Consider the following 54958-nt stretch of genomic DNA (forward strand, 5'->3'; position numbering starts at 1 on the left):
CGATGGCGGCGTCGCGGCTGGCGCGCTGGATGTCGGCTTGGCTGACGCGGGCGGCGCGGGCGGAGCCGGCGGCGCGATCCAGCTGATGTCGTCGGCGCGAGACGTCAGCTCTACGGCGGCCAGGGGCGTGGCGACGGCCAGCAGGGCGCCTGCGGACAGGAACAGGGCCAGGGGGCGGGACGCGGTCTTTTGTCGGGCCTTCATGATGCGGCTTATCCTTTTGGCGAGAGAAGCGGGGGACCCGGTCATGCCCAAGGCGGCGATCTGAGAACCGGCCGGGCAGGTGAAGTCTGAGGCGAGGTCGAGCAGGGCGCGGGCGTAGGCATGGCGATCCATGCGGTCGACGGCGAGGGCGTCGGCGGCTTCCTCGGTTCGGGCGGACAGGCTGGCGTGCAGCAGCCAGACCAGGGGATTGAACCAGAAGAGGGCCAGGGCCAGACGCGACATAAGAGCAAAGACCCAGTCGCCGCGTCGGATGTGGGCCAGTTCATGAGCAAGAATCGCTTGCGCCGTTTCGGGGCGGCGCACGGCGTCCTCGCCGATCAGGATGACGCCCGGCGGCGGACCCCAGCTGAGCGGAGCGCGGACGCGGGGCGAGGCGATCAGGCGGGCGCCGGCCGGGGCGTCGAGGCGGGCCAGGGTTTCGGTCCAGACGCGATGGGTCACGGGGCGGCCGGTCTCGGTCCAGCGATTCAGGACCCATACGCCCAGGGCGAAGCGGCCAACGACCAGCATCAGTCCGGCGGCATAGGCGAAGGCGGCGATCAGGGGCCAGGACAGGCGGGCGGGGGCTTCGCCGCTGACGGCGACCCCGGCGATCGGCTGAAGGTCCAGGCGCCAGGAACGGGTCTCGGGCAGGTCGGCGGCGGCGGGCGGGTTCAGCCAGGCCAGCTCCACCTGGGGGCCGAGCCAGAGGAAGAGCGGCAGGGCCAGCAGCAGGCAGACGCTCACCCTCAGGATGGCGGCGCGCTCGCGGGCGGGACGAGCGACGAGCAGGGCTGAAAGCCCCAGGCCAGCCGCGGCGATGACGCCGGATTTGAGCAGGAGTTCGAGGAGGAGGGGCCAGGTCACGAAGGGGCCTCCTCGCCCGCAGCGTCGATGGCGCGGCGCAGGGCGGCCAGTTCCTCGGGCTTCAGCGTCTTGGTGAGGCCCAGCAGGGCGGTGGCGGCTGAAGCCGCCGATCCGGCGAAGAAGGTGTCGACCATGCGGCGCAGGGCGCTGTCCGCCAGGGCGCGCCCCTGTGGGGCCGGGCGCCAGGCGCCGTCGGCGCTGCGGATCACCAGGCCCTTGGCCTCAAGGCGTTTCAGCAGGGTGCGCACGGCGGAATCGCTGAGCGGGTCGCGCAGCGAGTCTCGGACGGCGGCGGTCGCCCCCTGGCCCAGTCCGCACAGGGTTTCGAACACCTCCCGTTCTCTGCGAGGCAGGGTTTCGATCATGGCGCGCCCTCATGTCTGCTACATATGTAGCGCTACATGCGTAGCGGAATGCGGCGACAATACGGCGATATATGTGAACTTTCAGACAGGCGCAGCCCAAAGAAAAAGGCCCGGCGTTTCCGCCGGGCTTGGTCGTATCAGCTTGTCGCCTGGGATCAGGCGGCTTCGGCCTCGGCCTCGGCGGCGGCCAGTTCGGCGGCGGTCGGGACCGGCTTCTTGGCGCTCAGCGACTTGGCCAGCAGGGCGACGGCGGCGTCCTTGTCGATGCGGTTGGCGGCGGCGACTTCGCGGGCCATGCGGTCCAGGGCCGATTCGTAGAGCTGACGCTCCGAATAGGACTGTTCCGGCTGGGTGTCGGCGCGGTGCAGGTCGCGGACCACCTCGGCGATCGAGATCAGGTCGCCCGAGTTGATCTTGGCTTCATATTCCTGGGCGCGACGCGACCACATGGTGCGCTTGACGCGGGCGCGGCCCTTCAGCGTGGTCAGAGCCTTGGTGACGGTGTCGTCGGCGGCCAGGGTGCGCAGGCCGGCGGTCTTGGCCTTCTTGGTCGGGACGCGCAGGGTCATCTTTTCGTGGTCGAAGGTCACGACGTAGACTTCCAGCGACATGCCGGCGACTTCCTGAGTCTCGATCGCGGCGACCTTGCCGACGCCATGGGCGGGATAGACCACCGCATCGCCAACCTTGAATTCCAGACCGGTCTTGCTCGTCATGTCATTCCTTTCCCGGAACAGGGGCGAAGCGAAGCGCCGAACGCAGCTGATGGTCGAAAACAACCCCGCCGCCGGAAACTGGTCCCGTCGGTTGGGTCGTCAGGTCACACATCAGAAACGAAAGCGGATCACCGAACCTCTGGCCGACCCCGTCTGTTCGGCGGGGGACTGTCGCAAACGCGGGCGGCGCGCATGACTGCGGAACCGCCCGTTTCGAATAGGGAGGAACCTATCATAAAATTAGGAAATCTCAAAACATCCACAGGACGACTGAGCGGTTCCGGCACTTTGTGACCGGATTGTGTCCAGAACTTAGGAGCCCTTGCCGGGTTTGGGGCTGAAGTATTTCTCGAACTTGCCGGTTTCGCGCTCATACTGTTCGCGGTCGGCAGGGGGCGTGCCCTTGACCGTGATGTTGGGCCAGACCTTGGCGTACTCGGCGTTGACCTGCAGCCACTTGCCGTCGGGTTCGTCCTCGGTGTCGGGGACGATGGCGTCGACGGGGCATTCCGGCTCGCAGACGCCGCAGTCAATGCACTCGTCGGGGGCGATCACCAGGAAGTTCTCGCCCTCATAGAAGCAGTCCACCGGACAGACCTCGACACAGTCCATGAACTTACATTTCACGCAGGCGTCGGTGACGATGTAGGTCATGGCGGTCGGGCGGGCTCTTTGGGGCAATCAAGGTCGAGGGCGGGCAAATGGCCCCGCCGGAACCAACTGTCAACCGAGGGCGCTGTCGCAAGGGCGTGGGACGCTTGACGGGCCTGGGTCGCGTCTGCATCCCTTACGATTACAGATCGCCGCTCAAAAGGAGGTTCGCCCATGCGTTTCGTCGCTCGTTCCACAGTCGTTCGTATCGGCGCGGGGGCTGTCGCCCTCAGCCTTCTGGCCGGGGGCGCCGTCGTCGCCCAGGCCGCCCTGACCAAGGTTCCGTCCGAGGTTCAGGCCGGCGACTACAAGCTGGATTCCGCCCACGGCAAGATCACCTGGTCGGTCGATCATCTGGGCTTCTCTACCTATGTCGGCCAGTTCGTGAACGTGCAGGCCGAGCTGAAGCTGGACCCGGCTAATCCTTCCGCCAGCAGCCTGACGGCGACCATTCCTCTGACCGAGGTGGATTCCAACTCGGACGGACTGAATAAGCACCTGCAGACGGCGGACTTCTTCGACACCGCCAACCACCCGGTCGCCACCTTCCGCTCGACCCGCATCGTCGTCGACCCGTCCGAGCCGAACGAGGCCATGGTCTATGGCGAACTGACCCTGCGGGGCGTGACCAAGCCGGTGACGATGGAGGTCGAGTTCAACCAGGCGGGTCAGACGCGCGGCGGCTACAAGGCCGGGTTTGACGGCGAGGCCAAGATCAAGCGCTCCGACTTCGGCATCACCTTCGGCCTGCCGGCGCTGGGCGACGAGGTGGAGCTGCACATCGAAGGCGAGTTCGTGAAGCCGTAGACGGCTTCTTTCCTCCCCATTCCATGGGGAGGGGGACCACGAAGTGGTGGAGGGGGCGACGCAAACTTCAGCCGTCGAGACGCCCCCTCCGTCTCGTCGCCTTCGGCGTCGATCCACCTCCCCATCGCTGCGCGACAGGGAGGAAAGTGGGTCAGGCTTCCGGCGCGTCGAGCGCCGCATAAAGGGCGCGGGCTTCCTCGGGAGGGCCGCGCCTTTCGCCTAGGTGGAGCACGCGTACGGTGATCAGCCGCCCGCCTTGGGCGAACAGCAGGTCGTCGCCGGGGTGGACGCTGCGGCTGGGCTTGTCGAGGCGGGTCTGGACGCCGTGGTGGGTCAGGCGGATCAGGCCGCGCTCGACCATGTCGGCGGCGACGCTACGGGTCCTGGCGAAGCGCGCGCGCCATAGCCACAGGTCGATACGGCAGCTGTCCTCGCCTCTGGAGGCGGCGGTCACGCGGAGGCGGCCTTGCGCCTCGGGCGGCGCTGGCGGCGCGGGGGCGCGGACGGCTGGGTCAATTGGGCCAAGGCGGCGAAGGGCGAGTCCTTGGGCGGCGGGGCGGGCTTGCCGGGGCGTGCCGCCTTGTCGGCGCGGGGCAGACGCAGGGCGGCCTGTACGGCGCGGGCCTGTTCGGCGGTCCAGCCCAGTTCGGCCAGGGCCTCCTCCGGCAGCGGCGCCTTGCCCGCCGCGCGTGACAGGTCAGCGAAGCGTTCCAGCGTCTCCACCGGCGTGCTCCACGATCCGACGGCGCGACGCCCGAAGGCTGACAGCGCGCGGGGCGAGGGCGCCGGCGATGGTATGGGCGACAGGGCCTCGCCGGCGGGACGGAAGGGCTCGACGACGAAGGCCTGGGCCAGCAGCCGGGCGCGGGGCTTGAGCGCGCCGGGCAGCCAGACGGAATGGGCGCCGACCCGGATCGCAAAGGTCTTGACCGTGCGCCGCTCGTGCTGGCTCAGCGCCGCCAGATCGCGTTCGACCTCGGCGCGGGGGATGACGCCGCCCGCCTCGATCAGGCGGAAGGCCAGGCCGCGCGGCAGGCCGGTCAGGCTGCCGTTGTCGAGCGCCTGACGCAGGCGACGCAGGTCGCGAAGGGCGCGCCCGGCCTCGCCCGTCAGCCAGGCCTCGATCCGTCGTTGCGCTCGCTCGCGCGCCGGGACCGGGCCGAGATCGCCCAGCAGCCGCACGCGCGGGGCGAAGGGATCGTCGTTGATGATCCGGGCCGTCAAGGCGCCCTGCCACAGCACATCGCCGCCGCCTGAGCGCGGGTTGGGAATGACGCTGAAGGCCTCATCGGCCTCGGCGGCCAGCTTGCCTAGGCGCCGGGCGATCTCGGGTCCGACAGCGCGGGTCGCGGCCTGTCTCAGCGCCCGGTCGGCCAGGGCCGAGCCGCCCGCGTCGGGGGTGAAATGAGCCCCCTCCAGATGACCGACCACCTCGCCTTCGACCGTCACCTCGCCGTCGTCGGCCACGCCCGCGACCGTGTCGGAGCGCACGTTCAGCGCCCGCATCAGGGCCGTGGTGCGCCGGTCGACGAAGCGGGCGGTCAGGCGTTCGTGCAGGACGTCGCTGAGCCGTTCTTCCAGCGCCTTGGTCTGGTCGCGCCAGCCCTGGGCCTGATCCATCCAGTCGGGGCGGTTGGCGATGTAGGCCAGGGTCCGCACCCCGGCCAGCCGCGCCGACAGCTGGTCGATCTGGCCGTCGTCGCGGTCCAGATCGTTGAAGCGCGGGGCGACCCAGTCCTCGGTCAGGCGGCCCCGGCGGCTGGTCAGGGCGGTGAAGATCTCCTTCGACAGGCGGGCGTGCTCGTCCAGGGTGGTCTTCTGGAAGTCCGGCAGCTGACAGGTCTCCCACAGCCGCATCAGGGCACCGCGCGAACGGGCCACCTTCTTGACGTCCTCGTCAGCCGCAAAGCGCCGCAGCAGGGTCTCGTCCAGCGCCTGGGCCGTCAGCCGCAGGCCGAAGCGCTCGGGCGACACTGTCAGCGAGCGCAGCAGGTCGGGCAGGGTGTCGAAGTCCAGCCGCCCGTGGCGCCATTCGGCGGCCTCGACCGGATCGAAACGGTGAGTAACCACCTGTTCGAGGATGTCCTCGTCCAGTTCGTCGGCCTCGCCCGTCACGCCGAAGGTGCCGTCGCGCAGGTGACGACCGGCGCGCCCGGCGATCTGGCCGATTTCAGACGCGTGCAGCCAGCGGGTGCGCGTGCCGTCGAACTTACGAAGCCCGGCGAAGGCGACATGGTCCACGTCCATGTTCAGCCCCATGCCGATGGCGTCGGTGGCGACCAGGAAGTCCACCTCGCCCGACTGGAACAGCTCGACCTGGGCGTTGCGGGTGCGGGGGCTGAGACTTCCCATGACCACGGCGGCCCCGCCGCGTTGGCGGCGCAGCAGCTCGGCGATGGCGTAGACCTGCTCGGTCGAGAAGGCGACGACGGCGCTGCGGCGGGGCAGGCGGGTCAGCTTCTTCGATCCGGCGTAGGACAGGGTGGACAGGCGCTCGCGCGTGACGATCTCGGCCTCGGGGACCAGGGCGCGGATCAGGGGGGCCATGGTGCCGGCCCCCAGGAACATGGTCTCGAAACGCCCGCGCGCGTGCAGCAGGCGCTGGGTGAAGACATGGCCGCGCTCCGGGTCGGCGACCAGTTGGATCTCATCGACCGCCAGGAACTCGACCTGGCGCTCCAGCGGCATGGCCTCGACGGTGCAGACGAAATAGGCCGGGCGCGGCGGGACGATCTTCTCCTCGCCGGTGATCAGGGCGACGGCGGCGGCCCCGCGCTGCTTGACGATCCGCTCATAGATCTCGCGCGCCAGGAGGCGCAGCGGCAGGCCGATCATGCCCGAGGCGTGACCCAGCATCCGCTCGACCGCCAGGTGGGTCTTGCCGGTGTTGGTGGGGCCCAGGATCGCCGTGACGCGCGATGGGGCCAAGCCTGCGGAACGATCACTCATGCTGTGACGAAGGTGGCGACTTCCGCGCCGGGGTCAAGCGCGGCGATGGCGGGCCGGGTGCGGCGCGTCGCTATGCGGTCGGTTTGATCGCAAGGGCGGGCGATGGGGGGGTACGAGCTTGGCTATTCGTAAACGGATTCGGCCAATGGGCTGGAACAGGGGCGAAACGAATCAGGACCGAATCAGCGACTCGCTCCGATTCAGGCTTTGTTCCCTACAAGATATTGTAGCTTAACGCGGATTAACCGCTAGGATTTTCTTGCCTAGTGGAAAACCCGGCCTGACCGTCTTTCCCTCGTCCCCGCGACCCGCTAGGGACGACCTGCGTGGCCCCGTAGCTCAGCTGCATAGAGCAAGGCTTTCCTAAAGCCGAGGTCGGGGGTTGGAGTCCCTCCGGGGTCGCCATGCCTTAAATTTTTATTTTAAATCAACGGCATGACTTTGGTTTGGCGTTGGGATTGACGCTGCCCTATTCGTGCTTGGGTGGAGAGAGCGGGCATCGGCCTTCCTGAGGACGGCTCGGGCCAGGGCGCTCCAATTGGAAACGCCCCGGAGCGATCCGGGGCGTTGGAAGCGTGGCTTTGGCAGAAGTCTATTCGAGTTCGGGACCATTTGCGGTGCACCGGCCCACGCGAACGTTTGCGTAGAACGAGGTGGTCTGCCCGTCGGTGTATTGGCTCGACCCTGCCCAGATCGGATTGCCCATGCCGCCGTAGCAGACCCCGTAGTTGCGCCCGACCTCAACGGTGTGGGTCGCGTCGCTGTAGTAGACGGTGTCGTAGAGGATGATCATTGAGGTCTGAGCGATGGCCGCGGTGGCGGTCAAGCCCAGGCAAGCTGCCGCTGCGACGACGAGGCGTTTCGAGATCTTCATTTCACCCTCCAAAACCTTCCCAACGAAGGTTTCGAACACTCACGTTACGCGGATTGTGGAGTCAACCTTAGATAGGTGTCACAGAGCCGTTCCGGCGGCTGTCTCTCAAGCGTCCTAAGGCAAGAAGTAGACCTAGGCAGCCTTGTGTTTGCTGGCCTGCATGACGCCCAGCGACAGAATGTCATGCCGCCAAAGCATACATTCACACAACTGTGAGTTGTTCGTTCTGACCGACTGTCATCTGCTCGGGTTCGCGTCGTAGTGGCGCAAGTTGGGAGGAAAGATATGTCGAAACACTTGAAGGCGGGCTTTGCTGTGGCCGGTCTGTTGACCGCCGGTATGGCCGGCGCCGCCCTTGCCAAAACCTATCTCGATCCTCAGATCGCCTACTCCTACGTCCTGTACGAGGACGCCGCCAAAACCATCGTAATTGGTTACGACTCGGATCGAGGCTGCGTCGTCAGCGGGCAGAACGTCTATGCCCAGCGCGTCCAGCTTCACACCCCCTACTTCGACGCCACGCCGATGTACCTCTGCACGGGCGGCGGCCCCTACCTACCGCCTGAGTGGTGACAAGCCGTCGGCTGAGCGAACGCCACGCCCCGGTTGAGCGATCAGCCGGGGCTTTCGGTTCGCGGTGGCCGGCTTGCGAAACGCTGGGGCCGGTCTGGCTTGCCGCTTCTCAGGCGATGGGGAAGGTCGGGGGCGGCAGGGTCAGTCGGGTGTCTTGAACGGCGTGCTCGCCGAAGAACTTGACCAGCAGGGTCTGGACCTCCGGGTGGGCCTCGAAGACGTTGTGGCCGGCGTTCTCGACCAGAACCTGAGCCTTGTTCTGGAACTGGGCGATGACCTCGGCCTGTTCCTCCAGCGGGGTGCGGCCGTCGAGGGAGCCGGCGACCAGAAGGGCCGGGGTCTCGATGCGGATCGGCTGACGGAAGTCGTCGCCCAGATCAACGCCGGGGATGGCGCCCAGCAGATGCGGCATGGGCAGGTTGAAGGCGTCGCCCAGAACGGCTGTCTTCGCCTCTTTCTCGATCAGCGCCAGGCGTGCGGGCGAAACGCCCGACGCCAGGTCCATCGCCTCCGGCATGCCGGAGAGGTTGAAGTAGCGGTGAGGCGGCGGGAAGAGCGGCGTCAGGACGTCAGTCTTCCCGGCGTCCAGCGCCAGATAAATGTTCGGCAGCATGGACAGTTGCGGCGGATTGGCGACCAGGGCGGAGGCAAGGAGCTGGACCCCGAAACCGCCCATCCTGACGTCGACGGGGCCGTTCTCACCGGCGAAGGTCAGGGTGGCCGGATCGGCCTCGAGCCGCTCATGCACGCGGCGCATCAGGGCCGGCATGTTCGGGATCGCCGCGCGGACGGCCGGGTCGGCGCCCATCAGATGATCCACGCGGTCCAGGAACATGTCGATGTGGGCGGGCCGCTTGATGGTCTGATCCTGACCTTCGAGGCTGGCCAGGGCGACGCGGCCAATTGAGTTGGGATGCCGCTTCAGCACCGACAGGGCCAGGTGGGTGCCGTAGCTGATGCCCCACAGGTTGATCTTTTCCACGCCCAGGTGGCGGCGCAGGTCCTCGATGTCGTCGGCGTTCTGTTCGGTGTTGTAGCCGGTCATGGAGATGCCGGCGCGGCTCCAGTCGATCCAGGCCTTCTGCATCTCTTCGCGATACCAGGCGGTGACGCCAGCATGGGTCATGGCGGGGTAGGGCGTCGTGGCGGCGCGGTCAGGAATGCTGGCCGACAGGCCGACGCCGCGTTGATCGAAGGCGATGACGTCGGCCACTTCTCTCAAGGCCATGAAGATGGGGAAGCGCGGGCCCATCGCGGTGCGCACGCCGGAACCGCCGGGACCTCCGGCCAGATAGACGATGGGCGGGCCAGGGTTCTTGGCGGTCGAGGCGAAGCGCACATAGCCGAGGCGGATACGACGCGAGCCGGGGATGCGGCGGTCCTCGGGGACCTCGAAGAAGCCGCGTTCGGCGTCGACTTCCTGACCGTCGCCGGACGTGTAGCGGAAGGGGCCGGCCTGGGGCTGAGCCGCCTGAGCGCGGGCGGCGCTGGACAGGAACGCCATGCCAGGAACGGCGAGGCCGGCGGCGGCGATTAAGGAGCGGCGGTTCAGGAAGGTGTGGGTCATGACGACGGTTGAAGCAGGGTTTTCCACCGTGTGGGGCGCGCTTCGGCGAACGGCGCCCCTGGTTCGGTGAACGGCAGCGCTTTCCGGTGAATGGCGATAGGGTCGCCGTCATGTGGCGGATTCTTTTCATCGCGATTCTCCTGATCTCGCTCCCGAAGACGCTGTGGGCGCAGGAACTGGAGTGGCAGGTCTGTCGCGCTGAAGCGGGAGCGGCGGCGCCCGTGGTGCACGACTGTCGCCCGGCGGGCGATGTCATCGACCCGCAAGGGCGGGAGCTTTGGCTTCGCTCTGTCGTGCAGCGCCCGCAGGGTGACAAGCCTGTCGCGCTCTATGTCGTCGGCGCCGCTTCGTCGGAGGCCTGGCTCAACGGGCAGAGGCTGGGCGAGAATGGTCGACCGGGCGGGTCGTCCGCGACGGAAAGGCCCGGCCGTTACGAGGCGACCTTGCCGATCCCCGAACGGATGTGGCGAGCGGCGGACAATGTCGTCGTGGTCCGCCTGTCGTCCTTCCATGGTCTGGTGCGCCTGGACGGGCCCATCGCGGCCATCATGGTCGCCCCATACCCCTGGCCGTCGCGCGCGGTGCTGGTGGCGATCGCCTTCCTCATCGCCGGCGCCCTGTTCGCCGCCGCCTTCGGCTTTGGCGTCATCTACAGCCTGCGCCGCACCCGTTCGAGCCTGGCGCTGGCGGGTTTGGCTGGTGTCGCGGGGGTGCAGGCGATGCTGGAGAGTCTGCGGGCGCTGGTTCCCTATGCCTATCCCATTCATGGTTTGCGGCTGGTCGGCATCTGGGTTCTGACCGCCGCCTTCGCGGTTCTGCTCGTCTCCTACGTCGTGTCGCGTTTCTGGCCCCAGGCGCGCCGTCCGCTGATCACCCTGACCGTGGCGGCCGTGACGGCGACCTGGCTGGCGCCCGGTTTTGATCTGAAGACCGCTGCGGCCCTGATGGTCGGGCTGGCCCTTTCGACCGTGGGGGGCGGCGTCGGCGTGCGTCGGGGTGTGCCGGGCGCGCGGCTGACTCTGATCTATCTGGCCGCCTTCATGGCGGTCGGCGTGCTCTTTCCCAACTGGCTCATCGACCTGTCCTACTTCCTGTTCGCCGCGGGGCTGGTTCTTCCCCTGCTCATGGCCGAGGTCGTGCGGCTGGGCCGCGACGATCAGGGACGCGAGGTCGCGCTGACCCGCGCCGCCGCCCGTCCCCACTGTCTGACGGTGGCGTCGTCGCGCGGGGTCGAGCGGGTGCCGCTGGCGGACATCGTGGCTGTCGTCGGGGCCGGCGACTATGTGGAGCTGCGGCTGACCAGGGGACGGAAGATGCTGCACGCCGCCCGGCTGGATCGGCTCGAAACAGACCTGGCGGAAGGCTTCCTGCGGGTCCACCGCTCGGTCATCGCCAACCTCGCCCATGTTCGCGGCTTCGAGCGGGATGGCGGCAGAGGTCGCCTGCTGATGGACGAAGGCGCGCCCCTGCCCATCAGCCGAAACCGTCTTTCGACCGTTCGCGACGTGCTTGAGGGAACGTAATTATACGGAAACTGTCGCCCCGTTCGTCGTGCTATCGAATGGAGGGGGAGGCGGGGATGGACGATGATCGTCGAAGAGTGGTCGCCTGGGTGGGGCGGGACATCCTGCCGCACGAAGCGGACGTGCGCGCCTGGCTCAGGCGCAGCATGGTGCCGGTCAATGAGATCGAGGACATTGTGCAGGACGCCTATTGTCGGCTGGCCGGCATGACCGAGGTGGGCCACATCGCCAACCCCCGGGCCTATTTCTTCACGGTGGCGCGCAGCATCGTTGTGGACCGGATGCGCCGCGCGCGCGTCGTGCGCATGGAAACCGTGGCGGAAATCGACGCCCTGAACGTCGTTTGGGATGATCCTTCGCCCGAGCGGATCACCGCTGCACGCCGCGAGCTGGAGCGGGTGAAGGGCTTGATCGCGGGTCTGCCGGGGCGATGTCGGCACATATTCGAGCTCCGCAAGATCGAAGGCCTCTCACAGCGCGAGATCGCCAAGCGGCTGGGGGTCACGGAAACCATCGTGGAAAACGATGTGGTGCGCGGGCTGCGGTTGATCCTGAAGGCGATCGCGGAAGGGGAAGGCGAGGCGGCTGAGGCCATAAGAACGGAGCGAAGCCATGGGCGAACGCGCGACCGCAAAGGTCATTGAGGATCAGGCTCTGGCCTGGGTCGCGCGGCTGGACCGCGAGGCTTCGCACGCGGCGCTCGAAGCCGAGCTGAACGCCTGGCTGGAGGGCGACAGCCGCCGTCGCGGGGCCTTCTTGCGCGCCCAGGCGGCCTGGATGCAGCTGGATCGGGCGGGCGTTCTGGGGGTGAGCGAAGAGCGAGAGACGCGCAGGCCCAGCCGCCGCTGGCTAGTCACAGGCGGGGCCGTCGCGGCGGCTGTCGGCGGGGTTTCTGTGTGGGGAGTGGCGCGGGGCGTGCTGGACGCGCGCATCCGTACGGTGCGCGGGGAGATCCGTCGCGTACCGCTGGAGGACGGCTCCATGCTGGCGGTCAACACCGAGAGCCAGTTAAAGGTGGCGCTGGACCGGACGATGCGGCGCGTCGATCTGGAGCGGGGCGAGACCTGGTTTCAGGTCGCCAAGGACATGGCGCGGCCCTTCGTGGTGGTCGCCGGCGACGTGCGCGTGCGCGCGGTCGGCACGGCCTTTTCCGTGCGCCGACATGAGCGGGGCTCGGACGTTCTGGTGACTGAAGGCGTCGTCGAGGTGTGGTCGGCGAATGCACCGGAGCATGTCCGGCGCCTTTCGGTAGGGGACCATGCTTTCGTCAGCGAAGCCATGGGGCCGGGGATGAGTCAGAGCGCCGCCGCCGAGATCGACCGCCGGCTGGCCTGGCGAGGCGGCGATATCGTGCTGGACGGCGACACGCTGGGAGACGCCGTCGTGGAGTTCAATCGCTACAACACGCGCCAGCTGCGGATCGAGGGGCCCGGCCTGGCGTCCGAAGCCCTGGTGGGACGATTCCGCACCAATGAGCCGGAAGCCTTCGCCCGCGCGGTGGCGGTGACCGCTGAGGCGCGCGTCCTCATGGACGATGAGGTGATCCGTATCTCCCGTCTCTGATCGCTGCGGACAACAATTGACATGAATGTTTACGGAAGTCGGTGAGCCGAACGTCGTCAATGATAAGCGCGAAAAACGCGCAGGGATCGGGGAGGATCTTATGGCCTACAGTTCAGAGTTTCGACACGCGCTGATGGCGACCACCGCCGTCGTCATGATGGCGGCGGCAGGCCCGGCCTGGGCCCAGACCAAGACGTTCAACGTCGCGGCCCAGGCCGCATCCAGCGGCGTAGCCGATTTTGCGCGGCAGGCGGACGTGCAGATCCTGGTCTCGGCGTCCGACGTGCGCGGGCGTCGCACCGCCGCCGTTCGGGGCGAGATGGCGGTAGACGCCGGTCTGCGGCAGCTGTTGGCGGGCTCGGGTCTAACCATCACCTCGGGCGACGGGCGAACCTTCACGCTCGGCGTCGCCCCTCAGCTTCAGAGCGCCCTGCCAGAGGACGCTATCGCCGTCGACGACATCATCGTCACCGCTCAGAAACGGGAAGAATCCATTCAGGACGTGCCGATCGCCGTGTCGGCCTTCTCGGCCGAAAGCCTGGATGCGCTGAAGATCGAAGGCGGGGCGGAGCTGGTTCGGGCCATCCCGAACGTGACCTTCTCCAAGGCCAACTTCAGCATGTACAACTTCACGATCCGCGGGATCGGGACCAAGGCCATCTCGGCTTCGTCCGACCCTGCGGTGGCGGTCAGCTTCAACAACACCCCCCTGATCCGCAACCGCCTGTTCGAGCAGGAATACCTGGATGTGAACCGGGTTGAAGTGCTGCGCGGCCCGCAAGGCACCCTGTATGGCCGCAACGCCACCGGCGGCGTGGTCAATATGATCCCCAACCTGCCGGGGCCTGATTTCGACGCCCTGCTGAAGGCGGAGACCGGCAACTACGGCTCCATGCGCGGTCAGATGATGGTCAACATCCCTCTGACGGAAACCTTCTCGGTGCGCGCGGTGGCGGGCCTGACCAAGCGCGAGGGCTTTGACCAGAACACCTTCAAGGGCACCACGGTCAACGGGCGCGACCTCTACACCACCCGACTGTCCGCGGCGTGGGAGCCCAATGACAGGTTCGACGCCAATCTGATCTGGGAGCATTTCGGCGAGGACGACAATCGGTCTCGCACAGGCAAGCAGCTTTGCACCACCGATCCCGGCCCGACCAAGGTGGGCAAGGTCACCATCACCTCGCAACTGATCCGCAACCGTTTGAGTCAGGGCTGTCTGCCCGGCTCACTGTATGACGACGCGGCCTATGGCGTCCCTAACGGCGGCGCCTTCGCCCATATCTTCTTGGCTTCGCTGTCCTTTGGCAACGACGCCCAAGGAAAGACGATAGTGGGCGTGCCCTTGGGAACCGACCCCTATGCGGGTGTGACGCAGTCGCGCAATCTGCGCGAGATCTCGACCAGCTATGATCCGGTCTTTCGCGTGAAGAACGACGTCACCCAGTTCAATATGGCGTACGACCTGACTGATCGTCTGAAGCTGATTTCTCAAACGGCCTATGCCGAGGACGCCTACTATTCCTCGCAGGACTACAACCGATTTGTCTCTAACCCCATCTTCAGCAACACCGACGGTCAGAGAGATACTTTTGGTAATTTAATCATTGGACCGTCGGCTCTTCCTGGCGGGTATTACACGGACCCTCAGTTGGGAACGTCTAATCGTATGCTGTCTGCGGATGTAAGTCAGTCGAACAATAGGCAGTGGACGCAGGAGTTGAGGCTTCAGTCTGATTTTGACGGTAGATTTAATTTTAGCCTTGGCGCTAACTATTTAGACTTCAAGTCAAAAGATGATTACTACGTGTTCAATAATGTATTCACGTTCTTGGCGGAATATTATTACAATGTTGCAGTAGGGCTGCCTGCGAACATAGGGCGGCAACCGCTTCTTTGCACTCCTCAGGCGACCAAGGAGTGCGTCTATGTCGATCCGACGCCCATCGCCAATCTGGCTGGCGACGGGCACAACTATTTCCGTAGCAAGAACGTCATTCATACCCGGTCGTGGGCTGTGTTCGGCGAGGGCTATTGGGATCTGACTCCGACTGTGCGTTTGACCGCAGGCTTGCGTTACACGGACGATCGCAAGGTCAGCACCCCCTATCCCAGTCAGTTGCTGCTGGGGGCGGACCGCGGCAATCCGGGGCCGATGTCGGGCGGCTATGTCAGTCAGGGCTATCCGGCCTTGCCGGACATTGACCAAAGCTGGGATGCCGTCACCGGGCGTCTGGTGCTGGACTGGAAGCCTGTGACCCGGTTCACCGACGACACCTTGGTCTATGCCTCGTTTGCGCGCGGCTATAAGGGGGGCGGGGCCAATCCCCCGCGCGTCGATATCAACCCGAAGGTGATCCAGTATCAGCCTCTGGCTGAAACCTTCGACCCGGAATATGTCAACGCTTTCGAGATCGGGACCAAGAACTCCCTGTATGACGGCAAGGTGCGTCTGAATATGACGGCCTTCTACTATGACTACGACGACTATCAGGTGTCGAAGATTGAGGACCGTATTTCTCTGAACGAGAATTTCGACGCCCGCAGCATGGGGGTGGAGCTGGAGACGATCTTCCGTCCCAATCGCAACTTCCGCGTGGACGCCAATATCGGCTATCTGAACACGCGGATCGGCGATGGCGAAGGTTCCATCGACCTCATGAACCGGACCCAGGGCAATGCAGACTGGATGGTGCTGCGCCCCTGGCTGCAGGTGCCGTCGAACTGTATCGCCCCCACCAAGCATGTCGAAACCATCCTGGCGTCCAGCTACGCTGAGAATTTCAAAACGCTCGCGCTTCAGGGGTTGTGCGGCGGTTCCCAGCGCACCGGCAGCTTCGACCCGAACTACCCATCCATCGTGCCGCTCTGGCGTCTGTTCAACTTCACCTACAATCCTCTGACCGACGCCCCCAACGGCGGGCGCGGGTTCGAGGCTGATCTCAGCGGCAATGAGCTGCCCAATTCGCCGAACTGGACCGCCAATATCGGGGCCCAATACACCTTCTTCCTCGGCGGATGGGATCTGACGGTCCGTGGTGACTACTACTATCAGGGCAGCAGCTACGCCCGCGCCTACAACACCGAGTATGACCGCCTGAGGGCCTGGGACAACGCCAACCTGTCGGTGACGCTGGAGCAGCCTGACAACGGTCTGGTCTTCCAGGCCTACGTCAAGAACCTGTTCGACAAGACGCCGCTCACCGACACCTTCACCAACAGCGACGACACCGGTCTGACCGCTAACATCTTCACCCTGGATCCGCGCCTTGTGGCCTTCAGCGTATCGAAGAGGTTCTGAATCCCGCATCCCCATGCGGGCGACTTGAGTACGCCTTACCTAGCCTATGAGAAGTGTTTCCTTCGGCTATCCCCATAGCCATCTGGCCAGACGTCTTCGGGCGTCTGGCTTTTTTTCTGGAACCGCGAGAAGGCAGCGGGAGCAGTTGCGGGCGTGACGGGCGGCTGCTAGCGGGCGCTGATCGGCGTCGGAGCATGGAGCGGCAGATGACCCAGGGCGAGGAGCCTATTGATGAAGACGGCGGCGGCTATGACGTCGACGACTGGTCTCGGCTGAAGGCCTTCACCGGGGCGGTGGCGACGCTGGACGATGTTCAGGCGCGCAGGGCCGTCTTTGCTCTGGGCGATACGGAAGAGCCTCGCGTCATAGACATGGAACTGCCGCAGCCGGTCATCTGGTGGGAGGACGACGGCGAGCAGGCGGCGGTGATCGTGCAGGCCGAGGCCCATGTCGGCTCGGACGGCGAGGTCATGGAGGTGCTGGGCCTGATCCTGCCGGACGGCGGCGGGGCAGTGGCCCTGATGGACGATGTTGATCTGGTGGACGACACCGATCCGACGTGGCGGGATCTGGTCGCCAACGCCATCGACGCGGGCGAAGACGACTAAGGGCGCAGCGCCTGCAGCCTTGGACGCCAGGCGTCTCTGGCGCACAACGGTCGTGGGGGCGATTCCCCGCTTCTTTGATCCGGCCCGCGTATGGGGCGGGTCCAGTCTCAGGACGACATGAGCCATGGCGACCGAAACCGTCCACATTGTTCAGGCCTATGTTCAGGCCAAGAACGGCGCCGTGCGCGCTGAACCTCAGATCGGGTGCAAGGACGCCGAGGAGGCGCGCCGCAAGGCCGAGCGGCCGGCCCCCTTGCGGCATGGGGTGGTGGCCTTCACGGTCTCGGCGGACACCGATCTGGGCGACTATGACGAGGAGCCGACCGTCCTGTTCAAGGCCGGTCGGCTACCGCCGCCGTTCGGCGAGGGCTGAGGCTTCAGCCCTCGCGTCAGGCCAGGATCAGGCGCGCAGGGCCTCGACGCCCGGCAGGACCTTGCCCTCCATCCATTCCAGGAAGGCGCCGCCGGCGGTGGAGACGAAGGTCATGTCGTCGGCCGTACCCGCGTGGTTCAGGGCCGAGACGGTGTCGCCGCCGCCGGCCACGGCGACCAGCTTGCCGGCGTGGGCCAACTCGGCGGCGTGCTTGGCGGCGGCCACGGTGGCCTTGTCGAAGGGCGGGACCTCGAACACGCCGAGCGGGCCGTTCCAGATCAGGGTCTTGGACAGGTCCATGGCGCGGGCCAGACGGGCGACCGTTTCAGGACCGGCGTCCAGGATCAGGTCGTCGGCGGCGATGCGGTCCAGGGCGCGCACGCCCGACTCGATGCCCGGCTTCACGCCCTTGGCCACGACGACGTCGACCGGCAGCAGCAGCTCGCAGCCCTTCTGGCGGGCTTCCTCAATGATCTCGAGCGCGGTCTCGGCCAGGTCCTTCTCGCACAGCGAACCGCCGATATCGACGCCCTGGGCGTGCAGGAAGGTGTTGGCCATGCCGCCGCCGATGGCCAGGTAGTCCAGCTTGGCGACCAGGTTCTTCAGCAGGTCCAGCTTGGTCGAGACCTTGGCGCCGCCGACGATGCCGATGACGGGCTTCTGCGGATTGCCGAGCGCCGCGTCCAGGGCCGACAGCTCGCGGGCCATGGCGCAACCGGCATAGGCCGGCAGCAGACGGGCCAGGCCCTCGGTCGAGGCGTGGGCGCGGTGGGCGGCGGAGAAGGCGTCGTTGACGTAGAGGTCGCCCAACTCCGCCAGCTGGGCGGCGAAGGCCGGGTCGTTCTTTTCCTCGCCCTTGTGGAAGCGGACGTTCTCCAGCAGCAGCACGCCGCCAGCGTCCAGATCAGCCACGGCGGCCTTGGCCTCGTCTCCCACGCAGTCGTCGGCGAAACGGACGGGGCCGTGCAGCAGCAGCTCCAGCGGCTCGACCACGGGGCGCAGGCTCATGGCCGGGACACGCTCGCCCTTGGGCCGGTCGAAGTGGGCCAGCAGCACGACCTTGGCGCCGGCTTCGCGCAGGCGGTGGATGGTCGGCAGGGCGGCCTTCAGACGGGTGTCGTCGCTGACCTTGCCGCCCTCCATCGGCACGTTGAAGTCCACGCGGACCAGAGCGGTCTGGCCGGACAGGTCAGCGGCGTCGTCGAGGGTGCGGAAGGTCATGGGTGCCTCTGTGTTTTTCCTCCCTGTTCGCGGAAGCGAATGGGGAGGTGGATCGTCGCCGACAGGCGACGAGACGGAGGGGGCGACACAACGGCTGGCGTCTGCGCCGCCCCCTCCACCACTTCGTGGTCCCCTCCCCACAAGTGGGGAGGAGAGGGCTCAGCGTTTCGTCTTTAGAGGAACTTGGCCATCACCAGGGCGGTGTCGGCCATGCGGGTCGCGAAGCCCCACTCGTTGTCGTACCAGGTCAGGACGCGGGCCAGCTTGCCGTCGACGACCTGCGTCTGCGGCAGGGCGGCGGTGGACGACGCTGCAATGTGGTTCAGGTCGATCGAGACCAGCGGGTCGGTCGTCGTGGCCAGAACGCCCTTCATGGCGCCGTCGGCGGCGGCTTGCAGGGCGGCGTTGATTTCCTCGACCGTCACTTCGCGACCGGCGACGACCTTCAGATCGACGACCGAGACGTTCGGGGTCGGGACGCGGATCGACGAGCCGTCCAGCTTGCCCTTCAGTTCCGGCAGGACCAGGCCCAGGGCCTTGGCGGCGCCGGTCGAGGTCGGGATCATCGACAGGCCGGCGGCGCGACCGCGGTACGGGTCCTTGTGCATCGTATCCAGCGTCGGCTGGTCGCCGGTGTAGGCGTGGATGGTGGTCATGTAGCCGCGCTCGATGCCGAACAGGTCGTTCAGCACCTTGGCCACCGGGGCCAGGGCGTTGGTGGTGCACGAGCCGTTCGACACGACGATGTCGTCGGCCGTCAGGGTCTCATGGTTGACCTTGAAGACGATGGTCTTGTCGGCGTTGTCGGCGGGGGCCGAGACCAGGACGCGCTTGGCGCCGGCCTTCAGGTGGGCCGAGGCCTTGTCCTTGGAGGTGAAGATGCCGGTGCATTCGAAGGCGATGTCCACCTTCAGCTCGGCGTGGGGCAGGTTGGCCGGGTCGCGCTCGGCCGTGACCTTGATCTTGCCGGTGCCGACGTCGATCCAGTCCTCGCCCGAGGTGATCGTGCCGGGGAAGCGGCCGTGCACCGAGTCATAGCGCAGCAGGTGGGCGTTGGTCTCGACCGGGCCCAGGTCGTTGATCGCCACGACCTCGATGTCCGTGCGGCCATGCTCGACGATCGAGCGAAGCACGAGGCGGCCGATGCGGCCGAAGCCGTTAATGGCGACGCGAACGGTCATGGGGGAGGTCTCCTGAGCAAGGGCGATTTCGATTGGATGCCTTACTCGGACGATCGGCGCTGTGATTCAAGCCCGCCGCCGTAACAAGGTGTGTTCGGGTGTAACCGTTTGGCCGTCAGCAGCAGCGGAAGGCGCCGCCCGCCCCGAACCGCCGCGCTTCGTGCAGACGGAAGAATGCGGTGCGGTCCAGCGGGGGCTGATCCGGGTGGGTCGCCTCGGCGTGGGCGACATAGATCTCATAGTCGGGCTGGCCGACCATGAGGCTGGCGGTGCGGCGGGCGTCCTTGCCCCACCGCACCAGCGCATCGCGGCAGACGCAGAGCAGGTCCGCGCCGCCAGCCGGTTCTTCCACCTGAGGGGAGGGCCTAGGCACGGGCGATGTCCATGGCTTCGTCCTCCAGCGTCAGTTCGTGGGCGGCGGGCTGTTCGACCACGGTGGGGTGGTTGATCCGGCGCGCCTTGAGGCAGGCGCGGACGCCGTAAACCACCATGGTCAGGACCACGAACAGGAAGCCCGCCGTCAGGGCCGAGTTGACGTAGTCGTTGATGATGATGCGGTGCATGTCGCCCGCCGTCTTGGCCGGGGCCAGCAGGTCGCCGGCGGCCAGCGCCTCCTGATACTTACGCGCATGAGCCAGGAAGCCGATCTTGACGTCGGGATGCAGCAGCTTCTGGAAGCCCGCCGTCAGGGTGCAGATCAGCAGCCAGACCGCCGGAACCGCCGTGGCCCAGGCGAAGCGCTCGCGCTTCATCTTGAACAGGACCACGGTGCCCAGGATCAGGGCGACGGCGGCCAGCATCTGGTTGGCGATGCCGAACAGCGGCCACAGGCTGTTGATGCCGCCCAGCGGATCGACCACGCCGGTGTAGAGGAAGTAGCCCCACAGGCCGACGGTCAGGGCCGTGGCCAGGACGTTGGCGGTCCAGGACTTGGTCTCGCGCATCTTGGGCACGGCGACGCCCATCAGGTCCTGGATCATGAAGCGGCAGACGCGGGTGCCGGCGTCGACCGTGGTCAGGATGAACAGGGCCTCGAACAGGATGGCGAAGTGGTACCAGAAGGCCATCATGGCCTTGCCGCCGATGACGCCCGACAGGATGTGGGCCATGCCGACGGCCAGGGTCGGGGCGCCGCCCGCGCGCGACAGGATGGAGTGCTCGCCCACGTCGCGAGCCAGTTGCTCCAGCTCAGCCGGAGTGATGTGGAAGCCCCACTGGGCCACGGCGGCGGCGGCCGAGACGGCGTTGTCGCCGATCACCGCGACCGGGCTGTTCATGGCGAAATAGACGGCCGGGTCCAGCACCGTGGCGGCGATCAGGGCCATGATGGCCACGAAGCTTTCACACAGCATGGCGCCATAGCCGATCAGCGGGATCTGGTTCTCGTTCTCCAGCAGCTTGGGCGTGGTGCCCGAGGAAATCAGGGCGTGGAAGCCCGAGACGGCGCCACAAGCGATGGTGATGAACAGGAAGGGGAAGAGGGCGCCGGAGAAGACCGGACCAGAGCCGTCGATGAAGGGGGTGACGGCGGGCATCTGGATGTGCGGGCGCACGATCAGGATGCCGACGGCCAGGCCCAGGATGGCGCCGATCTTCAGGAAGGTGGACAGGTAGTCGCGCGGCGCCAGCAGCAGCCAGACCGGAATGACCGAGGCGACGAAGCCGTAGGCCATCATGGCGATGGCCAGGGTTGTGCCCGACAGGGTGAAGGCCGGACCCCAGAAGGGATCAGCGGCAATGTGACCCCCGCCGATGATGGCCAGGATCAGCAGGACCACGCCGATGACCGAGACCTCGCCCACCCGGCCGGGTCGCAGGTAGCGGGTGTAGAGGCCCATGAAGATGGCGATGGGGATGGTGGCGGCGACGGTGAAGGTGCCCCACGGGCTTTCGGCTAGGGCCTTGACGACGACCAGGGCCAGAACCGCCAGGATGATGACCATGATCATCAGGACGCCGACCTGGGCGATGATGCCGGGGATGGGGCCCATCTCGGTGCGGACCATGTCGCCCAGCGAGCGACCGTCGCGGCGGGTGGACATGAACAGGACCATCATGTCCTGCACCGCCCCCGCCAGCACCGCGCCGACCAGAATCCACATGACGCCGGGCAGATAGCCCATCTGCGCCGCCAGCACCGGCCCGACCAGAGGGCCTGCGCCCGCGATGGCCGCGAAATGGTGGCCGAACAGGACGTTGCGGGGCGTGGGCACATAGTCGAGCCCGTCGTTGTGGCGCACGGCCGGCGTGGGCCGTTTCGCGTTCAGCCCCATGACCTTTCCGGCCAGGTAGCGGGCGTAGAAGCGATAGGCGATGGCGTAGACGCAGAGCGCCGCCACCACGATCCAGACGGCGCTGATGCTCTCGCCCTGATGCAGGGCGATGACGGCGAGGGCGATCGCCCCCAGTATGGCGATGGCGCCGAAAATCAGCGCGGTCCTGAGCTTGCCCATGGCGAAACGGTCCTCCGGGTCGGCTTGGGTGCGACCTTTCGGCATTTCTGAACCCTTTATGGGCCCGGCGCCAACCGACTAAAGTCGAAGGTCGGCGCCTTTATTTTACAGTCAGGGCAAGCTTTGCAGCGGCGCGCCTCCTGCTTTCCTCCCCATTTTATGGGGAGGGGGACCGCGGAGCGGTGGAGGGGGCGACGCAAACGTCTGCCGTCGAGCCGCCCCCTCCGTCACGTCGCCTTCGGCTCCGCGCCACCTCCCCATGAAATGGGGAGGAAAGAAGCGTCAGGGTCTCACCACCCGCACCTTGCCCGCCGCTTCCGCCGCCCGCTCACGCGCCTGATCCGTGTCCGCGCCGCGGGCCAGGGCCACGCCCATGCGGCGACGCTCGAACGCCTCGGGCTTGCCGAACAGGCGCAGGTCGGCGGTCGGCACCGACAGGGCCTCGGCCACGCCTTCGTACATCACGCCCTCGGCCTCCAGGCCGCCGTAGATGACGGCGCTGGCGCCCGGTTCGCGCAAGCTGACGTCCACCGGCAGGCCGAGGATGGCCCGGGCGTGCAGGGCGAACTCGCTCATGGTCTGCGTCGCCAGCGTCACCAGCCCGGTGTCGTGGGGACGCGGCGAGACCTCGGAGAACCAGACCTGGTCGCCGGTGACGAACAGTTCGACGCCGAAGACGCCGAGGCCGCCCAGGGCGTCCGTGACCTTGCCCGCGATGTCCTGCGCCGCCCCCAAGGCGGCCTCGCTCATGATCTGCGGCTGCCAGCTTTCGACGTAGTCGCCCTTCTGCTGGCGATGGCCGATGGGGGCGCAAAAATCAGTGCGGACGGCGCCGTCGCGCAGCGACCGGACGGTCAGCAGGGTGATCTCATAGTCGAAGGCGATGCGGCCCTCGACGATGACCCGGCCACCCGCGACCCGGCCCGAGGCTTCGGCATAGGTCCAGGCCTCGGCGACCTGATCGGCGCGCTCGACATAGGACTGACCCTTGCCCGAGGACGACATCACCGGCTTGACGAAGCAGGGGAAGCCCACGGCCTCGGCCCCCGCCGCGAGTTCCTCGGCGCTGCCCGCAAAGGCGTAGGGGCTGGTCGGCAGGCCCAGCTCCTCGGCGGCCAGACGGCGGATGCCCTCGCGGTTCATGGTCAGCTGGGTCGCGCGGGCGGTCGGGATGACGCGGGCCAGACCCGCCGCCTCGATGGCGGCCAGGACGTCGGTGGCGATGGCCTCGATTTCCGGCACGATGATGTGCGGGGCCTCGGCCATGATGATCCCGTTCAGCACCTGCGGGTCGGTCATTGGAATGACGTGGCTGCGGTGCGCCACCTGCATGGCCGGGGCGTTAGGGTAGCGGTCCACAGCGATCACCTCGGCGCCCAGACGCTGCAGCTCGATGGCCACCTCCTTGCCCAGTTCGCCCGAGCCGAGCAGCATGACGCGGGTGGCGTGGTCGGTAAGCGGCGTGCCGATCTTCATGGCGTCAGGCTCCGGTAGCAGGTTCGATCAGGTCCCAGGCGTTGCCGTAGAGGTCTTCGAAGACCACCACCTTGCCATAGGCCTCGTGACGGGACGTTTCGCGGAAGACGACGCCGGCCTTCAGCCAGGCGGCGTGGTCGCGCATCAGGTCGTCGGTGTAGAGGAAGAGCCAGACGCGTCCGCCGGCCTGATCGCCGACGCGGGCCAGCTGTTGCGGCGTCGTCGCCTTGGCCAGCAGCAGCGAGGTCTGGCCGCCTTTGGGCGTGACGCGGACCCAGCGCTTGCCGCCGCCCATGTCGGCGTCTTCGCTCAGCTCGAAGCCCAGCTTGCCGACGAAGAAGGCGATGGCCTCGTCATAGTCGCGGACCAGCAGGCTGACGGCGCCGAGGTGGCTCATGGCGCCGGGACCGCATAGAGGCGGCGGAAGGCGTCCAGGGCGGCGCCGTGATAGATGCTGGCGTGGCTCTCGGTCGAGCGCGGGGTGAAGTCCCATTTGACGCCGGGCAGGGCGTGATCGCGCAGGTTGGCGGTCAGGACGTCCATCGGCGCCTGCATCTCCTCGCCCTCGTCGCCGAGGGTCAGGATCAGGGTGCGCGGGTCGTTGGAGTGGTCGCGCAGATGCGCCCCCGACTGCCGCGCCAGCCGTCCGCCGTCCCACCACAGGCTGGGGCTGACGGCGACATAGGCGTCGAACATCTGCGGCTCTTTCAGGAAGGTCTCGACCACGAAGAGCCCGGCCAGAGACTCGCCCATCAGGGCGGTTTCGCTGCTGGTGCGGAAGCGGGCTTCGATGAAGGGCATGACCTCTTCGCCGACGAAACGGCGGAAGCGGTCGGACTGGCCCTGGGTCGGATAGCGGGCGATCAGTTCGGCGTTCTCGGTCGGCAGGGCCAGCTCGTTGCGGCGGTCGACCGAGGCGACGCCCACGACGATGACGTCGCGCGTCGTCCCGACGATGGTCCCCAGCTGGGCGATGCCCGAGATGTGGTGGAAGTCCTGATCCTGTCCGCCGTCGAGGACGTAGAGGACCGGATAGGTCTGGTTGCCCTTGGCATAGCCGGGAGGCAGCCAGACGTTGATCTCGCGCGTCTGGCCCATGACGGCGGAGGGCAGGGCGTAGGACTGGCCGATGACGACGGGCGTCTCGACGGCCACGGGGACGGCGGTCTGAGCGAGGGCAGGGGCGCCGCCCGCCATCGACAAGCCGAAGCTCAGGATGAGGGCTTCGACAAGGAGGGGGCGGCGCACGAGGCTTACAGCCGGGCCTTGGCGGCTTCGACCACGGCCTCGGCGGTGATGCCGAACTCGCGGTAGAGGACTTCGGCCGGGGCCGAGGCACCGAAGCCGGTCATGCCGACAAAGCCGCCGTCTTCGCCGATGAAGCGTTCCCAGCCCTGCTTGATGGCGGCTTCTACGGCGACGCGAACGGTGCCGCGGCCGATGACGGCGTCCTGATAGGCCTTGGGTTGCTGCTCGAACAGTTCGAAGCAGGGGACCGAGACCACGCGGGTCGGCACGCCTTCGGCCTCCAGCGTCTCGGCGGCCTTCAGCGCCAGGGCGACCTCGGTGCCGGTGCCGAACAGGGTGACTTTCGCTGCGCCGTTGGCGGCCTTCAGCTCATAGGCGCCCTTGCGCGACAGGTTCTCGCCCGCGTCGGTCAGACGCACGGCCGGGGTCTTCTGACGCGACAGGCACATGCCCGACGGGGTCTTTTTGTGCTGCAAGGCGACCTGCCAGCACTCCAGCGCCTCGACGGTGTCCGCAGGACGGAAGACCATCAGGTTGGGAATGGCGCGAAGCGCCGCCAGATGCTCGACCGGCTGGTGGGTCGGGCCGTCTTCGCCCAGACCGATCGAGTCATGGGTCAGGACGTGAACCACGCGCACGCCCATCAGGGCGGCCAAGCGGATCGCCGGGCGGCTGTAGTCCGAGAAGACCATGAAGGTGCCGGCGTAGGGGATGACGCCGCCGTGCAGGGCCATGCCGTTCATGGCCGAGGCCATGCCGTGTTCACGCACGCCCCAGTTGACGTAACGACCGGCGTAGTCGGGCGCGTCCATGATCTGGGTGTTCTTGACGAAGGTGTTGTTCGAGCCGGTCAGGTCGGCTGAGCCGCCGATCAGTTCGGGGATGGCGTTGAACACCGTCTCCAGCGCCTCGCCCGAGGACTGGCGCGTGGCCAGGGCGGGTTGGCTCGAAACCAGTTCCTTCAGCTTGGCGTCCAGGGCCTCGAAGGCGCCGTTGGGCAGGTCGCCGGCCATGGCGCGGGTGAAGTCGTCACGCTGTGCGTGGTTCAGCAGGCGGGCTTCCCACGACTTGCGCGTCTTGGCGCCCTGCTTGCCGACCTTGGCCCAGGCCTTCTGGATGCCTTCCGGCAGGTCGAAGGGGTCGAAGGACCAGTGCAGGGCCTGACGCGTGGCGGCGATCTCGGTCGCGCCCAGGGCGGCGCCGTGGGTCTTGTGGCTGCCTTCCATGGTGGCGGCGCCCTTGCCGATCTTGGTCTTGCAGGCGATCAGCGTCGGCTTCGACTGCTTGGTCGCCCAGGCCAGGGCCTTCTGGATCTGCTTGTGGTCGTGGCCGTCGATGGCCTTGACCGCCCAGCCCGAGGCCTTGAAGCGGGCCAGCTGGTCGGTGTTGTCCGACAGCGACACCTTGCCGTCGATGGTGATCTCGTTGTCGTCCCACATGACGCAGAGCTTGTTCAGCTTCAGGCGGCCGGCCAGGGCGATGGCTTCCTGCGACACGCCTTCCATCAGGCAGCCGTCGCCGGCGATGACCCAGGTGCGGTGGTCGACCAGGTCCGAACCGAAGCGCGCGGCCAGATGGCGCTCAGCCAGGGCGAAACCGACCGAGTTGGCGATGCCCTGACCCAGGGGGCCGGTGGTCGTCTCGATGCCGGTCATGTGACCGTATTCCGGGTGGCCGGCGGTCTTGGCGCCCCACTGGCGGAAGTTTTCCAGCTGTTCGCGGGTCGCGTCCTTGTAGCCGGTCAGGTGCAGCAGGCTGTAGATCAGCATCGAGCCGTGGCCCGCCGACAGGATGAAGCGGTCGCGGTCGGCCCAGTCGGGGCGGCTGGCGTCGAACTTCAGGAATTTTGAGTAGAGGACGGTGGCGACGTCGGCCATGCCCATGGGCATTCCGGGGTGGCCGCTCTTGGCCTTTTCGACGCCGTCCATGGCCAGGACGCGAATGGCGTCGGCCATTTGTTTGGGCGAAGGCTTGGCGAATGCAGCTTGGGCGTCGGTCACGGCGAGACCTTTCCTCAGGAAACAGGATATAGCGGGGCGGCGCCGCTTTACCCCGACGCGCGCACAGGTTCTATACGGAATCTGGACGAAAGGACCCCAATGGACGCCGTTACGGCCGCAAAGACACGCATCGACAAGGCCCTGACCCTGCTGGAACGCAAGGTGCTGGAGCTAAAGGCGCGTCCGGCCACCGCCCCCGCCATCACCGACGACGACCTGTTTGCGCCCCGGGCGTCGAACGCCGCCGACCTGGTGCGCATCGCCGAGCTGGAAGCCGCGGGCCGTGACGCGGCCGAGGCCCTGGGCCGCGCGGCCGAGGCCGTGCGCGAGGTTCTGGCCGAACAGGAGGCGCGCTGATGGCGACCGTCACAGTGGATATCAACGGCCGTCCCTACGCCGTCGGTTGCGCCGACGGCCAGGAAGAGCGCGTCCGCACCCTGGCCCAACAGTTCGACGTCCATGTGCGCCAGATTTCCGGCGAGGTCGGCCATGTGGGTGATCTGCGCCTGTTCCTGATGGCCTCGCTGATGCTGGCCGACGAACTGCAGGAGGCCCGACAGCGCCTGGAGAAGGGCCAGGGTCCGGTCCCGCAGGACGGCCCGGTCAAGGCCCCGCCGCCGCCCGCCGGCGACGGCGTGGCCGAGGCGCTGAACGCGGTTGCGGCCCGCATCGAGAAGATCTGCCAGACGATCTGACACCTTGTCTTTCCTCCCCATTTCATGGGGAGGTGGATCGGCGGCGTAGCCGACGAGACGGAGGGGGCGACTCGACGGCTGACGTTTGCGCCGCCCCCTCCACCGCTACGCGGTCCCCCTCCCCATAAAATGGGGAGGAAAGAGAAGGTGTTGATCCGCCATTGTTGAAACGCCTCGGACCGCCTATCTTGTCCGACGGCGGGTCCTGCTGCGGCTCACGTCGAAGACAACATATCCTTCTGACCTTAATTCACTCTAAGGGATCTGTCCCTGACCGGGCTCGAGGGCTTGGTCATATGGAGCCCACCTGGCTACCCAGGTCGAGAGGATTTAAACGTTCTTCACGGTTCTTGCGGCGCCGCCACCCTTCTCCTTTTTTGCGCTATCGCTCGGCCCAGCGGGGCCTCGCTGCTTGAGCGCGGTTTGCGCTCTATGCTCGCGACGCGGTCGCTCGCGGCTTGAGCGCAGCTTTGTCTTTCCTCCCTGTTCGCGGAGCGAATGGGGAGGTGGATCGGCGGCGCAGCCGACGAGACGGAGGGGGGCGACCCCACGTCATGCGTCTGTGACGCCCCCTCCACCACTTCGTGGTCCCCCTCCCCACAAAGTGGGGAGGAAAGGCAGACGTCGGTGGTGTAGAGAATCCCCATGACCTCCAAGCACGAACTCCGCGCCTCCATGCGCGCCCTGCGCAAGCGGCTGGCCGAGGTCGACAACGAAGCCGCTGAGCGCGCCGCCGGTCACGCCGGAGCCTTGCCGGCCGGGGACATGGTCGCCCTCTATCGCGCCATGGGTTCGGAACTGGACACGGACGCCCTGGCCATGGCCCTGCATCAGGCGGGGCGGCGCCTCTGCCTGCCGGTGGTCATCGAGCGCGACGCGGCCATGATCTTTCGCGCCTGGGCGCCGGGCGAGCCGCTGGAGCTGGACGCCGCTGGATGTCCCGCGCCTCTGCCCCTTACCGAAGTGGTCACGCCCGATCTGATCCTGACGCCCCTGCTGGCCTTTGACGCCCACGGCGGGCGGCTGGGGCAGGGCGGGGGCTATTACGACCGGACCTTCGCCGTCCTGCCCGATGCGGTGCGCGTCGGCTTCGCCTACGCCGGGCAGCAGGTCGAGCGCCTGGCGCTAGAGCCTCATGACATGCGTCTGCATGGCGTTCTGACCGAGACCGGCTATAGAGCCGTCCCATGAGACTGGCATTTTTCGGTGACGTGGTCGGCAAGTCCGGGCGCGATGGGCTTTCGGATCATCTTCCGGGGCTGAGGCGCGACCTCAAACTCGACTTTGTGGTGGTCAACGCCGAGAACGCCGCAGGCGGCTTCGGCATCACCGAGAACACGGCGCGCGAGATCTTCGCCGCCGGGGCCGATGTCCTGACCCTGGGCAACCACAGCTGGGATCAGCGCGAGGCTCTGACCTATATCGTGCGCGAGCCGCGCCTGATCCGTCCCGCCAACTATCCGCGCATGATGGACGCGCCGGGACGCGGCGCCGATGTCTTCATCACCGCCGACGGCCGCCGGGTGCTGGTCATCAACGTCCTGGGCCGGATTCACATGGACCCGATGGACGACCCGTTCGGCGCCGTTGAGCGCGAGCTGGAGGCCGCCCCCCTGGGCGTCGTCGCTGACGCCGTCATCGTCGACATGCACGCCGAGGCGACCAGCGAGAAGATGGGCATGGGCCACTTCTGCGACGGACGCGCCAGCCTAGTCGTGGGCACCCATACCCACGTCCCGACCGCCGACGCCCAGATCCTGCCCCACGGCACGGCCTATCAGACCGACGCCGGCGGCTGCTGCGACTATGACTCGGTCATCGGCAACGACAAGGAAGAGCCGCTGCGCCGCTTCACCACGCGGCTGTCGGGCGGACGCTATGTCCCCGCCAGCGGCCCGGCCACCATCTGCGGCGTCTTCGTCGAGACCGACGACCGCACGGGCCTGGCGACGCGGGTTGAAGCCATCCGCGTCGGCGGGCGGCTGAGCCAGGCTATTCCGCAGGTCTAGGCTGCGACTGGCCGATCCCGCCGCGCCCGCAATCGCAGCCGCATCGTCCGTTGGCTGCGCAGCGTCACCTGATGGACGGGGCGGGGCTCGACCGGGGTGATGGCTTCGACCTCGGCGACTTTCAGGATTTCGGCCAGGGCGATGATCGCCTCCTGCATGGCGAAGGCGGCGCCGATGCAGATGCGCGGGCCGCCGCTGAAAGGCAGCCAGGCGTAGCGGTCGATGGACTTGCGGTTCTCGGGCAGGAAGCGCTCGGGCCGGAAGGCGTCGGGTTCGTCCCACAGCTTTTCGTGGCGATGGATGACCCAGGGCACGATCAGCACGCTCTGGCCCGCCTTGACCGCGTAGCCGCCGATCACATCGTCGGCCACGGCCTGCCGGATCATGGCCGGGGCGGGCGGGAACAGGCGCATGGCCTCCTCGATCACCGCCCGGTGCCAGTGCAGGTCGCGAAGACCCGCGGCGCTGCGGTCCCAGCCGTCGGCCTCGGCCTTCAGGATGTCGGCCACGCGCTTGTCGCGGCTGATCAGGTGCAGGGTCCAGCCCAGGGTCCGCGCCGTCGTCTCATGCCCGGCCAGGATGAAGGTCAGGATGTTGGACGCCACCTCGTGATCCGACAGGCCTGAGCCGTCGCCCTCCTCGTCGCGGGCGCTGAGCAGGGCGGTCAGCAGGTCTTCGGGCGCGTCGCCGTCCTGTTCGATCCGCGCGCGGCGCCGCGCCACCAGGGCGTCGACGCGGTCCTTGAAGAAACGCGCGTCCCCGCCCGAGGCCACGCGGCCCAGGCGCGGAATCCAGTCGGGCGCCTTCAACGCGTCCAGCGGGCTGATCCGCGCCCCGACGGCCAGGAAATGGTTCAACGCCTTCTCGAACCCCGCCGCGTCACCGTCCAGATCGTCCGAGAACAGGGTCGCCGACAGGATGTCGAAGGTCAGGCCGCTCATCTCGCTGTCGATGTTCAGCACCCGCGCGCCGTGCTCCAGCCGCCAGCCCTCGACGCGGCGGCGGCAGACCCGGTCCATGGCCTCGGCGGTGCGGGCCGTATGGGCGGGGGTGAATAGAGGGGCCATGATGCGCCGTGCGCGCCGCCACTGCTCGCCCTCGGTCAGCAGCAGGCCGTCGGCCAGCATGGGGCCCAGCACGCGGCGTTGCAGATCGCCCTTCTCATAGTTGGCGGCGTTGTCGGTCAGGACGTGGCGGACGCCGACCGGATCGCTGACCACCAGGGTCTTGCCCAGCGGCGAGGCCCCGTCGATGTAGAGCTCGGTGAAGTGGGCCTGGCTCCAGATCTGCAAGGGATCGCGCCAGCTCTGCCACAGGAAATGCGCCAGGTTCATCCTCTGGGTCCGGCGCGGCGGAGTCCAGGGGCGGAAGGTCGAGGCGGCGGCGTCGGTCATGAAGCGCTCCTTTTCAGGGTCGATCCATATGTATTGACGATAATGTCAAAAGGAAGGGGCTTTTGCGGCTATCGGCCTGTCGAGCGACCGGCGCGCTTGGATTGGACCAGCTTTGCCCGCAGGGCGGCCAGTTGGGCTGCGCGGCGTTCGGGCGTGTGGACATCCATCACATAGGCCTGGGCCGAGCGCGCCATCGCCTCCCGCCCTTCGGGGGCCCGGATCAGGGTCTCGATGGCGGCGCCGAGGCCTTGCGGCGTCAGGTCATCGACATAGAGGGCGTGCGGGCCGCTGGCCTCGCGCAGGCCGCCGCGACCGGACGAGATCAGGGCCGCGCCCGCGGCATGGGCCTCCAGCGCGGTCAGGCCCAGAGGCTCGGCCCAGACCGACGGCGTCAGGGCGATGGCCGCCGTCTGCATCACGGCGCGCACCTCGGCCAGGGGGGCCGAGCGCAGGATCTGGACGCGGTCGCCGTATCGGTTCAGCGGCGCCACATGGGGTTCGGCCCAGTCCGCGTGCCTGTCCCAGTCGTTCAGCATCAGCACGGCGCGCCAGTCAGGATGGCGCTCCAGCACCTCGGGCAGGGCGGCGCAGATCAGGTCGACGCCCTTTTCCGGCATGGCGCGTCCGGCGAAGACGATGACCGGCGCACGGTTTTCGACCGGCGCGCGCCACAGGTCGACGTCGATGGGGTTGGGCACGGCGAAGGCCTTGGCCTCGAGACGCGGGAAGTCCTTGAGGAAGTCGCTCCGCGCCGCCTCGCTGACGAAGATCAGGCCGTCCATGCGGTCGTAGCGCCGCTCATAGCGCCAGCGGTCGATGAAGTGACGCGGCGGCTTCACCGCATTGTGGCGATACAGGGTGACGGCGGCGTCGGGAAAATCCCGGGCGAGGGCGACGGCCTGCTGAGTCTGCTGATGGAACTCGATGACGTCGGGGCGATAGTCGTTCAGCGCCTGACGCAGGGCCTTGAGGCGATCAGCGGTCGGCAGGGCGTGGACCGACAGACCATCACGGCCCCCGGCGCCTTCGCAACAGAAGATGCGGACCTCGCCCGTATCGGCCTTGGCTAGGGTGCGGGCCACCGTCTCCATGGAGTTGGGCTGGTCGAGGCAGAACCGCGCCCCGACAGGCATGACGACGGCGGTTCTCATGCTGGCTTCCCCGGAGAAGGCTATTGCGCGGCGGCGCGGGTCTCGAGGGCGCGCAGGCGCCCTTCCTCGGCCTTGAGGTCGCCGCTCAACTGGCCTTTCAGGGCCGGGTCGGTGGTGGCGGCCAGCAGGGCGCGGGTGTCCGCGACGGCCTGACGGCGCGCGGCGATCAGGCGCGACAGCTCGTCGCCCTCAGCGGGGGCGACGGGAGCAGAGGCGGCGCGCCGGGCGGCGGCCGCCTGTTCTTCCTCGGTGGTCTTCAACGCCGCCGCCTGGCGGGCCGCCGAGGCGTCGCGCAAGGCGTGCTGGACCGGGTCGCCGCCCTCGATGTCGCAGGCGGCCACAACGGCCGCGCCGCCGAGGACGAAGGCGAAGACTCCGGCGCGCATCAGCCTTCGATCCAGTTCGGCATCCAGCCTTCGTGGAACTCGCGCAGGTGGGCGACCGGTATGCGGTAGAGCTCGCCCTTCGGACCCGAGGAGGCGAAGTCCGCGCCCTTGGCGACGCCGACGACCGAGGCGTGCAGACCGGCCTCCTTGGCTTTCGCCAGCAGGGCCTCGGCGTCCGAGACGGCGACCAGATAGCGGGCCTGATCCTCGCCGAACAGGAAGGCGTGGGCGTGGGCGGCGCTGGAGGCGTTCAGTTCTATGCCGACGTCCGAGGCCAGGGCGATGTCCGCCGCCGCGCCGACCAGACCGCCGTCCGACAGGTCGTGGACGACCGTCAGTTCGCCCGCTTCGATCAGGCCGCGCACGAAGTCGCCGGTCTTGCGTTCCAGCTTCAGGTCGACCGGCGGGGGGGCACCGTCTTCACGACCCAGAACTTCGCGCAGATAGATGGACGACCCCAACTCGCCGTGGGTCTGGCCGATCAGGACCAGGACATCGCCCTCGGCCATGCCACCGAAGCCGGTGGTCACGTCGTAGTTGGTTAGCAGGCCGACCGCGCCGACCGTCGGGGTCGGCGGAATGGCGACGCCGTTGGTCTCGTTATAGAGGCTGACGTTGCCAGAGACGACGGGGAAGTCCAGCTCGCGGCAGGCCTCGGCCATGCCGTCGGTGGCGCGGACGATCTGGCCCATGATCTCGGGGCGCTGCGGGTTGCCGAAGTTGAGGTTGTCGGTGATGGCGATGGGACGCGAACCCACGGCCGTCAGGTTGCGCCAGGCCTCGGCCACGGCCTGCTTGCCGCCTTCATAGGGGTCGGCCTGGACATAGCGCGGGGTGCAGTCGCTGGTCACGGCCAGACCCTTGTCGGTGCCGTGGACGCGGACCACGCCGGCGTCAGCGCCGGTCGAGGAGTCCTGCAGGGTGTCGGCCATGACGTGGCGGTCGTACTGTTCCCAGATCCAGCGCTTGGACGCCATGTCGGGGCAGGCGATGACCTTGATCACCGCGTCGTTCCAGCTTTCCGGCGCCGGAACCTCGGACGGCTCCAGGCGCGGCTGAAGTTCGGGCTGGACCCAGGGACGGTCGTAGAGGGGGGCGTCGTCGAACAGCGGGGCCAGCGGTACGTCGCAGACCACCTCGCCGTGATGCTTCAGCACCAGATGGCCGGTGTTGGTCGTCTTGCCGATGATGGCGAAGTCCAGACCCCACTTCTGGAAGATGCGATAGCCGACGTCCTCGAAGCCCGGCTTCAGGACCGCCAGCATCCGCTCCTGGCTTTCCGACAGCATCATCTCATAGGCGGTCATGCCCTCTTCGCGCTGGGGCACCTTGTCGAGGTCCAGCTCGACGCCGACGCCGCCCTTGCCCGCCATTTCGACCGAGGAGGACGTCAGGCCCGCCGCGCCCATGTCCTGGATGGCGGCGACGGCGCCCGAGGCCATCAGCTCCAGCGTGGCCTCGATCAGCAGCTTCTCGGCGAAGGGATCGCCGACCTGGACGGTGGGGCGCTTGGCCTCCGACTCGTCGTCGAACTCGGTCGAGGACATGGTGGCGCCGTGGATGCCGTCGCGGCCCGTCTTGGAGCCGAAATAGACCACGTCATGCCCGGCCTCGGGCGCGGCCGAGTAGTAGATCTCATCGGCCTTGGCGATGCCCACGCACATGGCGTTGACCAGGATGTTGCCGTTGTAGCCCTTGTGGAAGTTCGTCTCGCCGGCGACCGTCGGCACGCCGACGCAGTTGCCGTAGCCGCCGATGCCCGAGACCACGCCCTTGACCAGTCGCTTGGTCTTCTCATGCGAAGGCTCGCCGAAGCGCAGGGCGTTCAGCAGGGCCACCGGGCGGGCGCCCATGGTGAAGACGTCGCGCATGATGCCGCCCACGCCCGTCGCCGCGCCCTGATAGGGCTCGATATAGGAGGGGTGGTTGTGGCTCTCCATCTTGAAGATGCAGGCGTCGCCGTCGTCGATGTCGATGACCCCGGCGTTCTCGCCCGGGCCGCAGATGACGCGCGGTCCCGTGACGGGGAACTTCATCAGCTGCTTCTTGGAGGATTTGTAGGAGCAGTGCTCGGACCACATGACCGAGAAGACGCCCAACTCGACCTGGTTGGGCTCTCGGCCCAGCCGGTCCAGCAGGACCTCATACTCGTTCGGAGCCAGACCGTATTCAGCGGCCAATTCTGCGGTGGTCTTTTGCGGAGCGCTCATGGGCGGGGCTTCTAGCCGGGTCTGAGCCTCCTGTCAGCCCGTCCGATCAGAGACGACGCTCGATCCCGCGTTTCAGACCGAAGACCAGGATGACGGCGGCGACCACCAGCAGGAAGGCGGCGCCCAGGGCGGTGAAGCCAAGCACCGGATTCCGCTCCTGTTCTGCGACAAAGGCCCCGACCAGACCCCAGGCAATCGGCAGGGGAAAGGCCAGGGTGCGCAGGCTCGCCGTCACCGCCGCCCCGACCAGAACCACGACCGCGACGGCGGCGATGGCCCAGCCTGTCGGCGACAGGAAGGCGGGCAGGGCGTCGAAGGCCGTCGCCGTGGTGATCAGGTTCAGCGGCGCGGCGATGGTCAGCCACCCGGCCAGCGCCGCCAGCGGCCAGATCAGAAACCAGCGGTCACGGTCCATGATCCCGGTTGCGCGGATGGTCCGGGCATTGGCCAGCAGAGGGACCACCAGGGCCAGCAGCGAGGCGAAGATGACTATGACGCTGGCCGCCTTCAGGTTCAGCGCCGCGACGATGATCCACAAGCCGATGCCGAACAGGGCCACCGCCGAGGGCCAGCCCATGCGGTTGATCAGCACACTCTCGCCGGTCTGAGGCAGAACCTGACGCCCGGCATAGGCCAGCAGCCCCAGATAGATCAGGCCCCAGATCGAGAAGGCGTAGCCCGCCACCTGCAACGTCTGATTGCCGTCCGCCGCGAACTCGGCCTGAGACAGGCCGAAGCCGCCCAGGTTCTGCACGACCGGAACCACGACGGCGAAAACAGCCGCGGCCAGCACCACCAGTCGGCGGGTTCTCTGGGCGGGGGTAGGGCGTTCGATGGCGGACATAGGGGCGGCTCCGGCTCAGCTTCGCCGTAACTACGCGTCGGGCGGGGGTTTGGTTCACCGGAACCGTACGCGCGCCGCTCCGCTTAGAACAGCAGGACGCCCATCAAGGAGACGCACCATGGCCGACCCCGACAACCTGCCGGAAGACCCCGCCCTCGAAACCGACGAGGTCGAAACCAACCGCGCCCTGGAACAGGGCCTGGGCGTCGGCGCTCGCGAACTGGCCGCCATCGGCGAATCCGGCGCAGCCGGGACGCTGGAACGCCCGCTGGATGAAGACGGCGAGCCGATAGAACCGGAACTCGAAGTCGACGAACTGGGCCGCAGCGCCAGCGTGCTGGACCGCAAGACCTCTCAGGTCGACGACAAGGAGCAACTGGACAAGGCGTCCGACGCCTAGGCCGTTCAGGCCGCGGCGTAGATGCTCTGGAACAGGGTGGCGCCGTCGGCGCTGCCCAGTTCGGCTTCGAAGGCGCGGTCGGGGTGGGGCATCATGCCCAGCACGTTGCCGCGTGCGTTCTGGATGCCGGCGATGTCGGCGACCGAGCCGTTGGGGTTGTCGACATAGCGGAACACCACCTGGCCCTCGCCTTCGAGGCGGGCCAGAGTTTCAGCGTCGGCGAAGTAGTTTCCGTCTGCGTTGCCCTGGGTCATGACGACCTCGCGCTGACCCTGATAGCCCGAGGTGAAGCGGGTCTGGCCGTTGGCGACCGTGATGCTGATCGGCTTGCAGATATACTTCAGGCCGCTGTTACGCAGCAGGGCGCCGGGCAGCATTCCGGCTTCGCACAGAATCTGGAAGCCGTTGCAGATGCCGACCACGGTGACGCCGTCGTCGGCGGCCTTCTTGACGGCCTGCATGATCGGGGCCTGGGCCGCCATCGCGCCGCAACGCAGATAGTCGCCGTAGGAGAAACCGCCCGGCAGGACGATCAGATCGAGGCCTTTCGGCAGCTCGGTCTCGGCGTGCCAGACCATTTCGACCTGCTCGCCAGTGGAGCGTTCGATGGCGACCTTGCAGTCGCGATCACAGTTGGACCCGGGGAAGACGATGACGGCTGCGCTCATGGGCGGGCCTCCTAGCATCAATTGTTCAGGATGTCAGGCGTGGCTTTGACCTGTCTTGCGTCCGCTCAGCCAGGCGACGACCCAGACCGCGAAACCGCCCAGCGACAGGGCGACGCCAACCCAGCCGGTCGAGGTCCAGCCCCAGCCTGCCGCGATGGCCATGCCGCCCAGAAGGGGGCCGATGGCGTTGGCGGTGTTGAAGGCCGAGTGGTTCAAGGCGGCGGCCAGGGTCTGCGCGTCGCCGGCGACGTCCATCAGGCGGGTCTGTAAGATCGAGCCCAGCCCGCCGCCGCCGCCGATCAGGAAGACCACGATCAGCATGGCCCACAGGTGCGGGGCCGCGAACGGGTAAAGCGCCAGCGCCGCCGCGCTCCACAGCAGCAGCCCGCCCGCCGCCTTCATGCCGTAGCGGTCGGCGGCCCAGGCGCCCAGCAGGTTGCCGCTCATCATGCCCAGACCGAACATGGCGAAGACCCAGGGCAGGACCTCAGCGCCGACGCCGGTCACCGCCGTCAGGGTCGAGGCCAGATAGGCGTAGACCGCGAACATGCCGCCGAAGCCGATGGCCCCGACGCCCAGCGTCATCCAGACCTGTCCGCGCTTCAGGGCGCCCAACTCGCGCAGGGGGCTGGCGTCGGCGTGAGCCGGATCGCGCGGCGCGAACAGGGCGACCAGGGCCATGGTGATGACCGCCAGAACGCTGACGATGGCGAAGGCCCAGCGCCAGCCGAAGGCGTGGCTGACGGCGGTGGCGACCGGCACACCGATGACGGTGGCGACGGTCAGGCCCAGCAGGATGGTCGAGACGGCGCGGGTGCGCAGCCGCAACGGCACCAGCGACGCCGCCACCAGGGCCGAGACGCCGAAATAGGCCCCGTGCGGAATGCCGCTGAGGAAGCGGAAGGCCAGCATCCATTCATAGTTGGGGGCCAGGGCGCTCAGCGCATTGCCGACCGCAAACAGGGCCATGAAGCCGATCAGCAGCAGCCAGCGCGGCGCGCGCGCCCCCAGCACCGCCAGGATCGGCGCCCCGACGACCACGCCGGCGGCATAGGCGCTGATGACATGGCCGGCGGTCGGCTCATCGACGCCGAGACCCGCTGCGAAGTCGGGCAGGACGCTCATGGCCGCGAACTCGGTCACGCCGATGGCGAAGCCCCCCATCGCCAGGGCCAGCAGGACCAGCGCCACCTTGCCGGGCGCGGCGACCGTCTCCATCGCGGGCGACGGCGCGCAGATGCGCTCGTCGATACAGGCGGCGGCGTCGGTGGGGGGCATGAACTATCGCAATGCAACAAACTTACTGTGCGCCGCAAAATAGGGACGGAGGTCGCAGGCGCAACCTTGGCCGGACGTTCAGCTCATCACGCTTTGTTTGCGCTGGGTTCAGGCGGCCGCCAGTTCTGCGCGGACCTTGGGGTGCGACACCGACAGGCCCAGGGTCTGGGCGGCGTAGAGCTCCAGCAGCAGCCGATCGTGACCATCTGGCACGTTCAGCCAGCGGGCCTCGATCGGCTGGCGGCGGCCGGGACGCGGCGCGGGCTCGCTGACGCTGATCAGAGGCACGCCATGGCCTGGCTGGTGCACGCGGGCGGCCAGCGCCAGACGCAGCGACGGCGCCAGCAAACGCTCCTCCAGATGGGGCGGGCTGCCGACATGGATAGGCTCGTCCTCCTGATAGAAGACATAGACCGCCCCGGCTGCGGGCAGTCGCGCCCGCGTCAGGGGTTCCAGCGGCCGAGCCATCAGGCGGCGGAACAGGTCGGGGACCGTCGCCAGCCTCTGCTGATGGTCGAGCGTCGCCGCCGTCACCCGCCGGTGTTCTCGTAGGTCGCGGTGATCGAGGCCTTGGCCAGCGTGTGGAAATGCAGGTTGAAGCCGAAGACGGCGCCCGAGTTGTCCGGCGTCACGTCCAGCCTGTCCGTGTCCACGGCGAAGACGGTGAAGATGTAGCGATGCGGGCCGTGGCCGGGCGGCGGGGCGGCCCCGCCGAAGCCGGCCTCGCCATAGTCGGTGCGGCCCTGGACCGCGCCCTGGGGCAGGTTGGCGCCGCCGACGGCGCCCGCGCCCGCCGCCAGTTCGGTCACGTCGGCGGGGATATTGGCCACGGTCCAGTGCCAGAAGCCCGAGCCCGTGGGGGCGTCGGGATCATAGCAGGTGACGGCGAAGCTCTTCGTGCCCTCCGGCGCTCCGGACCAGGACAGCTGGGGCGAGGTGTCGCCCAGAGCCTTCACCAGGGCGTCAGGCAGGATGCCGCCGTCGCGGATGTCGGCGGAGGTCAGGGTGAAGGTCATCGGCGGCGCTCCCTTGATCTGGTTGTCGGACGGAACGGTCCGGCTTTGATACCGTTGCGCAGCGACAGTCTGTTCCTAGCCAAGCTTGATCCTGGTTCAAAGCGCGGAGCGCCGGATGCTGCAAGCCCTTCTCGATCAGACCTTCCTGACGCGAGCCGTGCGGGTGCGCCTGCCGGACGGGCGCGAGCTGACGGCGGGACCGGGAACGCCGGAATTGACGGCGGTGATCCAAGACACAAAGACGGCCCTGGCCATCGCCGCCAACCCCGATCTGGCGCTTGGCGAGGCCTTCATGGACGGGACCTTCCGGGTCGAGGGCGGCGACATCTACGCCTTCCTGCAGCTGACGACGTCGCAGCTGGCCATCCGGCCGCGCGGTGGAAAACTGGACCTGCTGCAACGCATTCGGCGCGGCGCCGAGCAGGCCAACGACCGGCTGCACGCGCGCAACAACGTTCATCACCACTATGACCTGACGGTCGACTTCTACCGGCTGTTTCTGGACGAAGACCTGCAATATTCCTGCGCCTTCTTCGAGACGCCGGACGCCACCCTGGAACAGGCCCAGACGGCCAAGAAGCGGCGGCTGGTCGACAAGCTGCTGCTGGCGCCGGGGCAGAGCGCGCTGGACATCGGTTGCGGCTGGGGTGGGCTGGGTCTGTCGATGGCCGAACGCGGCGCGCGCGTCACCGGCGTCACCCTGTCGACCGAACAGCACCGCGCGGCCAATGAGCGGGCGGCGGCGCGCGGTCTGGCCGACCGGGCCGAGTTCCTGCTGCAGGACTATCGCGACCTGAACCAGACCTTCGACCGCATCATCTCGGTCGGCATGTTCGAGCACGTCGGGGCGCCCAATTATCAGGAGTATTTCGACACGGTCGCCCGGCTGCTGGACGACGACGGGGTGGCGGTGATCCATTCCATCGGCCGCAAGAGCCCGCCCAGCCGCACGCAACCGTTTATCCGCAAATACATCTTCCCCGGCGGCTATATTCCGGCCCTGTCCGAGGTCCTGCCCGCCATTGAACGCTCGGGCCTGTGGGTGACGGACCTGGAGGTGCTGCGGCTGCACTACGCGGAGACGCTCAGGATCTGGCGAGAACGCTTCCTGGCGCGCCGCGACGAGGCCCTGACCCTCTACGACGAGCGGTTCTGCCGGATGTGGGAGTTCTATCTCGCCGCCAGCGAGGTCGCTTTCCGCGAACTGGGGCACATGGTCTTCCAGTTGCAGTTGACCAAAAAGCAGACGGCGGTCCCGCTCAGTCGGGATTATCTGTGCGAGTAGGCCCTTCTTTCCCTCCCCATTTCATGGGGAGGGGGACCGCGTAGCGGTGGAGGGGGCGGCGCAGCGATCAGCCGTCGAGACGCCCCCTCCGTCACGGCGCTGGCGCGCCGCGCCACCTCCCCATCGCTACGCGACAGGGAGGAAAACAAAAAAGGCCGCTCTTTCGAGCGGCCCTGATCGTCAGATTGTCGCGGCCTTACGCCACTTCGATCCGGTAGCTTTCGATGACCGTGTTGGCCAGCAGGGTGTCGCACATGCGCTTCACCTCGGCTTCCTTGTCGGACACGCTGTCATCGAGGTCGAACTCGATCATCTTGCCGACGCGGGCGTTGGCGACGCCGGCCCAGCCCAAACCTTGCAGGGCGCCTTCGACGGCCTTGCCCTGAACGTCCAGAACGCCGGGCTTGAGGAAGACGTGAACCTTCACCTTGGCCATTAGTGCAGTCCTCCTTGGATCACGGTCGGCATGTCCTTCATGATGCCGAGGCGGCGGGCCACCTCGGTGTAGCTTTCGATGACGTCGCCCATGTCGCGACGGAAGCGGTCCTTGTCCAGCTTCTCGCCGGTGGCGGTGTCCCACAGCCGGCAGCTATCCGGGCTGATCTCGTCGGCCAGGATGACGCGGGCGAAGTCGTTTTCCCACACCCGGCCGAACTCGATCTTGAAGTCCACCAGGGTGATGCCGACGGCGCCGAACATGCCGCACAGGTAGTCGTTGACGCGGACGGTCATGGCCAGGATGTCGTCCAGCTCCTGGGTCGTGGCCCAGTTGAAGGCCGTGATGTGCTCTTCCGTCACCATCGGGTCGTTCAACTCATCCTTCTTGTAGTAGAATTCGATGATCGAACGGGGCAGGGCGGTGCCCTCTTCCTGGCCCAGACGGGTGGCCAGCGAGCCGGCGACGACGTTGCGGCAGACGACTTCCAGCGGAATGATCTCGACTTCGCGGATCAGCTGCTCGCGCAGGTTCAGACGCTTGATGAAGTGGTTGGTCACGCCGATGCCGTTCAGGCGCGACATGACGAACTCGCTGATGCGGTTGTTGATCACGCCCTTGCCTTCCAGCACGGCCTTTTTCTGGGCGTTGAAGGCGGTCGCGTCGTCCTTGAAATACTGGATCAGCGTGCCCGGCTCGGGACCCTCGTACAGGATCTTGGCCTTGCCCTCGTAGATCTTCTTGCGCTTGGAATTCATGGTCGTGTCCCGAGAGGGAAGAAAACAGACTGTCCTCAAAACGAAAAACGCGCGGCCCGGCGGCTGTGGGCGGCGCGATCCTGAATCGACGACGGGTATATAAGATCGCACGCCCTTTAACCGAAGGGCGTCTGTGACACAAATATCCTCCTGTAACGCAGCGTCAGAACCGCGACCGCGAGTCCAGTTGCGTTCGCAGGCGAGGGGGCTATAGACGGCGATGCGGACCCCAATTCCGTCCGCCACTGGAGTGACTACGCGCATGACGACCTTCGACGATCGGGAAAAGGGCTACGAGTCCAAGTACGCCCTCGATCAGGAACAAGAGTTCAAGGCCATCGCGCGTCGTAACAAGATGCTGGGCCTGTGGGCGGCCGAGAAGATGGGCCTGTCGACCGACAGCGCCGAGCAATACGCCGCCGCCGTGGTCCGCGCCGACTTCGAGCAGCCGGGCGAGGAAGACGTCTTCCGCAAGGTCGCCGGCGACTTCAAGGGCTCGGGCCTGACGGTGTCCGAGGGCGAACTTCGCTCCAAGATGGACGAACTGGCCTCGATCGCCCGCGAACAGATCCGCGCCGGCGAATAGGTCTCGGTTCCAACCGACCGAATTCAGAAGGGCCGCTGCCGGATATGGCAGCGGCCCTTCTTCTATTTCAGGCTGTCGCCGCGATTATTTCGGCATCAGCACCGTGTCGATGACGTGGACCACGCCGTTCGACTGGCCGACGTCGGCCTGGGTGATGGTCGAGGTTCCGCCCTTGGCGTCGGTGATGGTCCACTTGCCGCCGCCGGCGTCCTTGACCATCAGCTTCTCGCCCTGAACCGTGGTCAGGGTGGCGGTGCCGCCGCCCTTCTGGGCTTCGGCGGCGATGTCGGCGGCGGTCAGGCGACCGGGCACGACGTGATAGGTCAGGATCTTGGTCAGGGCCGCCTTCTGGGCCGGCTCCATCAGGCTGGTGCGCGTGGCGGCCGGGATCTTCTCGAACGCCGCATTGTCAGGGGCGAAGACGGTGAAGGGGCCGGGGCCTTGCAGGGTCGTGGCCAGGCCCGCGGCCTGAACGGCGGCGACCAGGGTGGTCAGGTTGGGCGCCTTGGCGGCGTTGGTGACGATGTTGTCGGCAGGGCTCATGGCCACGCCGCCGACCATGGGATCGGTGGTCACAGGCGCCATTGCGGCCGAATCGGCCGGCATGGCGTCGGCCGGCGCCTTCTCGACCTTGGTTTCATTGTTGCCGCAGGCGGCCAGCGTCAGCAGGGCGGCGGCGGATACGGTAGCGAAGCTGGCGGTACGGATCATCTTCATGTCGTCTCTCCATCGACAGCCGCTCGAAGGGGCGGCGGGTCGGGGAGAACTACGGTCGAGCAGGCCAAATGGTTCAAATTATCCGGCGCGGCGCGTGATCACGATTGAACCTAGTCGGCGAAGACGACTGTCTTGCCGTCGTGCATCAGAATGCGGTCGTGCAGGTGATGCGACACCGCCCGCGCCAGAACGCGGCGTTCGATGTCCCGGCCCTTGCGGATCAGATCGGCGGGGGCGTCGCGGTGGCTGATGCGCTCCACGTCCTGTTCGATGATGGGGCCTTCGTCCAAGTCGGCGGTGACATAGTGGGCCGTGGCGCCGATCACCTTCACCCCGCGCGCATGGGCCTGATGATAGGGCTTGGCCCCCTTGAAGCCCGGCAGGAAGGAGTGGTGGATATTGATACAGCGCCCCGCCAGATGCGCCGTCAGGTCGTCCGACAGGATCTGCATATAGCGCGCCAGCACCACCAGCTCCGTGCCTGTCGCCTCGATCAGGGCCAGCAACTGGGCCTCCTGGGACGTCTTGTCGCCGCTCATGGGCAGGTGGTGGAAGGGCAGGTCGCCCAGATCGACGTGGCCGATCATGTCGCGCGGGTGATTGGACACGATCGCCGTCACCTGCATCGGCAGTTCGTCGATGCGCCAGCGGTACAGCAGGTCCGCCAGGCAGTGATCGAACCGCGAGGTCAGGATCATCACCTTGCGCGGCTCCGGCCCGCGCAGGGTCCAGTCCATGTCGAACTGCAGGGCCAGCGGCGTGAAGGCGGCGCGGATCGCGTCCTCGGCGTCGCCTTCCATCGGCTCGAACACCACGCGCATGAAGAAGTAGCCGCTCAGGGCGTCGCCGAACTGCTGAGCGTCGGAAATATTGGCGTCTCGCTCCAGCAGAAAGGCGGAGACGGCCGCCACGATGCCGTGGCGGTCAGGGCAGGATAGGGTCAGAATCATCGAGCGGGCCGACTTATTCGGGAAGGAAGTCGCTCAGTATGGCCCAGCTTTCCGCCTTTGCCGACAAGGATATTGCGTGCGTCGGGCTTGAGGACGGCAGGTCGATCAGGGCGACCTGGTCCAGATCGGGCAGATCGGCCAGAATGCGCCGCCCCAGCTTCGCCGCCAGCCCGCCGTTGAAGGCCACGGCGCGCAAGCCGGGCAGGGCGGTGATCAGACCGCGCAGGTCGGCGGCCTTTGGCGAGCGTATGGCGGCGTCCAGACTGCCGGATCGCTCCGCCGAGGCGATGACGTCCCACAGCCCGACGCCATGCGCCTTCAGACGATCCAGCCTTTGCTCATAGGGCAGTGCGGTCAGACCCTCGCCCAGCAGCCCGCCGATCAGGGGCCAGAAGCCGTTGCGCGGATGGGCGTAGTACTGGGCCGCCTTCAGCGAGGCGTCGCCCGGCAGGCTGCCCAGGATCAGGATGCGGGTGCGGTCGTCGACGACAGGATCGAAGCCGACCGACCGCCCAACCGCAGGCAAGGGTCTCAGCCCTCGCCGAAGACCCGCTTGAACACCACGTCGACGTTCTTGGTGTGGTAGCCGAGGTCGAACAGGGCTTCCAGCTGATCGGCGGGCAGGGTGACGCGGGCGTCGGCCTTGAGGAAGTCGAGGAAGGCGCCTTCGCCGCGCCAGACCTTCATGGCGTTCTCCTGAACCGCGGCATAGGCGTCTTCACGCGACACGCCGGCCTGGGTCAGGGCCAGCATGACCCGTTGCGAATGCACCAGACCGCCCAGGCGGTCGATGTTCTTCTGCATGTTCTCGGGATAGACGTTCAGGCGCTCGATCACCCCCGCCAGACGGTGAAGGGCGAAGTCCAGATGGACCGTGGCGTCGGGGCCGATGCCGCGCTCGACCGAGGAGTGGCTGATGTCGCGCTCGTGCCACAGGGCGACGTTCTCCATCGCCGGGACGACCGCCGAGCGGACCAGACGGGCCAGGCCGGTCAGGTTCTCGGTCAGGATCGGGTTGCGCTTGTGCGGCATGGCCGACGAGCCCTTCTGGCCCTTGTCGAAGAACTCCTCGGCTTCGAGGACTTCGGTGCGCTGCAGGTGGCGGATCTCCACGGCCAGCCGCTCGATCGACGAGGCGACCACGCCAAGGGCGGCGAAGTAGGCGGCGTGACGGTCGCGCGGGATGACCTGGGTCGAGACCGGCTCGACGGCCAGGCCCATCTTGTCGGCGACGTACTGCTCAACCGCCGGATCGACGTTGGCGAAGGTGCCGACGGCGCCCGAGATGGCGCAGGTGGCGATTTCCTCGCGGGCCGTGATCAGGCGGCGCTTGGCGCGCTGGAACTCGGCGTGATAGCCGGCCAGCTTCAGGCCGAAGGTCACGGGCTCGGCGTGGATGCCGTGCGAGCGACCCACGGTCGGGGTGTATTTGTGTTCCTTGGCGCGGACTTCCAGCGCGGCCAGGACGCGGTCGACGCCGCCCAGCAGCAGGTCGGTCGAGCGCGCCAGCTGCACCGCGAAACAGGTGTCCAGCACGTCCGAGGAGGTCATGCCCTGGTGCAGGAAGCGGGCTTCCTCGCCGACGATTTCCGACACATGGGTCAGGAAGGCGATGACGTCGTGCTTGGTGGTGCGTTCGATCTCGTCGATGCGGTCGGCGTCGAAGGTCACGTCCTTGCCCTTGGCCCAGATGGCGTCGGCGGCGTCCTGAGGGATCACCCCCAGTTCGGCCATCTTGGTGGCCGCATGGGCCTCGATCTCGAACCAGATCTTGTACTTGGTCTCTTGCGACCAGATGGCGACGGCTTCGGGGCGGGTATAGCGCGTGATCATGGATCGGTCGTGTCGTGCGGGAAGGGCGGGGAGTCAAGGTTCACCGGGCAAACTTGCGTCTTTCCTCCCTGTCGCGCAGCGATGGGGTGGAGGAACAGGCGTCGGAGGCGCCTGGACGACGGGCGCGGCGGCGAAGGCGACGTGACGGAGGGGGCGTCTCGACGGGGGACGTTTGCGCCGCCCCCTCCACCGCATAGCCTGTCCTCAGGCTCGCCGAAGGCGAGACCCGGGGGCGGTCCCCCCCCCTCCCCATGGAATGGGGAGGAAAGAGCAGCCATTGACTTCTGGCCCCCTTGTCCCAGATAGGGGGCCTCAGAGGACGACCTCTCCCTTTCAGGGCATGACCGCCGGGACGACCCGGCTCGCCATGCAAGGGAGACTGTCATGGCCTGGATTCTTCTTCTGTTCGCCGGTCTGTTCGAGATCGTCTGGGCCTTCCTGATGAAGGCGTCGGACGGGTTTTCAAAGCCGTGGCAGACGGTCGGCACCATCGTCTTCATGATCATCAGCTTCGGCCTGTTGTCGATGGCGATGAAGACCCTGCCGCTGGGCACGGCCTATGTGATCTGGACCGGCATCGGCGCGGTCGGGGCCTTCGTGGTCGGCATCGCGGTGCTGGGCGAGCCGATCACCCCCATGCGGATCGCGGGCGCGGTGCTGATCATCTCGGGCCTGGTTGTGCTGAAGCTGTCCTCCAGCCATTGATGGCGAGCGCATAGGGAGCCTCGCCATGGAACTGATCATCGGACCGCGTCTCTATTCCACCTGGTCGTTGAGGCCCTGGCTGGTGCTGAAACGCGCGGGGGCCGCGTTCACGACCCGCGAGGTCTCCTATCGCACCGACGCGCAGAAGGCCGAGTTGCGTCGTCTTTCGCCGTCGGGCTTCGTGCCCCTGCTCAAGGTCGACGGCGAGACGATCTGGGACACGCTGTCGATCAGCGAATGGGCGGCGGAACACTATCCCGAGGCGCAGCTGTGGCCGGTTGATCCGACCGCGCGGGCGCTGGCCCGTTCGGCGACGGCCGAGATGCACTCTGGCTTTATGGCCTTGCGCGATCTGTGCGGCATGGGGCCGGATCATCCGATGGCCGGGGCGGCGCGGGCCGAGACGCCGTCCGATCCGGCGCTGGATCGGGATCTGGCGCGGCTGGTCGAGTTGTGGCGGCAGATGCGCAGCCGCTTCGGCGCCGACGGTCCCTGGCTGTTCGGCGACTGGTCGATCGCCGACGCCTTCTTCACCCCCGTCGCGGCGCGGGTGCGCCATTATCAGATCGACCTGAGCGGGCATGGCGATGCGGACGGCGTCGCCCGGACCTATGTCGAGGCTCTGCTGGCCCAACCAGATTTCGAGGAATGGCAGCGGCTGGCTCTGGCTAACGCCGCTTAAGCTTGGCCGAAAACCGGCGATTAACGAGTGATGTTACATTCTGCCTTCACGGCGTCTGGCCGTGGGGGATGGGCGATGCGGACGATCAGCCGGAATACCAACTGGGGCAGGACAGCGCGGGGCTATTTCCTGGCGGCTCTGGCCTTCGCCTTTGTCTGGGCCATGCTGTTGTCCAGCGTGGTCTGACGCGACTCTAGCTCTAGCGCGTACCGGCGACCGGGGCGGCCTCGGCCACCTGCATCGGTCCAGTCGGCGGCGGGGCCACATAGTCCAGACGGATCGGCACGGCCTTGGCGCCCGAGGCCACGGCGTCCAGCGTGTTCAGCGGCGCGCCCAGCATTCGCTGATAGATCCAATAGGCGGCCACGACCTTTTCCACGTATTCGCGGGCCTGAGGCACGTCGATGGTCTCGATCAGCAGCAGGGGATCGGCGTCCGGCCCCAGCTTGCGCACCGCCGCCAGCATCGGCCCCGGCCCGGCGTTGTAGGAGGCCACGGCCTTCAGCAGGTCGCCCTGGAAGGCTTCCATCTGGAACAGGCGGTTCACATAGTCCTGACCCAGCTTCAGATTGGTGGCCGGGACGTACAGCCGCTCGGGATTGCGCACATAGCCCTGATCCCCGGTCATATGGGCGGCGGTCGTCGGCATGACCTGCATCATGCCATAGGCGCCGGCCCCCGAACGGGCGCTGGCGTTGAAGTCGGTTTCCTTGCGCGCGATGGCGTAGACCAGCGCCTTCTCGATGGTGAAGCCGCCCTCGGGCTCCAGCACCGGCATGGGATAGCGGGTGGCGTCGATGCGGCTGGCCTCGGACTGGGCCGCGCGATTGGGGGCCACGGTGCGATAAAGGCCGGCCCACAGGCGCCGGGCGCTGTCGTCGCCGGCTGAGCGCATCCCGGTGCGGGCGGATTCTTCGGCTTCGTTGCGGCGCCCGACTTCATAGAGGGCGACCGTGCGCCGCGCGGTCTCGTCCGAGCGGATGAAGGCGTTCAGTTCGCGGGCGTCTACGCCGGCCGGCTCAGGCGTCAGGCTGGCGCGTTGCAGCGCGGCGCCATAGGCGCGCGGTCCCATGTTCTCGATCACCGGCTCTTCGCCCAGCTGGCGCAGGGCGATCTGACCATAGAAGGTGGCGGGCCAGCGCGCGGCCAGGCGCAGGTTTTCGGCCACCTTGTCCTGACGTCCCGACTGGGCGGCGGCGCGCGCGGTCCAGAAGGCGGCGCCGGCGCGGACCCAGGGGTCCTCGGTCGGGTCCTGAGCCACGCGCTCGAAGGCGCGGAAGGCGTCGGAAAACTGATGCAGGCGCCAGGCGGCCAGCCCTGCGCTCCACCAGTCGCCCATCTCGGCCCCGGTGCGATAGGCGCCGGCCAGGTCGTCGTTGTTCAGCGCCACGCGGGCGGCCTTGGCCGGATCGGTCACGCCGCCGTCCCTGGCGCCGGTCACGCTGGCCCAGGTCCGCTCCAGCAGGTTGCCGGGACGCTTGGGCTCGGGCGCGCCGTCGGGTAGGCGCCGCATGGCCAGGGTATAGACGCGGGGCGCCATCGGCAGGTCGGAATAGGTCTCCAACCAGGCCGCCAGCTCGTCATAGGTCGCGACATGGGTGGGATGGAACAGGCGCTCGAACTCGACCTGGCCCAGCAGGACGCGGTCCTGGGCCTGCCGTGCAGAGGCGCGGGCCAGCTCCAGATCGCCGCGCCGCAGGGCGTCGAAGGCGGTGGTGTAGCTGAGCCGATCGGAACTGCTCAGGGCCGTGGGGGTTCTATCGGAGTCATTGCCGACATAGGCCGTCCCGCCGCCATCAGCCCCGCTGTCAGCTCCGCCCCCTTCACGGGCCAGGGCGGCAGGCGCAACCGTGGCGCAGAGCGTAGCAGCAAGGAGAGGCGCGAGAGCCGCGCGGCGGAAAAGGTACATACGCGGCGGCCCCCTTCGTCGGCGCGGCTCCCGTATCGTGCCGGGATTGTCAGCGCTCTGTGGACTGGTCGTCAGCCGCTAACCATGCCTGAATCAGACAGCAGGCTCAACCTGCGCCGTATCCAGACGCGCCGCCAGGGACAGGATGTCGGCCCAGGCGACCCGCTTGGCCTGGGGCTGACGCAGCAGGAAGGCGGGGTGCAGGGTGACGATGGCGGGGGCCGCCGCCGTCCCGTCGTCGAGCCGCCATTCGCGCCACTGGCCGCGAATCTTCATCAGGCCTTCCTCGGTGTTCAGCACCGATTTCGCCGCCGCCGCCCCGACCAGAAGCACGGCCCTGGGCTGCATCAGAGCAAAGGCACGTTCCAGGAAGGGGGCGCAGACCGCCTGCTCCTGCGGCGTCGGCAGGCGGTTGCCGGGCGGCTTCCAGAAGACGGTGTTGGTCATGAAGGCTTGATCGGCCAGACCCGCCGCCGCCAGCATCCGGTCCAGCAGTTGCCCCGCCTGGCCGACGAAGGGTTCGCCGCGCAGGTCTTCGGTCTCGCCGGGCGATTCGCCGATCAGCAGGATCGAGCCCCTGGGATTGCCGCGCGCGAACACCGCCTGCTTGGCCCCCATGGCCCGCAGGGGGCAGCCCTCGAAGGCGGCGACCGCCTCCGCCAGTTCGTCCATGGTCGTCGCGGCGGCGGCCAGGCGACGCGCCTCGGCGACCGCGTCCGCGCTGGACATTCCCCCGTGCTGGCCCCCATGCAGGGCCGTGACCGTGGCCGAGGCCTTTTGCAGCATCTGTGGCGCGGGCGGGGCGACAAAGACGGTGCGGTCGACCGGCGCGTCCAGATAGCAGGCGTCCACCCCCGCATCGCGCCAGAAGGCGAGCAGGGCTTCGGTTGCGGCGGTGTCGAGGGGCTGGGGCGTCATTCCGTGACAGGGATAAGCCTTGACCGCCGCTGCGTCACCTCACGATAAGACGGATAACCACGACGATAACGAGGATTCAGGGGATCATGGGCGAGCAAGCGATCGAAGGCGGCGCGATCAACGCGTGGCAGGAAGCCGTCATCGACAAGCTGCCGCCGGCGGAAGCGCTGGAAGGCGTCGAGCGCGAGGTCATGGAATACGACGTCGTCATCGTCGGCGGCGGCCCCGCCGGCCTGTCCGCCGCCATCCGCCTGAAGCAGCGCGCCGAGAAGGACGGAAAAGAGATTTCGGTCGCCGTGCTGGAGAAATCCGCAGAGATCGGCGGCCATATCCTGTCGGGCGCCGTGATCGATCCCAAAGCCCTGAACGAGCTTTTCCCCGACTGGAAGGAACGCGGCGCCCCGCTGGAGACGCCCGTCACAAAAGACAAGTTCCTGGTGCTGGGTCCGCAGGGTCAGGCCTCGCTGCCGATGTTCGCCATGCCGCCCTTCATGCACAACCACGGCTGCTACATCGCCTCCCTGGGTAATGTGTCGCGCTGGCTGGGCGAGCAGGCCGAGGCCCTGGGGGTCGAGGTCTATCCCGGCATGGCCGCCAGCCATGTCGTCTGGGATGAACCGTCGGGCCGCGTTAAGGGCGTCGTCGCCGGCGTCTTCGGCATCGACCGCGAGGGCAAGCCGACCGGCGACTTCCAGCCCGGTCTGGAACTTCACGGCAAGTATGTCTTCATCGCCGAGGGCGTGCGCGGCTCGCTGGCCAAGACCATCATGGCCCGCCACGACCTGACGGCGAACTCGGACCCGCAGAAGTTCGGCATCGGCCTAAAGGAGCTGTGGCAGATCCCGGCCGAGAAGCACCAGCCCGGCCTGGTCCAGCACACGACCGGCTGGCCGCTGGACGACAAGACCGGCGGCGGATCGTTCCTGTACCACTTCGGCGACCGCTACGTGTCCGTCGGCTTCGTCGTGCACCTGAACTATCAGAACCCCTATCTGTCGCCGTTCGACGAGTTCCAGCAGTTCAAGCACCACCCGGCCATCGCCGAGCATCTGGAGGGCGGCACCCGCATCTCCTACGGCGCTCGCGCCATCACCGAGGGCGGTTTCCAGTCGGTGCCCAAGCTGGCCTTCCCCGGCGGCGCCCTGATCGGCTGCTCGGCGGGCTTCGTGAACGTGCCGCGCATCAAGGGCAGCCACAACGCCATGAAGACGGGCATGCTGGCCGCCGACGCCGCCTATGAGGCCGTGATCGCAGGCCGCGCGGGCGACGTGCTGGAGGCCTATGAGGCCGCCTACAAGACGTCGTGGGTCTATAAGGAGCTGAAGGTCGTCCGTAACGCCAAGCCCATGCTGTCCAAGCTGGGCACCATGATGGGCGGGGCGGTCAGCATGTTCGACATGTGGGTCAACCACCTGACCGGCGGCTTCTCGGTCTTCGGCACCATGAGGCACACCAAGACGGACGCAGCCTCGACCGGCCTGGCCAAGGACTTCAAGCCGATCACCTATCCCAAGCCGGACGGCAAGCTGTCGTTCGACAAGCTGTCGTCGGTCTTCATTTCGAACACCAACCACGCCGAGGATCAGCCGGCCCACCTGAAGCTGCTGGACCCCAGCGTGCCGATCAACGTCAACCTGCCCAAGTACGGCGAACCGGCGCGGCTCTATTGCCCGGCGGGCGTCTATGAGGTGCTGACCGACGAGCAGGGCCAGAACCCGCGCTTCCAGATCAACGCCCAGAACTGCGTCCACTGCAAAACCTGCGACATCAAGGACCCGTCGCAGAACATCGTCTGGACCACGCCCGAAGGCGGCGGCGGCCCCAACTACCCGAACATGTAAGGCGAACCTTTCCTCCCCATTTCATGGGGAGGGGGACCGCCCTCGGGTCTCGCCTCTGGCGAGCCCAAGGACAGGCTGCGCGGTGGAGGGGGCGACACAGACGTCGGCCGTGGAGTCGCCCCCTCCGTCACGACGCTGACGCGCCGCGCCACCTCCCCATGGAATGGGGAGGAAAGAGAAACCACAGCAAGAGGCGAAGCTGATCTTGCGGGCGGAAGGGAAAGCGTGAAGGGTCCGCCCATGCGCTTTGCCTTCCGTCGTTCCGCCCTGTTCGCCGCCGCCTCGCTGATCGCGTTGGGCATCGCCGCGCCCTCCTTGGCGCAGGAGGCGCCGCAGACGCTGCCGAACGACGCTGCGCCCGCTCAGGTGGAGGCGGAACCGTCGACGGCCCCGGAGGCGTCGCCCCCGGCTGACGCCGACAGCCAAGACCCCGAAATCATCATCGCTGATGCGCCGGCGACGCCCGAGACCCCGCCCATCCCGGCCACCTGGGCCCCGATCCCGACCGACGCCGAGGGGCGCAGCGCCTACGGCTACTATTTGGCGGGCCGCAACGCCCTGACCAGCGGCGAGAGCGAGGCGGGCGCCGACTATCTGGCGCGCGTCGAGGCCCTGACCCCCGAACAGCCCCGCGTCCGCGAACAGGCCTTCACCGCCTCGCTTTTGGCCGGCGACCTCGACGTCGCCGCCCGCATCGCGCCGGAAGGCGAGGGCGTCTCGCCCGTCATCGTCCAGGCCGGTCGTCTGGTCGCGGCGGTGCAGACCTTTGTTCACGGCGACGCCCGCCGCGCCAACGCCATGCTGAAGGCCGCCCCCATCGGCGAGCCGCATGCCCGCGCGGGCCTTTATGTCCAGCCGTGGATCGCCGCCGCCGCCGGGGACTGGGACCGCGCCCTGGCCCAGCCGCCGACTGATCTGGACCCGATCAGCGTCCTGGTGGCCCGCGCCAACCGCGCCCGGCTGCTGGAGCTGCGCCGCCGCCATGACGAGGCCGACGCCGAATGGCGCGACCTGACCAGCCACGCCCTGGCCTCGCGCCTGTTCCGTCTGCCCTACGGCGAGTTCCTGGAGCGGCGCGGCAAGCGCGACGAGGCTCTGGTCCAGTATGAGGCCGCCGTCACCGCCGGTTCCACCGACCGCGCCACCATGGCGGCGCGCGCCCGCGTCCTGGCCAAGGGCCGCCCGCCTGCGGCCCCCAACTATCGTCAGGGCGCGTCCCTGGCGTTGAAGACCGCCGCCGATCAGATTATCGCCCAGCGCGCGCTGGAGTTCGGCGTGGTCTATCTGCGCCTGGCTCTGAATCTCGATCCCACCGATGAGAACCGCTTCCTGATCGGCCAGACCCTGCAACAGGCCGAACTGGAACCTGCGGCCCGCGCCGCCCTGGCCCAGGTCGGGCCACAGGATGTCGAGCTCTACGCCGCCGCTCGCGTGCAGAGCGCGCTCAGCTACGAAAAGGACGGGCAGGCCGAACAGGCTCTGGCCGAACTGCGCCGCGCCGTCGAGGCTCGCCCGAACGAGGCCAGCATCGCCTATCTGCTGGCCGGGCAGCTGGTGCAGATGAAGCGCTTCGACGAGGCGCTGACGGTTCTGAACGGGCCGCTGCTGATGACGGCGGATCAGGGCTTCGAGGTGCATTTCCTGCGCGGCGCCGCCTATGAGGCGCTGGGCCGCAAGCCCGAAGCCGAGGCCGAACTGTGGGCCGCGCTTCAGCAGCAGCCGAACAACCCGACCGTGCTCAACTACCTCGGCTACCTGTGGGTCGACACCGGCGCGCGGGTCGAGCAGGGGGCCGAGATGATCGCCCGCGCCTTCGCCGCCGATCCGTCGGACGGCAATATCCAGGACTCGCTGGGCTGGTCGCAATATCGCCGAGGCCAGTTCGACGCAGCGGTGGAAACCCTGGAACAGGCCGTGGCCAAGGAGCCCGCCAACGCCGAGATCAACGACCACCTCGGCGACGCCTACTGGGCCGTGGGGCGTCAGCGCGAGGCGGGCTTCCAATGGAACCGCGTCCTGACGCTGGAGGTCGAGGCCGAGCGCAAGGCCGAGGTCGAGGCCAAGCTGCGCGACAAGCTGGGTCAGGACCCGACCGACGACACCGGCGCGGGTGTCGCGGACTGATCCGGTGACGCTGCGCAGCCTGGCTCCGGCCAAGATCAACCTTTTCCTGCACGTCGGGCCGGTGGCGGACGACGGCTATCACCCCCTGGCCAGTCTGGTCGCCTTCGCCGATGTGGGCGACGCGGTGACGGTGACGCGGGCGGACGCCCTGTCGCTGGCCGTCACCGGCCCGTTTGGCGGCGCTCTGGCGGGCGAGGGCGACAACCTGATCCTGAGGGGCTTGCGGGCGCTGGGCGAGGCGGTCGGGATCGGCGCGCCGCCGGTCGCCGTGACGCTGGACAAGCAACTGCCCATCGCGGCGGGGCTGGGCGGCGGCTCGGCGGATGCCGGAACGGCCATCCGGCTGGCGGCGCAACTGCTGGACCTCGATCTGGACGAGGCGGCGCTGGAAGCCGTCGCGGGCGTGGTCGGCGCCGACGGTCCCATGTGCCTGCGCGCCCGCCCGGCCTGGGCGACGGGCAGGGGCGACGACCTCCGCGACGAGCCGCGCCTGCCGCCGCTGCACGCGGTTCTGCTGAACCCCGGCCTGGCGTCGCCCACGGGGGCGGTGTACCGCGCCTATGACGATGCGCCCGCTGGCGGGGCCGACTGTCCGGACGGCCCCGCCGACTGGTCGCCTGCCGCCGTGATCGACTGGCTGAAGGGCCAGCGCAATGATCTGGAAGCCCCCGCCCTGCGCGTCACGCCGGGCATAGCCGAGGCGCTGTCGGCCATGCGCGCCGCGCCGGGCTGCCGCCTGACGCGGATGTCGGGCTCGGGCGCGACGGTCTTCGGTCTGTTCGACGATGCGGCCTCTGCAAGCCTTGCTGTTGGCTCGCTGCAACGCTCCGGTTGGTGGGGGCGCGCCTGCGTGCTGGCCGGAGCTCGCTAACCTCTGCCGTCATCCCGGAAAGCGCGAAGCGCTTATCCGGGACCCAGGCGTCTGATCCGGGCTGGCGATCATCAGTTTGAACTTGCCGTCTGGGTCCCGGGTTCGGCTGCGCCGCCCCGGGATGACGGAATGGAGGGGCGGTCCGGTTGAACTCGGCCCCGCCGCCCTCTAGGGTCCGCGCTCAAATTTTGCGCTGCGAAAACGAGCCGACGTGACCACCGAACCCCTCGCCTTCCAGGACCTGATCCTGACCCTGCACAAATACTGGGGCGACCAGGGCTGCGCCATTCTGCAGCCCTATGACATCGAGGTCGGGGCCGGCACCCTGCACCCGGCGACGGTGTTGCGCGCGCTGGGACCCAAGCCGTGGAAGGCTGCTTACGTTCAGCCGTCGCGCCGTCCCGGCGACGGTCGCTATGGCGAGAACCCCAACCGGCTGCAGCACTATTATCAGTATCAGGTCATCCTGAAGCCGAACCCGGACAACCTGCAGGAGCTCTATCTCGGCTCCCTGGCCGCCATCGGCATCGATCCGAAACTGCACGACATCCGCTTTGTCGAGGACGACTGGGAAAACCCGACCGTCGGCGCCTGGGGTTTGGGCTGGGAGGTCTGGTGCGACGGCATGGAGGTGACGCAGTTCACCTATTTCCAGGGCGTCGGCGGCATCGAGGTCGACGTGGTCTCGGGCGAGCTGACCTACGGGCTGGAGCGTCTGGCCATGTATGTTCAGGGCGTCGACAACGTCTATGACCTGAAGTTCAACAAAGAG

54 protein-coding genes, 1 tRNA gene and 1 other RNA gene (1 of these 56 cut by a window edge) are annotated in these 54958 nt (G+C 67.6%); 23 read left to right on the forward strand and 33 right to left on the reverse strand.

Annotated features, from left to right (window positions below):
• From DXK21_RS01855 to fdxA, 4 genes are all read right to left on the reverse strand, one after another.
• A partial coding sequence (locus tag DXK21_RS01855; protein WP_162790557.1) for a M56 family metallopeptidase occupies positions 1-1071 on the reverse strand: 1071 nt, incomplete at its 3' end.
• The gene (locus DXK21_RS01860) at positions 1068-1436 is read right to left on the reverse strand and encodes a BlaI/MecI/CopY family transcriptional regulator (RefSeq protein WP_114816096.1); all 369 of its coding nucleotides are present in this window, start codon (positions 1434-1436) and stop codon (positions 1068-1070) included. The genes DXK21_RS01860 and DXK21_RS01855, both read right to left, overlap by 4 nt.
• A gap of 155 nt (positions 1437-1591) precedes the next feature.
• On the reverse strand, positions 1592-2152 hold the full coding sequence (locus DXK21_RS01865) for a CarD family transcriptional regulator (protein ID WP_105564399.1): 561 nt from the start codon (positions 2150-2152) through the stop codon (positions 1592-1594).
• Positions 2153-2464: 312 nt separating this feature from the next.
• On the reverse strand, positions 2465-2806 hold the full coding sequence (gene fdxA / locus DXK21_RS01870) for a ferredoxin FdxA (RefSeq protein WP_054764750.1): 342 nt from the start codon (positions 2804-2806) through the stop codon (positions 2465-2467).
• Between the two features lie 171 nt (positions 2807-2977).
• Between fdxA and DXK21_RS01875 the strand changes: the two genes are divergently transcribed.
• Positions 2978-3610 carry a YceI family protein gene (locus DXK21_RS01875; protein WP_114816097.1) on the forward strand — a complete coding sequence of 211 codons (633 nt, stop codon included), beginning with the start codon at positions 2978-2980 and terminating at the stop codon, positions 3608-3610.
• 151 nt (positions 3611-3761) lie between these two features.
• Here the strand turns inward: DXK21_RS01875 and DXK21_RS01880 are convergent, their stop codons facing one another.
• Together DXK21_RS01880 and DXK21_RS01885 are read right to left on the reverse strand one after the other, a co-directional pair.
• Positions 3762-4064: an RNA-binding S4 domain-containing protein gene (locus DXK21_RS01880; protein WP_114816098.1), complete on the reverse strand. Its 303-nt coding sequence runs from the start codon at positions 4062-4064 to the stop codon at positions 3762-3764.
• On the reverse strand, positions 4061-6559 hold the full coding sequence (locus DXK21_RS01885) for a helicase-related protein (RefSeq protein ID WP_114816099.1): 2499 nt from the start codon (positions 6557-6559) through the stop codon (positions 4061-4063). The genes DXK21_RS01880 and DXK21_RS01885 overlap by 4 nt, the downstream gene beginning before the upstream one ends.
• 328 nt (positions 6560-6887) lie before the next feature.
• Between DXK21_RS01885 and DXK21_RS01890 the strand changes: the two genes are divergently transcribed.
• Positions 6888-6964 (forward strand) — tRNA-Arg (locus DXK21_RS01890).
• Between the two features lie 187 nt (positions 6965-7151).
• Here DXK21_RS01890 and DXK21_RS01895 read toward each other — a convergent pair.
• The gene (locus DXK21_RS01895) at positions 7152-7433 is read right to left on the reverse strand and encodes a hypothetical protein (RefSeq protein ID WP_114816100.1); all 282 of its coding nucleotides are present in this window, start codon (positions 7431-7433) and stop codon (positions 7152-7154) included.
• 285 nt (positions 7434-7718) lie between these two features.
• On the opposite strand from DXK21_RS01895, the gene DXK21_RS01900 reads away from it, so the two are divergent.
• Positions 7719-8006 (forward strand): hypothetical protein, encoded by a 288-nt coding sequence (locus DXK21_RS01900; RefSeq protein ID WP_114816101.1) that lies wholly within the window; start codon positions 7719-7721, stop codon positions 8004-8006.
• A 109-nt stretch (positions 8007-8115) separates the two neighbouring features.
• On the opposite strand, the gene DXK21_RS01905 is transcribed toward DXK21_RS01900, so the two are convergent.
• A complete protein-coding gene (locus tag DXK21_RS01905) occupies positions 8116-9573 on the reverse strand; it encodes an alpha/beta fold hydrolase (protein ID WP_114816102.1) in 1458 nt (485 codons plus the stop codon).
• Positions 9574-9683: 110 nt separating this feature from the next.
• Between DXK21_RS01905 and DXK21_RS01910 the strand changes: the two genes are divergently transcribed.
• The 6 genes from DXK21_RS01910 to DXK21_RS01935 all read left to right on the forward strand — a co-directional run bounded on the left by DXK21_RS01910 (position 9684) and on the right by DXK21_RS01935 (position 16941).
• Positions 9684-11096, forward strand: coding sequence for a LytR/AlgR family response regulator transcription factor (locus tag DXK21_RS01910; protein ID WP_114816103.1), 1413 nt, complete (start codon positions 9684-9686; stop codon positions 11094-11096).
• A 56-nt stretch (positions 11097-11152) separates the two neighbouring features.
• On the forward strand, positions 11153-11740 hold the full coding sequence (locus DXK21_RS01915; RefSeq protein WP_114816209.1) for an RNA polymerase sigma factor: 588 nt from the start codon (positions 11153-11155) through the stop codon (positions 11738-11740).
• Positions 11709-12659, forward strand: a complete 951-nt coding sequence (locus DXK21_RS01920) for a FecR family protein (RefSeq protein WP_114816104.1) — start codon at positions 11709-11711, stop codon at positions 12657-12659. The genes DXK21_RS01915 and DXK21_RS01920 overlap by 32 nt, the downstream gene beginning before the upstream one ends.
• A 100-nt stretch (positions 12660-12759) precedes the next feature.
• The gene (locus DXK21_RS01925; protein WP_245945056.1) at positions 12760-15960 is read left to right on the forward strand and encodes a TonB-dependent receptor; all 3201 of its coding nucleotides are present in this window, start codon (positions 12760-12762) and stop codon (positions 15958-15960) included.
• A 206-nt stretch (positions 15961-16166) separates the two neighbouring features.
• The gene (locus tag DXK21_RS01930) at positions 16167-16568 is read left to right on the forward strand and encodes a hypothetical protein (protein WP_114816211.1); all 402 of its coding nucleotides are present in this window, start codon (positions 16167-16169) and stop codon (positions 16566-16568) included.
• 124 nt (positions 16569-16692) lie between these two features.
• Positions 16693-16941 (forward strand): hypothetical protein, encoded by a 249-nt coding sequence (locus DXK21_RS01935; RefSeq protein ID WP_114816105.1) that lies wholly within the window; start codon positions 16693-16695, stop codon positions 16939-16941.
• 27 nt (positions 16942-16968) lie between these two features.
• Here the strand turns inward: DXK21_RS01935 and DXK21_RS01940 are convergent, their stop codons facing one another.
• The 8 genes from DXK21_RS01940 to tkt form a co-directional block, all read right to left on the reverse strand.
• The gene (locus DXK21_RS01940; RefSeq protein WP_114816106.1) at positions 16969-18162 is read right to left on the reverse strand and encodes a phosphoglycerate kinase; all 1194 of its coding nucleotides are present in this window, start codon (positions 18160-18162) and stop codon (positions 16969-16971) included.
• Positions 18163-18335: 173 nt separating this feature from the next.
• Entirely contained in the window at positions 18336-19343 is a 1008-nt protein-coding gene (gap, locus tag DXK21_RS01945) for a type I glyceraldehyde-3-phosphate dehydrogenase (RefSeq protein WP_114816107.1), read from the reverse strand.
• 115 nt (positions 19344-19458) lie between these two features.
• Complete coding sequence (locus tag DXK21_RS17010) at positions 19459-19716, reverse strand: YbdD/YjiX family protein (protein ID WP_281269013.1); 258 nt, start codon at positions 19714-19716, stop codon at positions 19459-19461.
• The gene (locus DXK21_RS01955) at positions 19709-21841 is read right to left on the reverse strand and encodes a carbon starvation CstA family protein (RefSeq protein WP_281269014.1); all 2133 of its coding nucleotides are present in this window, start codon (positions 21839-21841) and stop codon (positions 19709-19711) included. The genes DXK21_RS17010 and DXK21_RS01955 overlap by 8 nt, the downstream gene beginning before the upstream one ends.
• A 237-nt stretch (positions 21842-22078) precedes the next feature.
• Entirely contained in the window at positions 22079-23272 is a 1194-nt protein-coding gene (gene purT, locus DXK21_RS01960) for a formate-dependent phosphoribosylglycinamide formyltransferase (protein ID WP_114816108.1), read from the reverse strand.
• Positions 23273-23276: 4 nt separating this feature from the next.
• On the reverse strand, positions 23277-23669 hold the full coding sequence (locus tag DXK21_RS01965) for a VOC family protein (protein WP_114816109.1): 393 nt from the start codon (positions 23667-23669) through the stop codon (positions 23277-23279).
• On the reverse strand, positions 23666-24520 hold the full coding sequence (locus DXK21_RS01970) for an alpha/beta hydrolase (protein WP_245945058.1): 855 nt from the start codon (positions 24518-24520) through the stop codon (positions 23666-23668). The genes DXK21_RS01965 and DXK21_RS01970 overlap by 4 nt, the downstream gene beginning before the upstream one ends.
• 5 nt (positions 24521-24525) lie before the next feature.
• On the reverse strand, positions 24526-26475 hold the full coding sequence (gene tkt, locus DXK21_RS01975) for a transketolase (protein ID WP_245945069.1): 1950 nt from the start codon (positions 26473-26475) through the stop codon (positions 24526-24528).
• Positions 26476-26619: 144 nt separating this feature from the next.
• On the opposite strand from tkt, the gene DXK21_RS01980 reads away from it, so the two are divergent.
• The 5 genes from DXK21_RS01980 (at position 26620) to DXK21_RS02000 (ending at position 29224) form a co-directional block, all read left to right on the forward strand.
• Positions 26620-26877, forward strand: coding sequence for a hypothetical protein (locus DXK21_RS01980; RefSeq protein WP_114816111.1), 258 nt, complete (start codon positions 26620-26622; stop codon positions 26875-26877).
• Positions 26877-27215, forward strand: a complete 339-nt coding sequence (locus DXK21_RS01985; RefSeq protein WP_114816112.1) for a cell division protein ZapA — start codon at positions 26877-26879, stop codon at positions 27213-27215. The genes DXK21_RS01980 and DXK21_RS01985 overlap by 1 nt, the downstream gene beginning before the upstream one ends.
• A 202-nt stretch (positions 27216-27417) precedes the next feature.
• Positions 27418-27578, forward strand: a non-coding RNA gene (ssrS, locus tag DXK21_RS01990) — 6S RNA.
• Positions 27579-27860: 282 nt separating this feature from the next.
• Positions 27861-28406, forward strand: a complete 546-nt coding sequence (locus DXK21_RS01995) for a 5-formyltetrahydrofolate cyclo-ligase (protein ID WP_114816113.1) — start codon at positions 27861-27863, stop codon at positions 28404-28406.
• A complete protein-coding gene (locus tag DXK21_RS02000; protein ID WP_114816114.1) occupies positions 28403-29224 on the forward strand; it encodes a TIGR00282 family metallophosphoesterase in 822 nt (273 codons plus the stop codon). Before DXK21_RS01995 ends, DXK21_RS02000 begins: the two co-directional genes overlap by 4 nt.
• Here DXK21_RS02000 and DXK21_RS02005 read toward each other — a convergent pair.
• From DXK21_RS02005 to DXK21_RS02025, 5 genes are all read right to left on the reverse strand, one after another.
• A complete protein-coding gene (locus DXK21_RS02005) occupies positions 29221-30618 on the reverse strand; it encodes a cytochrome P450 (RefSeq protein ID WP_114816115.1) in 1398 nt (465 codons plus the stop codon). The genes DXK21_RS02000 and DXK21_RS02005 overlap by 4 nt on opposite strands.
• A 68-nt stretch (positions 30619-30686) precedes the next feature.
• Complete coding sequence (locus DXK21_RS02010) at positions 30687-31769, reverse strand: glycosyltransferase family 4 protein (protein WP_245945060.1); 1083 nt, start codon at positions 31767-31769, stop codon at positions 30687-30689.
• A gap of 20 nt (positions 31770-31789) precedes the next feature.
• Complete coding sequence (locus tag DXK21_RS02015) at positions 31790-32155, reverse strand: indole-3-glycerol-phosphate synthase (protein WP_114816116.1); 366 nt, start codon at positions 32153-32155, stop codon at positions 31790-31792.
• Positions 32155-34365, reverse strand: coding sequence for a phosphoribosylformylglycinamidine synthase subunit PurL (gene purL, locus DXK21_RS02020; RefSeq protein ID WP_114816117.1), 2211 nt, complete (start codon positions 34363-34365; stop codon positions 32155-32157). Before purL ends, DXK21_RS02015 begins: the two co-directional genes overlap by 1 nt.
• 46 nt (positions 34366-34411) lie before the next feature.
• Positions 34412-35209, reverse strand: coding sequence for a hypothetical protein (locus DXK21_RS02025; RefSeq protein ID WP_114816118.1), 798 nt, complete (start codon positions 35207-35209; stop codon positions 34412-34414).
• A 118-nt stretch (positions 35210-35327) separates the two neighbouring features.
• Here DXK21_RS02025 and DXK21_RS02030 point away from each other — a divergent pair, with 118 nt between their 5' ends.
• Positions 35328-35609: a hypothetical protein gene (locus DXK21_RS02030; RefSeq protein ID WP_114816119.1), complete on the forward strand. Its 282-nt coding sequence runs from the start codon at positions 35328-35330 to the stop codon at positions 35607-35609.
• Positions 35610-35614: 5 nt separating this feature from the next.
• On the opposite strand, the gene purQ is transcribed toward DXK21_RS02030, so the two are convergent.
• From purQ to DXK21_RS02050, 4 genes are all read right to left on the reverse strand, one after another.
• Positions 35615-36277, reverse strand: coding sequence for a phosphoribosylformylglycinamidine synthase subunit PurQ (gene purQ / locus DXK21_RS02035; RefSeq protein WP_114816120.1), 663 nt, complete (start codon positions 36275-36277; stop codon positions 35615-35617).
• Between the two features lie 33 nt (positions 36278-36310).
• Positions 36311-37555, reverse strand: a complete 1245-nt coding sequence (locus DXK21_RS02040; protein WP_245945062.1) for an MFS transporter — start codon at positions 37553-37555, stop codon at positions 36311-36313.
• Between the two features lie 108 nt (positions 37556-37663).
• Positions 37664-38089: a hypothetical protein gene (locus tag DXK21_RS02045; protein ID WP_114816121.1), complete on the reverse strand. Its 426-nt coding sequence runs from the start codon at positions 38087-38089 to the stop codon at positions 37664-37666.
• Positions 38086-38571: a YbhB/YbcL family Raf kinase inhibitor-like protein gene (locus DXK21_RS02050; protein WP_114816122.1), complete on the reverse strand. Its 486-nt coding sequence runs from the start codon at positions 38569-38571 to the stop codon at positions 38086-38088. The genes DXK21_RS02045 and DXK21_RS02050 overlap by 4 nt, the downstream gene beginning before the upstream one ends.
• A gap of 115 nt (positions 38572-38686) precedes the next feature.
• On the opposite strand from DXK21_RS02050, the gene DXK21_RS02055 reads away from it, so the two are divergent.
• Positions 38687-39856 (forward strand): SAM-dependent methyltransferase, encoded by a 1170-nt coding sequence (locus DXK21_RS02055; protein WP_114816123.1) that lies wholly within the window; start codon positions 38687-38689, stop codon positions 39854-39856.
• Positions 39857-40052: 196 nt separating this feature from the next.
• Here the strand turns inward: DXK21_RS02055 and purS are convergent, their stop codons facing one another.
• Together purS and purC are read right to left on the reverse strand one after the other, a co-directional pair.
• Complete coding sequence (purS, locus tag DXK21_RS02060; RefSeq protein ID WP_105563084.1) at positions 40053-40292, reverse strand: phosphoribosylformylglycinamidine synthase subunit PurS; 240 nt, start codon at positions 40290-40292, stop codon at positions 40053-40055.
• On the reverse strand, positions 40292-41050 hold the full coding sequence (gene purC, locus DXK21_RS02065) for a phosphoribosylaminoimidazolesuccinocarboxamide synthase (protein ID WP_114816124.1): 759 nt from the start codon (positions 41048-41050) through the stop codon (positions 40292-40294). Before purC ends, purS begins: the two co-directional genes overlap by 1 nt.
• 262 nt (positions 41051-41312) lie before the next feature.
• On the opposite strand from purC, the gene DXK21_RS02070 reads away from it, so the two are divergent.
• The gene (locus tag DXK21_RS02070; RefSeq protein WP_178823953.1) at positions 41313-41636 is read left to right on the forward strand and encodes a DUF1476 domain-containing protein; all 324 of its coding nucleotides are present in this window, start codon (positions 41313-41315) and stop codon (positions 41634-41636) included.
• An 84-nt stretch (positions 41637-41720) separates the two neighbouring features.
• Here the strand turns inward: DXK21_RS02070 and DXK21_RS02075 are convergent, their stop codons facing one another.
• The 4 genes from DXK21_RS02075 to purB all read right to left on the reverse strand — a co-directional run bounded on the left by DXK21_RS02075 (position 41721) and on the right by purB (position 45136).
• Entirely contained in the window at positions 41721-42353 is a 633-nt protein-coding gene (locus DXK21_RS02075; protein WP_114816126.1) for a fasciclin domain-containing protein, read from the reverse strand.
• Positions 42354-42463: 110 nt separating this feature from the next.
• Positions 42464-43303, reverse strand: a complete 840-nt coding sequence (gene purU, locus DXK21_RS02080; RefSeq protein WP_114816127.1) for a formyltetrahydrofolate deformylase — start codon at positions 43301-43303, stop codon at positions 42464-42466.
• A gap of 13 nt (positions 43304-43316) precedes the next feature.
• On the reverse strand, positions 43317-43829 hold the full coding sequence (locus DXK21_RS02085; protein ID WP_114816128.1) for a DNA-deoxyinosine glycosylase: 513 nt from the start codon (positions 43827-43829) through the stop codon (positions 43317-43319).
• Between the two features lie 5 nt (positions 43830-43834).
• Positions 43835-45136, reverse strand: coding sequence for an adenylosuccinate lyase (purB, locus tag DXK21_RS02090; protein ID WP_114816129.1), 1302 nt, complete (start codon positions 45134-45136; stop codon positions 43835-43837).
• A gap of 384 nt (positions 45137-45520) precedes the next feature.
• Here purB and DXK21_RS02095 point away from each other — a divergent pair, with 384 nt between their 5' ends.
• Positions 45521-45841 (forward strand): DMT family transporter, encoded by a 321-nt coding sequence (locus DXK21_RS02095; RefSeq protein WP_114816130.1) that lies wholly within the window; start codon positions 45521-45523, stop codon positions 45839-45841.
• Positions 45842-45866: 25 nt separating this feature from the next.
• A complete protein-coding gene (locus DXK21_RS02100; RefSeq protein ID WP_114816131.1) occupies positions 45867-46523 on the forward strand; it encodes a glutathione S-transferase in 657 nt (218 codons plus the stop codon).
• Positions 46524-46722: 199 nt separating this feature from the next.
• Here the strand turns inward: DXK21_RS02100 and DXK21_RS02105 are convergent, their stop codons facing one another.
• Together DXK21_RS02105 and DXK21_RS02110 are read right to left on the reverse strand one after the other, a co-directional pair.
• A complete protein-coding gene (locus tag DXK21_RS02105; protein WP_114816132.1) occupies positions 46723-48432 on the reverse strand; it encodes a lytic transglycosylase domain-containing protein in 1710 nt (569 codons plus the stop codon).
• Between the two features lie 93 nt (positions 48433-48525).
• Entirely contained in the window at positions 48526-49350 is an 825-nt protein-coding gene (locus DXK21_RS02110) for a uracil-DNA glycosylase (RefSeq protein ID WP_114816133.1), read from the reverse strand.
• Positions 49351-49541: 191 nt separating this feature from the next.
• On the opposite strand from DXK21_RS02110, the gene DXK21_RS02115 reads away from it, so the two are divergent.
• From DXK21_RS02115 to DXK21_RS02130, 4 genes are all read left to right on the forward strand, one after another.
• Positions 49542-51191, forward strand: coding sequence for an electron transfer flavoprotein-ubiquinone oxidoreductase (locus DXK21_RS02115; protein WP_245945070.1), 1650 nt, complete (start codon positions 49542-49544; stop codon positions 51189-51191).
• Positions 51192-51431: 240 nt separating this feature from the next.
• Positions 51432-53315, forward strand: coding sequence for a tetratricopeptide repeat protein (locus tag DXK21_RS02120; RefSeq protein WP_114816135.1), 1884 nt, complete (start codon positions 51432-51434; stop codon positions 53313-53315).
• A 4-nt stretch (positions 53316-53319) separates the two neighbouring features.
• Entirely contained in the window at positions 53320-54186 is an 867-nt protein-coding gene (locus tag DXK21_RS02125) for a 4-(cytidine 5'-diphospho)-2-C-methyl-D-erythritol kinase (protein ID WP_114816217.1), read from the forward strand.
• A 211-nt stretch (positions 54187-54397) separates the two neighbouring features.
• Positions 54398-54958: the 5' portion of a glycine--tRNA ligase subunit alpha gene (locus DXK21_RS02130; protein ID WP_114816136.1), read on the forward strand. 327 nt of this gene lie beyond the right edge of the window; the window shows 561 of its 888 coding nt (coding positions 1-561); its start codon is at positions 54398-54400; the stop codon falls past the right edge of the window.

It is taken from the genome of Brevundimonas bullata (assembly GCF_003350205.1).
Classification (GTDB): domain Bacteria; phylum Pseudomonadota; class Alphaproteobacteria; order Caulobacterales; family Caulobacteraceae; genus Brevundimonas; species Brevundimonas bullata.

What these genes read in the sequence shown, in the direction of transcription:
- DXK21_RS02040 (WP_245945062.1), bottom strand. Translation starts at nt 37,555, where the DNA reads ATGCCCCCCACCGACGCCGCCGCCTGTATCGACGAGCGCATCTGCGCG.
- DXK21_RS01905 (WP_114816102.1), bottom strand. Translation starts at nt 9,573, where the DNA reads ATGACCCACACCTTCCTGAACCGCCGCTCCTTAATCGCCGCCGCCGGC.
- DXK21_RS01995 (WP_114816113.1), top strand. Translation starts at nt 27,861, where the DNA reads ATGACCTCCAAGCACGAACTCCGCGCCTCCATGCGCGCCCTGCGCAAG.
- DXK21_RS02000 (WP_114816114.1), top strand. Translation starts at nt 28,403, where the DNA reads ATGAGACTGGCATTTTTCGGTGACGTGGTCGGCAAGTCCGGGCGCGAT.
- DXK21_RS02030 (WP_114816119.1), top strand. Translation starts at nt 35,328, where the DNA reads ATGGCCGACCCCGACAACCTGCCGGAAGACCCCGCCCTCGAAACCGAC.
- DXK21_RS02050 (WP_114816122.1), bottom strand. Translation starts at nt 38,571, where the DNA reads ATGACCTTCACCCTGACCTCCGCCGACATCCGCGACGGCGGCATCCTG.
- fdxA (WP_054764750.1), bottom strand. Translation starts at nt 2,806, where the DNA reads ATGACCTACATCGTCACCGACGCCTGCGTGAAATGTAAGTTCATGGAC.
- purC (WP_114816124.1), bottom strand. Translation starts at nt 41,050, where the DNA reads ATGAATTCCAAGCGCAAGAAGATCTACGAGGGCAAGGCCAAGATCCTG.
- purQ (WP_114816120.1), bottom strand. Translation starts at nt 36,277, where the DNA reads ATGAGCGCAGCCGTCATCGTCTTCCCCGGGTCCAACTGTGATCGCGAC.
- DXK21_RS01930 (WP_114816211.1), top strand. Translation starts at nt 16,167, where the DNA reads ATGACCCAGGGCGAGGAGCCTATTGATGAAGACGGCGGCGGCTATGAC.
- DXK21_RS02070 (WP_178823953.1), top strand. Translation starts at nt 41,313, where the DNA reads ATGACGACCTTCGACGATCGGGAAAAGGGCTACGAGTCCAAGTACGCC.
- purL (WP_114816117.1), bottom strand. Translation starts at nt 34,365, where the DNA reads ATGAGCGCTCCGCAAAAGACCACCGCAGAATTGGCCGCTGAATACGGT.
- DXK21_RS01920 (WP_114816104.1), top strand. Translation starts at nt 11,709, where the DNA reads ATGGGCGAACGCGCGACCGCAAAGGTCATTGAGGATCAGGCTCTGGCC.
- purB (WP_114816129.1), bottom strand. Translation starts at nt 45,136, where the DNA reads ATGATCACGCGCTATACCCGCCCCGAAGCCGTCGCCATCTGGTCGCAA.
- DXK21_RS02075 (WP_114816126.1), bottom strand. Translation starts at nt 42,353, where the DNA reads ATGAAGATGATCCGTACCGCCAGCTTCGCTACCGTATCCGCCGCCGCC.
- DXK21_RS01915 (WP_114816209.1), top strand. Translation starts at nt 11,153, where the DNA reads ATGGACGATGATCGTCGAAGAGTGGTCGCCTGGGTGGGGCGGGACATC.
- DXK21_RS01980 (WP_114816111.1), top strand. Translation starts at nt 26,620, where the DNA reads ATGGACGCCGTTACGGCCGCAAAGACACGCATCGACAAGGCCCTGACC.
- DXK21_RS02105 (WP_114816132.1), bottom strand. Translation starts at nt 48,432, where the DNA reads ATGTACCTTTTCCGCCGCGCGGCTCTCGCGCCTCTCCTTGCTGCTACG.
- DXK21_RS01965 (WP_114816109.1), bottom strand. Translation starts at nt 23,669, where the DNA reads ATGAGCCACCTCGGCGCCGTCAGCCTGCTGGTCCGCGACTATGACGAG.
- DXK21_RS02095 (WP_114816130.1), top strand. Translation starts at nt 45,521, where the DNA reads ATGGCCTGGATTCTTCTTCTGTTCGCCGGTCTGTTCGAGATCGTCTGG.
- DXK21_RS01935 (WP_114816105.1), top strand. Translation starts at nt 16,693, where the DNA reads ATGGCGACCGAAACCGTCCACATTGTTCAGGCCTATGTTCAGGCCAAG.
- purT (WP_114816108.1), bottom strand. Translation starts at nt 23,272, where the DNA reads ATGAAGATCGGCACGCCGCTTACCGACCACGCCACCCGCGTCATGCTG.
- DXK21_RS02025 (WP_114816118.1), bottom strand. Translation starts at nt 35,209, where the DNA reads ATGTCCGCCATCGAACGCCCTACCCCCGCCCAGAGAACCCGCCGACTG.
- DXK21_RS02115 (WP_245945070.1), top strand. Translation starts at nt 49,542, where the DNA reads ATGGAATACGACGTCGTCATCGTCGGCGGCGGCCCCGCCGGCCTGTCC.
- DXK21_RS01875 (WP_114816097.1), top strand. Translation starts at nt 2,978, where the DNA reads ATGCGTTTCGTCGCTCGTTCCACAGTCGTTCGTATCGGCGCGGGGGCT.
- DXK21_RS02120 (WP_114816135.1), top strand. Translation starts at nt 51,432, where the DNA reads ATGCGCTTTGCCTTCCGTCGTTCCGCCCTGTTCGCCGCCGCCTCGCTG.
- DXK21_RS01910 (WP_114816103.1), top strand. Translation starts at nt 9,684, where the DNA reads ATGTGGCGGATTCTTTTCATCGCGATTCTCCTGATCTCGCTCCCGAAG.
- purS (WP_105563084.1), bottom strand. Translation starts at nt 40,292, where the DNA reads ATGGCCAAGGTGAAGGTTCACGTCTTCCTCAAGCCCGGCGTTCTGGAC.
- DXK21_RS02010 (WP_245945060.1), bottom strand. Translation starts at nt 31,769, where the DNA reads ATGAGAACCGCCGTCGTCATGCCTGTCGGGGCGCGGTTCTGCCTCGAC.
- DXK21_RS01865 (WP_105564399.1), bottom strand. Translation starts at nt 2,152, where the DNA reads ATGACGAGCAAGACCGGTCTGGAATTCAAGGTTGGCGATGCGGTGGTC.
- tkt (WP_245945069.1), bottom strand. Translation starts at nt 26,475, where the DNA reads ATGGCCGACGCCATTCGCGTCCTGGCCATGGACGGCGTCGAAAAGGCC.
- DXK21_RS01940 (WP_114816106.1), bottom strand. Translation starts at nt 18,162, where the DNA reads ATGACCTTCCGCACCCTCGACGACGCCGCTGACCTGTCCGGCCAGACC.
- DXK21_RS01885 (WP_114816099.1), bottom strand. Translation starts at nt 6,559, where the DNA reads ATGAGTGATCGTTCCGCAGGCTTGGCCCCATCGCGCGTCACGGCGATC.
- purU (WP_114816127.1), bottom strand. Translation starts at nt 43,303, where the DNA reads ATGATTCTGACCCTATCCTGCCCTGACCGCCACGGCATCGTGGCGGCC.
- DXK21_RS01895 (WP_114816100.1), bottom strand. Translation starts at nt 7,433, where the DNA reads ATGAAGATCTCGAAACGCCTCGTCGTCGCAGCGGCAGCTTGCCTGGGC.
- DXK21_RS02015 (WP_114816116.1), bottom strand. Translation starts at nt 32,155, where the DNA reads ATGCGCGCCGGAGTCTTCGCCTTCGTCCTCGGCGGCGCGGCCGTTGTG.
- DXK21_RS02005 (WP_114816115.1), bottom strand. Translation starts at nt 30,618, where the DNA reads ATGACCGACGCCGCCGCCTCGACCTTCCGCCCCTGGACTCCGCCGCGC.
- DXK21_RS01900 (WP_114816101.1), top strand. Translation starts at nt 7,719, where the DNA reads ATGTCGAAACACTTGAAGGCGGGCTTTGCTGTGGCCGGTCTGTTGACC.
- gap (WP_114816107.1), bottom strand. Translation starts at nt 19,343, where the DNA reads ATGACCGTTCGCGTCGCCATTAACGGCTTCGGCCGCATCGGCCGCCTC.
- DXK21_RS01925 (WP_245945056.1), top strand. Translation starts at nt 12,760, where the DNA reads ATGGCCTACAGTTCAGAGTTTCGACACGCGCTGATGGCGACCACCGCC.
- DXK21_RS01985 (WP_114816112.1), top strand. Translation starts at nt 26,877, where the DNA reads ATGGCGACCGTCACAGTGGATATCAACGGCCGTCCCTACGCCGTCGGT.
- DXK21_RS01860 (WP_114816096.1), bottom strand. Translation starts at nt 1,436, where the DNA reads ATGATCGAAACCCTGCCTCGCAGAGAACGGGAGGTGTTCGAAACCCTG.
- DXK21_RS02055 (WP_114816123.1), top strand. Translation starts at nt 38,687, where the DNA reads ATGCTGCAAGCCCTTCTCGATCAGACCTTCCTGACGCGAGCCGTGCGG.
- DXK21_RS02110 (WP_114816133.1), bottom strand. Translation starts at nt 49,350, where the DNA reads ATGACGCCCCAGCCCCTCGACACCGCCGCAACCGAAGCCCTGCTCGCC.
- DXK21_RS02100 (WP_114816131.1), top strand. Translation starts at nt 45,867, where the DNA reads ATGGAACTGATCATCGGACCGCGTCTCTATTCCACCTGGTCGTTGAGG.
- DXK21_RS01955 (WP_281269014.1), bottom strand. Translation starts at nt 21,841, where the DNA reads ATGCCGAAAGGTCGCACCCAAGCCGACCCGGAGGACCGTTTCGCCATG.